Genomic DNA, 50,227 nt, shown 5'->3' with positions numbered 1-50,227 from the left:
GGCTACGACGGCCCGTCCGGGCTCGGCACACCGAACGGCACCACCGCGTTCACCGGCTGACCCCCTTACGGGTCGGGCCGGTCGGCCATGTGCACCGTGCGGAGGACCACCGGCCGCCGTGTCGCGGGACTCCCGGTCCTCCGTCACCGTGCCGGAGCCGGCGAACGATGCCGGCTCCGGCTTCCCCGCGCCGCCGTTCGAGACAATCGGGCGCCTCGCCGCTCGTGACACCCTCATGAGGCCCTCCGGTATGCCCAGTGGCCTCGACTTAGGGCACGCGGAGGGCACGGTGTCTTCCGAGGGCGCCGTGCGAGGCGAGCACGAGTGCGTGCCGAGCGCTGGAGGCGGCTGCGGAGGAGGCCCCCGGAGTGCGGTTGCGTTCGCACGTGCCGAGCGGGTCGGCTCCGCGGAACCCTAGAAGGGCCTCCGGTGTCGGCCCGGGGCAGCCGGTCTCCTGCCGGCACTGGCGATCGTTCGTCGACGACGCGACTGGATGCGGCTCAGGGGCCACACCGGTTGTCGTCGGGCAGCCCGGCGGCGACAACCGGGCGGCGCGGGCCCTACCGGCCCGGATGGCTCCCGGCTCATGGCCGAACCGTTCGCGGCGACGGGACGCGGTTCGCGTGTGCCCGCTCACGATTCGGGTGCCACATGCTGCGGCGCTTCACACCTGTCGGCCGTGTATTACCTGCCGTCGCCCTCGAAACCGGTCTCGGCGAGCGCCAGCATGTGCGCGGCCGTCAGGGTGTTCCATGGATCGGCGGCTGTGGTCAGCAACCAGGTCGCTGCCGTGAGCGACCGGCCCGGCGGGATGACCAGCAGCTCCCGGCAGCCTGCGGTGTCGCGGTCCAGGGCGATGGCATGCGCTTCGGCATCCACGGCGGACAAGGCGACTTCGATCACGCGGCCGGGCAGTGTGACCCTCCGCGGGGCGTCGGGCCAGGCGACGGCATCGACGGTGACGCGGGCGACGGTGCCGAGGCCGGGGCCCAGCGAGCCGAGGAGCGCCGGCAACTCCAGTTCCAGCATGTCGCAGCGCGGCCACCAGGCTCCGGCGAGCGGTCCGTGGCTGACTCCAGGAGTGAGTGCCAGCCGGGCGGCCGGCATCCGGTAGGTACGTGGTCCGCCCGAGGAGACACCCTCGGCCGGCGTTCCGGTGACGTCCATCGCGCGATCCCGTCCCGGGCGGCTCCTGGCCGTCCGCTTCCGCCGTTCGCCGGGAACGGCACCGCCGTGGTCGCGCTGCGCGAGATGCTCTCGGTGCGGCCAGGGTATGTCCGGGGCCGTGTCCACGAGTGCCGTTCGAAGTTCAAACGGTCCAGAACGAGCCGGAGTCGGGTGAGAGGGCCGAGGCGGCGGTACCTCGTGTCGGGAGGCCGGTCCGACGACGGTGCCGCGCATGGCCGGAATCAAGGTGTCACCAGCCCAGCAGATCATCATCGGCTCGTGTGTACGACGCCGGCGGGACCGGGGGCGCGTCGTGGCAGGTGAAGCCGAGCTGGGTCAGGGCCCGGCGCATCTCGCCCGACGTGAAGTCGCGGCGGTTCTGTCTGGTGATCACTTCCCCGACCTGCATCACCTGGTAGACGCGCCGGTTGATGGTCACGGCCAGGCCGATGACGGGTTCGGGGGTGATGCCGTTCATCGACTGCTCGACCTCGCTCTTGGTCAGGTCGAAGGGGAAACGGGCGATGACACAGCGCATGGATGCCTCCACAGGGTGGGGGAGAAACACCGGAGAGGGCCGGCCGCGCGACGCGGTCAGCGGGGGAGCGCGAGGACGCCCAGGGCGTAGCCGTGCTCGTCGGTCACGGGGGACACGTCCAGGGCACGGGCCCGCATGGTGGCCACCGCCTCGCCGAGTACGGCCACGGACGAGGTGAAGGGCCCGCGGTCGTACGGGATGTCCCGAAGCCGTGTCCGTTCGCTGTACCAGGAACCGCCGCGGTGGGCGGCGAGCTGGGCCCGGGTGACCAGTCCCGCGCACCGCCCGTCCTCGTCCTGGAGGAGCAGGTGCGGGACGCGGGCACCGATGAGCACGGACAGGGCCACGTCGACGGTCATGTGGTCGTCCACCTGGGGACTGAGAGCGTGCATGGCGTCACGGGCGGTCAGACCGGTGCCGTGGGCGTTCCCGTCCTGCCTTGTGCGGGGCGGAATCGGCGTCAAGGGCTTCTCCTGTTCGTCGGGGCGGGCAGGACAGGTGAAGGTTCGCCCCGCCTGCCGGGAGCGAGTCCCGTTGCCTGGGCTAGGGGTTGTTCCTGGGGACGGAGTGACGGGTTCGGGCGGAGGACGGCCCGCTCCCCCCGTGGCCGACGGTCCGTCCGCTCCCACCTCGGCCGCCGGCCCCTCTCCGGCGACCGCGGGCAACGGCATCCGTGCGTTCGCTTCGTCCGGCTCGTCCGGCTCGTCCGGCTCGTCCGGCGGCCGGTGCGGCGACGGTGACGGTGACGGGCACGCCGGAGGGGGTCCGTGCGCCGGTGAGGAGATGCAGTTCGGCCTCGCCCGGGCGGATCCGGACGCTACGCGCCGTGACGCCGGCGTCGGCCATCAAACGGTCCACCGCGCGCCGCTGGTGCGGCAGGACGAGGGTGACGACGGTGCCGGACTCGCCGGCCCGTGCGGTACGGCCGCCACGGTGCAGGTAATCCTTGTGGTCCCCGGGAGGGTCGACGTTCACGACGAGGTCGAGGTCGTCGACGTGGATCCCGCGGGCGGCGACGTTGGTGGCGACCAGAGCTGTGACGTGGCCGTCCTTGAACTGGGCGAGCGTCCGGTTGCGCTGCGGCTGGGACTTGCCGCCGTGCAGGGCCGAGGCCCGCACACCGACGGACAGCAGATGCTCGGTCAGCCGGTCCACCGCGTGCTTGGTGTCCAGGAACATGATCACTCGCCCGTCGCGGGCGGCGATCTCGGCCGTCGCGGCGTGCTTGTCGGCGTCCGACACGTGCAGCAGGTGGTGCTCCATGGTGCTGACGGCTCCCGCGGACGGGTCGACCGAGTGCACCACGGGGTCGTGGAGGTAACGGCGTACCAGGAGGTCGATGTTGCGGTCCAGCGTGGCGGAGAACAGCAACCGCTGGCCGTCGGCGCCGACTTGGTCGAGCAGCGCGGTCACCTGCGGCATGAAGCCCATGTCGGCCATCTGGTCGGCTTCGTCCAGGACGGTGACGGCGACCCGGTCCAGCCGGCAGTCTCCCCGCTCTATGAGGTCCTTGAGGCGGCCGGGCGTCGCGACGACCACCTCGGCGCCGCCGCGCAGGGCACTCGCCTGACGGCCGATCGACATGCCGCCCACCACCGTTGCGAGCCGCAGTCGCAGGGCGCGGGCGTAGGGGGTGAGCGCGTCGGTGACCTGCTGGGCCAGTTCCCTGGTGGGGACGAGGACGAGGGCGAGCGGCTGCTTGGGCTGGGCCCGCTGCCCGTCGAGGCGGGCCAGCAGAGGCAGGCCGAAGGCGAGCGTCTTGCCCGAGCCCGTGCGCCCCCGGCCCAGGACGTCCCGGCCGGCCAGCGCGTTCGGCAGTGTGGCCGCCTGGATCGGGAAGGGCGCGGTCATGCCCTCGGCGCCGAGCGCGGCCAGCAGCCGTGCGGGCATGTCCAGTTCGGCGAACGTCTGAACCGCCGGCAGTGGCTCGGTGAGGGTGACCGGCAGGGCGAACTCCTGTCGGCGTGGCGCGGGGCGTGCGCCCTGGCCGTCTCTTCGCCCGATGACCGGACGAGGGCTCCGCCGGCCTTTCTCCTGCGTACGGGAGCGACTGCCACGAGCCGAGCCTGTCGAGCGCGCGGTACTTCTGTCTGCGCGGAAGCGACCGGAACTGCCGTCGGTATCACGGGTGCGGTTCATGTAAGAACCTTCCTCGATGCGGCGTATCGAGGAATTCCTTCAGCGGCGGAAGCCGGGCGAGGATTCGCAAGAATGGGCCGAAGAAATGCGAAAAGCCGGGTCGATACGAGAAAGCGTCGATCCGGGGAAGTAATGAGCTGGGGCCCGCACCCCGAGAGCACGGGCCCCAGCCATGTGGAACGCGTCGGCGTCAGGCGGCGACGATGTTCTCGGCCTGCGGGCCCTTCTGGCCCTGCGTGACGTCGAAGCTGACCTTCTGGCCTTCCTGAAGCTCGCGGAAGCCGCCGTTGCTGATGATGTTCGAGTAGTGGGCGAACACGTCAGCGCCGCCGCCCTCCTGCTCGATGAAGCCGAAGCCCTTTTCCGCGTTGAACCACTTCACGGTGCCAGATGCCATATTGAATCTCCCTTTGGGGGCAGTGCCGGACTCCGCACTTTACGGATCCGAGTCGCCGCGATGATCACCCCTCCGGAAAGATCCGGAAAGCTCTGCAAAGAAAAAATCTCTGGCAACCAAAACTGCAACTGCTATCACGTTAACACAGGGTCGCGCGGAAATGGCCATGCGTTTTGGGTGGCGTCAGGTAATTCTCTTCCCGTTCCAGTGTGTATTTCTGTGGTGGCGAGACTAGGTATCCGCGCCGTCCGCGTCCAGCTTCCGGCGTATTTCCCGGTTCAGTCGGAGGGCGTCGTCGAGCTGGTCTTCGAGGGAGACGATGCGGCACGCGGCCTCGATGGGAGTGCCTTGGTCGACCAGCTCACGGGCGCGGGCGGCGACGCGCAACTGGCGGCGGGAGTACCGGCGGTGGCCGCCGTCCGAGCGCAGGGGGGTGATCAGCCCGGCTTCGCCGACGGCCCGGAGGAAGGCGGGCGTGGTGCCGAGAACGTCGGCGGCCCGTCCCATGGTGTAGGCGGGATAGTCGTCGTCGTCGAGGCTGCCGGAGGCAGGGGCGTTCTCAGCGGGCATAGCACCTTCGTTTCGGGGACGCGGCGAGGGACCCGGTCGGTCCTGGCGCCGGTCTCCGAAGGATCCGGCACCGTCCGCGTCGTGCGGCAACCCTAGCTCCGGCAGGCATGGAGATGTGGGCTCGCCATGACAGACTTCCTCTCTGCCTTCGGGCCGCACTCAGCTCGCGGAGCGGCACGGTTCCGGTGTCAGACCGGCGGCGGAGACGAGCGATGCGGCGGCCCGCTCGGTCGTGTGCGGTGGCACGACCAGCAGGTCCCTGCGCCCATGGCCGGGTGCCATCAGGACGAGGGTGCCTGGCGCGTGCGCCGTGGTGGCCCCGCGCAGCCGGACGACCCGGTCGCAGACGAGCATGCGGCCCGGCGCTCCGGTCCACACCGTGCCGATCACCAGGACACGGACGATCCGGCCCCAGCCCCGGGGCAGACCGCAGAACAACTGCGTGAGTTCTGCCGCGAGATCGGAGGTGTGCGGCCACCACGCCCCGTCGATACGGCGTGGCAGGGTGCTCTCGGGCGCCAGGTACAGGCGGAGGAGGGGCGGGGCCGGCGGCGGGGGGCGTAGGCGGTCGTTCGTCATGAAGGTGTCCTGTCGAGTGGTTCGGCGCGGTACGTCGTCCTCGGCCGGACGGTGTTCCTCGGTGGCAGGGAGCGCGTCGGCTCGGCTCGCCGGTGCGGTCACCCGGGCTGTGCCGGCCGCTCCGATGTGCCGTTGTCGGCCGTTCGTCCCTCCCAGGCGTCCTGGGCGCTGGCGTACGCGGGAAAGCGGTCGAGGAGACCGCTGCAGCGGAAGACCAGGTCCGTCGTGTGGTTGTCGTGGACGACGCGTATCCAGCCGCCCCGGGCGCGGCAGTCGGCCCACGCCGCGCACAGCGGCGTCAGGATGCTGCAGTCGGTGAAAGTCACCTTGCTCAGGTCCACGATGAGGAAGAGCCGTCCGCGCCGAGCCGCACGAGCCTCGGCCAGGGCGCGGACCAGCGGCGCCACGGTCTGCGTGTCCAGTTCCCCGTATGCGTGGACGATGCGGCACTCCTCGAAGAGCGCGGGCGCCTCGCCCCGAACGGTCAACGGTTCACGAGCAGCATCGACGTGAGGGCGGCTGTCGCTCCCGGCCGTAGGCGCCCACGGGATGGCGGACCTCATTCCGCCTTCCCTGTCGTGCCCCGGAGGCGCCCGCTCTCGGCGAGCGCCAGCATCCGCGAGGCGGTCAGCGGGTTCTCGGGGTCGGCCGCGGCGGCCAGCAGCCGGCCCGCCGTTCCGGCGGGCTCCTCGGGCGGGACGACCAGGAGCACCCAGCGCCCGACGGTGCCGCAGTCCAGCGTGATGACGTGCGCCTCGCTTCCCGGTCCGGCCGGCTCCACCGCGATCACGCGGCCGGGTGCCATGACCGTGTGCGGGGCATCGGACCATGCGGCGGAGTCCACGGTGACCCGTACCGCGGCACCCGGGTCCGGCTCCAACGTGCCTATGAGGGCGGGAAGTTCGAGTTCCAGTGCGTCGCAGTGCGGCCACCAGGCCCCGTCCAGCGGGCCGTGGCTGACGTCCGGCGTGAGGGCCAGGCGGGGCAGGGGCATACGGTAGGTGTGCGCATCGGCCGTGGACGCGCTGTCGGCCGGTGTTCCGCCGGGTCCCATCGTGCGGTCCGTTCCGGGAGTCGCCGGGCGACTGCCCGTTCGTCACTCGCCGGGAACGGCACCGCCGGTCGCGCTGCGCGAAAAGCTCTCGGTACGGCCAGGCTACCTCTGATCGAGGGGAAGCGGGCGGGGCGTCGCACGATCGTGTCCGCTCTCCCCTCTCGCACGTCTTCTGCTCCTCCGGCTCGTCCACCCGTCGGAGGCCCTCGTGCGGCAGCGGGACGGCGGGGCGGGTGTCCGGTGCGAGGCCCGGTCCACCTCGATCAGGCCCTCGTCGGCCAGGTGACCCAGGCACCGGACCTTGCCAGGGCCTCCCGGCTCGGCGCCGAGTACTGTCCGCCGGCCTGCGCGGGGTTTGCGCTCGACGGCTCTGTGAAGGGTTCGCAGGACCGCCTGCCGGTTGCCCTTGTGTTCGCGGAGTTTCGAGGCGGTTGCCGTTCTCCGGGGTCGACGGCCTGGTGACGGGCGCGACGGCGGATCCGCGAGGCGTGACGGACCCGGGTCACACCTCATCGGCGTGTGCCTGCGCCTCCTGCGTCGACTCACTGGCCGCGAGCCAGGACCGTGCGGGTTCCGCGGTCTGCCCGGTGTCGAGGGTGAGATGGAGCCGGGTCCCTCCTCCCCGGCCGGCGGGGTAGCTGCGCTGCTCGGTCGAGGCGAAGCAGCGGCGCAGCACTTCGGCGACGCGCCGGGCCACCTCCGGTGTGGCGGCGACGATACGGACCTCGGCGTGGCCCTCGGAGGGCAACGGCTCGTGCTCCATACGGACCTCCTGGCAGGCGGCGGGTGACAACCAGGCGTGCGGTTCCTGCCCGAGACGCCGGGCGACGGTGCGGGGCCGTGGCACGCTCCAGCGGTGGCCCTCGTCTGAAGGGTATGCCGGGCGACGGCGGCCGTGCGTGCCACGGCCGACCGGCGGTCCGGCCGCCTGCCGATCGACCGAGCCGGCCTGGGCCGGAGGGGGCAAGCGTGCGCCGAAGACCGGTGCCGTTCCCCGCCGCGGCTGCGGGAGGGGGCGAGTGCCGGGCCGCCGTGGCGGGCTGAGCCGGGAGTACGGTGGAAGACACCGAGGGCACGCCGCGCACCGGCTCCGAGACCGGTACCGCTCTCGGCGATCGACGACGCGGGGCCGGTCCTGGACCGCTCCCCGGGCAGGGTTCGCCCGATGACCGCGCTCATACTTCTCCCGACGACGGCGAACCTCCCCGCACCGGGCAAGCGGCGTGCACGCACGCCGGGCCGGCCGAAGGGGCGGCAGGGGCCCTCGCCCCACGAGGGAACACGTCTCCACGAGCTGACCCGCGGTCAGGTCGAGGACCGCCGACAGGAACTGGGGGACCTGTACGCGGAGACCTCCGGTGGCAGCCCATGGGCGTGGAATCAGGCGCGCACAGCCTTTCTGCGGCATCTCGCGGCCGACGCACGACGGCCTGGATTCTCACTGCTGATCGCGGAGACCACCGCCCTGACCGGATGCGCCTACGGCTTTCCCGCAGGCGGCGCCGGCCCGCGGTGGGCGGGCCTCGGCAGGCACGTTCAGGACGGTCTGCTCCGCCGCGCCGCCCCCAGGCGGCTCTTCGTCGTCTCCGGGATCGTCGTCCCGCCCCGCGTGTGCTGGGAGCACCAGGACCGCCCCTGGAACCTTGCCCGGCGCCTGCAGCAGCGACTGCTCGCCGGTCAACGCGCCGCGCTCGGAGTCACGTTGGTGGATGTCCGGGACGACCAGGCCGTTGAGACGTTGCGGTCCTGGGGGTGGCGGAGCGCCGGAGAGGACACCCTCACGGCCGTGCCGCCCGGCCCGTTCCGCGTTCTGGTGCTGGCTCCGGAGGGGTGAGCGCCTCGTCGTCGATCAGGGCTCGCTCCCGGTTCGGGGCCCGGGCAGGCGCAGGGCGAGGAGGGCGATGTCGTCGGTACTGCCGGGGGGCATCCGGGCGGACAGCTGGTCGCACAGGGTGTCCAGCGGTTCGTGGACGAGGGCGAGGGCATGGCGGCGCAGCCGGCCGAGCCCGGCGTCCAGGTCGCTCCCGGGAGCCTCGATCAGGCCGTCGGTGTAGAGCAGGAGCGTGGACCCCGGCGGCAGGGCGAGGGCAGCGCTCGGCCGATGACCGCCTGCATGCAGATGCGTGCCGAGGATCAGACCCTGCCCGGCTTCGAGGTACTGCGCGTTCCCGTCGGGGGTCAGCAGCAGGGGCGGTGGGTGCCCGGCGCTGGTCCAGCGAAGCGTCCACGGGCCGCTGTCCGGGCCTTCCAGCCGGGCGAGGACGAGGGTGGCCATCGGCACGCTGGTGATGGCGTGCATGGCGTCGTCGAGACGGTCCACGACGGCACCGGTCGACTCGGTGTGGTCCCAGACGAGGGAACGCAGGACGCCCTGCAACTGCGCCATGCCGGCCGCGGCGGTCAGATCGTGGCCCACGACGTCGCCGACGACCAGGGCGAGCGTGCTGTCCCTCAGGGTGAACGCGTCGTACCAGTCACCACCGACCTGCGAACCGGCCGGAGCGGGCTGGTACCGGGCGGCCAGCTGGACCCGCCCGTGCCGGGGCAGCGGGGGGAGCAGGTTGCGTTGCATGGCTTCGGCGACCGCGCGCTGGCGCCCGAACCGGCGGGCGTTGTCGATGACCGGGCCCACCCGGCGGCCGATTTCGCTCACCACGTCCGCATCGCCGCTGTGGAAGGGACGCGCCGCGTCGGTGCGCACCAGGGTCAGGGCGCCGGTGACCTGCCGGCCGGTGCCCAGCGGCACAGTGATGACGGATGCCGCGCCGGTTGCTCCGAGAAAGGCACTGTGGACGGCGGCCAGGGGCGAGTCGGGCGGTACGTCCATGTCCGCCCGGTCCTGCAGGACCGGGCCGCCTCCGTTCAGCACCTGGACCAGGGGCGAGTGGGCCGCTTCCCCGGCCGGCGGAAGGTGACCGTGCCAGTCCTCCTGCCGGGCGTCACGGCCCTCGGGCCCGGTCACCGCCACCCGGTGCACCTGACGAGGGCCGACCCGCAGGTCCACCGCCGCCCAGTCGGCAAGACGGGGGACCAGGAGCCGGCCCAACCGGGCGAGGGCCTCGTCCACCTCAAGGGTCTGCCCGAGCACGTCGGTGATCTCCGCGACGAGTGTCAACCGCTCGGCGAGATCCTCCAGAGCACTCGTCCGGGCGGCTCGCTCCTCTTGTTCGGCCCGTTCCGCCTGCCCTGCGCGTTCCGCGCGTTCCCGACGGCCAGGGCGGTCCGCCGCGGCCTCGACGATCAGTACGGCCATGGCCGCAGAGCCGCCTCCGTCCGTGAGGGGTGTGGCCGACCAGGAGATCGGGATCAGCCGACCGTCACCCCGCAGGCACCTGTCGTCGTCCCCCCGCGCCGAACGCCTCTCGCCCAGTGCCCGCAGCAGCGGACAGCGCTCTCGTGGGATCCGGGAGCCTCCTGGGTCCCGATGACACAGGTCATGCAGGTCCTGGCCGTACATCGCCGCTGCCGGGCGTCCCAGCAGCCGCTCGGCGGCCGGGTTGACGGCGATGATCCGCCCCACCGGGTCCAGCACGGTCACGGCCGTGTCCAACTGCTCGACCACCCGCTGCCACAGACCCGGTTCCGCCGCCGACAGCCGCCCCTGGGGCACTCCGCCGGGCCTCACGCCCTCGACCATGCCGCCACCCCCTCACGGGACACTCGTCGGCCGCCGGGGCCTGGCCCCCGGGATCACGGCAACTCCGGCGCCACGATGATCCCGTGCGAGACCCCGACCGCTCGGTTGCCACGACGATCCGCCGGCCGCCCGGCGCCTGCTGCTACAACAGTGGGGCCGGCCGGACGGACAGACCTGACCACCGCTGGTGTCGACCAGGATCTGCCCGGCCCACCGCGGGTTGTCGATTCGCACCGCATCGGGCATCGCCGCCCTCGCCGAGGGCAGGGGCGTGTCGGTTGGGGTCACGAGCAGTGAGAAGTGGTCGCGGTCGCCACGGGTCACGAGGGCGGTGTCGTCCCCCACGACGAAGGAATCGATGTGCGCGACACGGCCGTCGACGGTCATCCGGGTCGGCAGCTCGTCCCGGGCGTCGCGGTCCAGACCGACGCGGGCGACGGGCCCGAGCCGCTCGGCCGGCGCGGAGATCGGCCCGGGCAACTCGGCCGAGGGATGTCTGGAACGGGGCCACCACGCACCGTCGAGCACACCCTCGCGGTCATGGGTGGTCGTGAGCCGCAGGAGCGCCGTTCCGGGGAGCGGGGACTCGTACCCGCCGTCCGTCAGGAGCCCTGCCGGGGGAAGTGGGTCGGAGACGGCCATGGAACTCGCCTGCCTGTCGGTTCCGGCAGGCCGCCGACCGCTGGCGGCGGTGAGGGGACGGCTACCGCCGAGGGCATGACGAGTCCTCGCCGCCCTCGCCACCACGCTACTCCTCGCCCGCCACCGCGCAGCTCCCGCCGATCAAGAAGCGGGCTTCGGTCGACGGCTGCCGGTGCAGGGCGTGCACCATGGCGTCCTTCAGCCGGGCATCGACATTGTGTGTTCATGGGGCCCGGCCGGAGAAAGGATCCAGCACGTGGTCTCGTCCGAACGACGGTGAACGGGGCTGAGTGAGACGGAAACCGAGACGCCCGCACTTCTCACCGCAGTTACGAGAGACGGCCCGCGGCCAGTTGCCGCAGCCACCGTCATTCGTGGGGCCGAGCTGCCCTGGGCCGCGCCGCACGCGTGCCCGAGCCGGGCTCCTGGGGGCCCTCGAGCGGCAAGGTCTCGCCCTGCCCGAAGTCAGGTACCTGGAAGGGGTTGGTCGCCGGAGGCGGCGATGCCGCGGTGGAGCAACGGGGTTGCCCTTCCAGCGCGGAGAACAGCGACGTCAGATCGATGAGAGGCTCTCTTTCGTTTCAGGTCCCCGAAGGGAGCCCGGGTGTGTCGTGACCGGACACAGCGGTCCTACAGCTTGGTCATCTTGGGGTACGGGCTCAGGATCCGCGTCTGCGCCGAGCCGAAATCCACGAGCGCCGCGACTCCGTCCTCGATGCCGACCACCCGGCCGAGGCCGTACACGTCGTGTGTGACCTGGTCGCCCACGGCGAAGTGCTTGGGAGCCCGTGTCACCGGGGCTTTGAAGGGACTGGTAGGCAAGTGACGCTTCGGCGCAGCAGACTTTGTCATGACTCAGTATGAGCCTACGCGTACCCAGCTCGCTGTGGCCGTCGGCACAGATCCAGAAGGGACCAACCGCGTCACGCCACTGACCTGGGATTTCGAGGCGGGGTGCGGCGAAACTCGGCCGACGACAGTCGGGCACGACGGCGAGAATCGAACTCGCGATCTCCGCTTGGGAAGCGACGGCGCTTGAATGGCTGTACCGGCTCTGACCTGCGGATACGTCGCCCTTCAATACGGCTGCGAGAGCTGGGTTCGCACCGGTGGGCCAGGGGCGGTCACGTTCGGTCGAGCGGAGCAGTCAGGCCGGTGCGGAGTCGTCGAAGATCCTCCTGCGCTGCCTTCATCATCAAATGCCTCGGCAGAGTTCCCACCTCGACACCCGCTTGAGGAGTTTTCCCCGATCAAGGCTGTGACCTGTGGAAACGTTGACCACAGCTCCGGTACTACCAGCGCCTGCACCAACTAGCACTTCTCACCACACAGGCAGGCTCACCCCTCACCACATGACACGAGGTCTTCATACATCTGGGCCGTGTCCGGGCCATCGTCCCTGGTGTTGGGGCGAGAGCAGTCGCCCCCTCGGCTCAGCGCGCCGTCTTGGACCACTTCTCGTCCTGTGCCCCGTTGCAGGTCCACTGGATCAGCTGGGACCCCTTGGTCGCCTTGGAACCGAGGCCGAGGCACTTGCCGGAGTAGACGTTGCGCACTGCACGCGTGCCCGAGTCGTACCACCACTTCTGGTCGACCGCGCCGTTGCACGTGTACTGCACGATGCCCGCCCCGCTGGCGAGGCTCGACGCGGGGCCCATGCACTTGCCCGAGTACGCGTTCCGCAGGAAGTAGGCGCGCTTGCCGTTGGAGTCGGTGGTGGCCTCGAACACCCACCGTTCGTCCTGGGCGCTGGTGCATCCCCACTGGATGACCTTCGCACCGTTGGTGGTGCTGCTGCCCGCACCGGCGCAGAGCGCGCTGTAGTCGTTGCTGAGGTAGACGGCGCCGGCGTCAGCCGTCGTAGAGGCCGACGACCGCGGGGCCCCACCGTCACCATCGCTGCCCGGCGTCGTCGTGGGGCTCGCTTTGCCGTCCTTGCCGCCGTCGTCCGGCCGCTGTGAGGGCGCGCCCGACGGCTTCCCGTGGGAGCTCGCGGACGACGAGGCGTTCGGCGGGTTCATGCCGGAGATCTCGTCGCCGTCGCTCGGCCGACCGCTGCCCCCCGCAGCACCGACCCCGGGCCCCGTCGCCTGCGTCCCGTCACCGTCCGAGCCACCGGGCCAGTTCATCACCGCGTAGGCGACGCCGCCTCCGGCGAGCACGACGGCGGCGGCTGCCGCCACGACGACGGAACGGCTGCGGCGCCGCGCACGGCCGGCCGCGGCGCCGCGGCCGGCCGTGCGCGGCGCCGCAGCCGGTGCGCCGATCTGCGGAACCGTGGGCGGCAGGCCGGCCGGCGGGTAGCCGGTGTGCGGTGGCTGCGGGGAAGCCTGGTGGAACAGCACGGGACCGAACCCGGGCGGCGGCAACGGGACGGCGGCCTCCGTCGCCGTACGTACGGGGGCCGGCGACGCGAGGTTCGCCGGGCTGCCCGATGCCACCCGCTCCAGCATCTCGCGCGCCTGGTCGGCGGTGGGCCGGTTCTCCGGCTCCTTCGCCATCAGTGCCTGCAGCACCGCCGTGAGCGGTCCGGCGAGTTGGGGCTCCGGCAGCGGCTCGGTGACGATCGCCGCCAGCGTGGACCACGCGGACGTGCGGCGGAACGGCGAACTGCCCTCCACTGCCGCGTACAGCGTCATGCCCAGCGACCAGATGTCCGACGCGGGACCGGGCTCCCTGCCCTGCGCGCGCTCCGGCGGCAGATAATCGAGGGAGCCGACGATCTGACCGCTCTGGGTCAGCTTGGCCATGGCGTCGCCGTCGGACGCTTCCATGCTGGCGATGCCGAAGTCGGTGAGCACGACCCGGCCTCCCTCGGAGCCTGAACGGCCTGGGAGGTGCCTCCATCGCTCCAACAGCACGTTTCCCGGCTTGACGTCCCGGTGCAGTACCCCGGCCCGATGCGCGGCGTCGAGCGCGTCCATCAACTTGGCGCCGATCGCTGCGGCCTCGCGCGGCTCCAGCGTTCCGCGCTCCGTCAGCACATCGTCGAGCGAGGGCCCGTCGACGAGTTCCATGACGATGACCGGCAGACCCTGCTCCTCGGTCACGTCGTGCACGGTGACCACACCACTGTGCCGGATACGGGCAGCGGCCTGCGCCTCCCGCTGCATCCGGGCCCGCAGATCGGCCAGTTCGGTTGCGGAGGCGTCGGTGTAGGCCCGCAGGACCTTGACGGCGACCTCCCGGTTGAGCAGCTCGTCCACCGCCCGGCCGACCACGCCCATACCACCGCGACCGACCATCGCAGTCACCCGGTAACGCCCGCCCAGTACCTTGCCGACCAGATCTCCGCCGTTCGTTTCCCCCGCCGACACCGTGCGCTCCGTTCCGTAACTGGTCGCCAGTTCACGACCTGGCCGGGGACAAGAGTAGAGGCAGGGGCACGGGGGGAGGCGCGGCGGCCGGGGCACGCGCAACGCTGTCGAGGGTTCCGCGAGATGTCCTCGGGAAACGGCCTGGGGCCTGCCTCTTGGATCTCGCCGGGATGCTCCAAGAGGCAGACTCCAGCTCGGTGCTCCCTGTCACGTCGTACTCCTTGTCAGCCGCAGCCAGTCGGGACGTACCGGGCTCTGAGAGCGTCCCGGGGCCCGAACAGGAAACGAAGCTGCCTTCGATCGCGCCGGACGGGCCGCCGCTGCCGGACCTGCTGTTGTCGAGCACATCCGTGCCGTGCCGCTCCCCGTAGTGCTGGCACTCGGAGTGTTCGAGGACGGGATGGATCTGGGCGTCGTCGGTCGCCGGACAGAACCGGGCTTCGGTGCGGTCCAGCGGCCGTCCGAGTACAGCGGGAACGTGCTGACGCACGCCGTCGTCGGCGCGGCCGCCGCCGCAGCGCGCGGCGCATGGGCGGGCGCGGCGCCGGCAACGGGTGCCATCGCTGTGACCAGCGCCACCGTCGCGGTGGCCGCGCAGACGGCGGCTCGCCTGAAGCGCGTGAGGGGCGAGGTCATGTTGCATCCCTCCGGGTGGTCGATTACCCGCGGCGGTCACAGCAACTTCCGCATAGGGGAGCGAAGTTGTTCACCGCTCCGGGGGCGGCGAGACCGTCCGGGTGTGTGCGGCTCCGAACGGGCTGGGGACGAAAGCGTCGGCTACGAACGGAAGCGACGGCACCGGGTCCCGTAGGCCGGTGCGACGGCGGGCGATCCGGACGTCGTGGTGCACGAGTCCGGCCGGCCCGATGGCCAGGTCGGCGGCCAAGACGGCACCTCCGGCGACGACCGTTCCTTACTCGTGCTTGCCCAGCGCCTCGTCGGCCGGCTCCCAGGCGTGGGCCGGCACGTCCCGGCCGAGGGAGATCAGGATGCCGATTGCCGCGGCGTTGAGGCCGGCCCTGAGTGCAGGTTCCACGATCCCGTGAGCCGCGGTCTGCTGTTCGGCACGCACACGCTCGGCCGACTACCAGCTGACCGTCCTGAACGCCGACCACGAAACCACCCGGTACAGGGGCAGTCTGTCGGAGGACGGGGCCTCGCTCGTCTTCTCGGACGTGGACCTGGAATTGCCGGGAACGACCGTGATGTGGGTCGCCGTGAGCGCCAGCCACGAGACCCCCTCGGCTCGACCAGCCTGACCTTCACCGTAGGAGGAAAGCCCTCGCCCTCCACAACGATCGTCATCACTTCGGCCTTCACCGTGTATCGGTTGCCGTGGCTCTGCCGGCCGATGCGGGTATGCGGTTCGGCACTCAGGTCAACCCCGATCACCAGCTGACGGTCTGGGACGGCGTCGGCGACCCCGCCGTGTACATGGGCAGCATTTCCCAGGACGGCCAGTCCCTGGCCTTCTCCGAGGTCGACCTGCACATTCCCGTGGCCGGATCACGGTCGGTGATGTGGGTCTGCGTGAGCGCCTCCGACGACACGCCCCCGGGCCTGACCAGCGTGGAGTTCACGGTAGGCGATCGCATCTCGCCTTCCACATCCATCGAAGTCCTGTGAGGAACGGCGAGACAACCGTCCGCTGCCATGGAAGAAACCTGCATGCCCGCCCGGCAAGGACGGATCTGCTGAGTCGCCGTGGTGACCGTGCGTGCCAACCACGGCGCCCCTGATAGCGGACGGCTTGGCTTCGGCGGCAAGGATCTGGACGAGATCACCCCGCCCTCCGTCCGCACGTGGCGAGCGGAGCGCCTGAAGGCGACCGGCGCCACCACGGTCGCCAAGTCGTACCGGCTGCGGAAGGCCATCCTTCAGACAGCGGTCGACGACGACCTCCTGCGAACCAACCCGTGCCGCATCAAGGGCGCCGGCAAGGAGGAGGCCGACGAGCGCCCCACCGCCACCGTCAGGCAAGTCTTCGAGCACCGTGCGCCCCCTCATGCCCCCTTGAGGGAAGGCAAGTGATTGAGATCAGCTTTCCCTGGATGCCCGGATGTACTGACAGGGGAGTTGCGGTCGGCCGTGACCGGCCCAACCGGAGGGGGAGCAATGGCGATCAAGTTAGTGTCCGTTTCGCCTGCGCAGGACGAGCTGATCGACAAGGCCATAGCCCTGGGCGATCGTTACACCAAGACACTGGGGCTTCTGACGCCTCCCGCCTACCGCAAGGCAGCCGAGGACGGCGGCCTTCTGGCCGCCGTCGAAGAGGATGAGGTGATCGGCTACGCGCTGTTCGGACTCCCGAAGAGGAGCGCGCGCATCCGGCTGGCGCACCTGTGCGTGGCGGAGGAACAGCGCGGTCGGGGAATCGGTCGGCAGCTGGTGGAGGGCATCAAGGAGCAGTATCCGCAACGACTCGGGATCAAGGCCAAGTGCCGGCGTGACTACGACCTGAGCGGTATGTGGAGGAGTCTGGGATTCGTCCCGGACGGCGAGGTCCGAGGGCGGGGCCGTGACGGCGAGATCCTGGACGGATGGTGGTTGGACCTCGGCCATCCGGACCTGTTCACGGAGATGGAGAGCGACGCACTCCTGGTGGTGACGGTCGACCATGGAGTGTTCGCCGATCTGCGTGGCCTCGCTGACACGGCCGACGCGGAGGAGTCCCGCGCGCTGGAAGCCGGCTGGATGGCGGATCTCGTCGAACTCGCCTACACGCCCCAACTGGTCCATCAGATCCGTGACCTCGCACACACGTCTGAGCGGCAGCATCAGCGGGCCGCTCTGACCGGCCTGCGTAAGCTCTCCCCTGACTCGGCGGCCGTGGACGAGCGAAGCAGTGAACTGCTCGTGGCCGTCACACAGGCCATCCCCGAAGTGACCGTCGACGCTGAGCTTCGGCTCCGCCTGCGGTACGTGGCCGAGACCTCATGCGCCGGTCTGCAAGTCCTGGCGACCCGCGATCCGCTGCTGTCCCGACTGGCTGACGTGGCCTGGGAGATCGCCCGCGTTCGGGTTGTCTCGCCTTCCACCGTGACGCTGCACGTCGACGAGCTGCGACAGGCTCAGGTGTACCGGCCGGCGGATCTGATGGGGACGGAGTTCCGGTCCGGCGAGGTAGCACCAGGCGCGGAGAACGAACTGGTCGCCTTCTTCCATCAGACGGGTGGCGACGACGGCTCGGCATTCGCCGAGCGCCTGCGGTCGCTGAACGGGGGCGCGGTCGCGTGGCGCCGCGAACTACTCAGGGACGGCCAGGGCCGCCCGATCGCCCTCTACGCATGGGCGCTGGACGGGCGAACCTTGGTTGTCCCCGTCCTACGCACGGCCAGCCATCCATTGGAAGAGACTCTGGCCCGGCAACTCCTCTTCCTGATCAAGCGGCTCGGCCGGGACTGCGGCGCAGAGATCATCCGCATCAGCGATCCACGTCCCTCCGAGACCGCCAAGTCCGCGGCAGCGGACGACGGGTTCTTCGAGCACGACGGCAGCCTCGTCGCTCTCCTCGTGAACGTGTGCGGCTCAGCCGCCGAGGTGGAGGCGGTGGCCGGCGGCCTGGCCCGCGAGCTGACCGAGGAAACGACGACGCTCCGGTTAGGCATGTCCGCCGAAGTGGCCGCTGTGGTGGAGCGGGCATGGTGGCCGGCGAAGGTCATGGACTCCGAGCTGCCGTCCTTCCTGGTGCCCATCAAGCCGCGCTGGTCGACCGAGCTGTTCAACGTCCCCGCCACGCTCATTCCGCGCAGTGACGCCCTGGGCATCAGCAGGGAGCACGTCTATTACCGTTCCTCGGGCCACCGCGGGGAGAGCGTCCCGGCTCGCCTGCTCTGGTACGTCAGCGAGGGCAGCTCCCCGGGCGAAGGCCAGATGGTGGTGGGCAGTTCACGCCTGGACGAGGTGCTGATCGACACACCCGACACCCTCTTCTCGAAATTCGAACATCTAGGCGTATATGGTCGAGTCGAGGTACGAGAAGCCGCCGACAGCTCCGGCCGCGCCATGGCGCTGAGGTTCTCGGACACCGAGATCTTCCCCAGGCCGGTGACGCTGCGGCGATTGACCTCGCTGGCCAGGGGGCTGGGACTACCGTGGTCGTCGAACCTGCTGATCTCGCTGTCGAAGATCAGTAACGAGCTGTTCCAGGCGGTCTACCAAGAGGGGCACCGAACGACGTGAACGATCCGGAACGCGCGATGCTGCTGTCCGTCCACCCGCGCTTCGCCACCGCGATCCTGGCCGGCAGCAAGACGGTGGAAGTCCGCCGCCAACGTGTCGCCGCGCCTCCCGGAACCCCGGTTCTGCTGTATGCGACCGCGCCCACCATGGCCCTGGTGGGCGCGGCGCGCATCGCCTCGGTCCACGTGGCCTCCCCGAAGGAGGTGTGGTCCGCCCACCGCACCCAGACGGGGATCACCCGGCGCGAGTACGACGCGTACATGAGCGGCGCCACCCAGGCGAGTGGTCTCACGCTGGAGGACCCCGTCTCCTTCGACGAGCCGGTGACGCTCGGTGCCCTGCGGGCAGCGGGGACCTTCCACCCTCCACAGAGCTACCGGTACATGAAGAGCACCGACCTGCGCCAGGTGGCGACAGCGGGGCCTGGTGCGAGTACCGCTCTTCGCAAGGTTCTGGGAGGCCTGGTACCTGCGTAGCCAAGGGCTGGGCACTTAAGAGCCAGCGCAGATTGGCGGCTGGTCATGGTCGGCGGCGAGGTCGTGTGTCCCAACGGTGGGTGGTCCAGGCTCGGCGGATCAGGCTACGGACGGTGATGATTGTGTCGGCGAGGTCGAAGAAGGCTCCGATGACGCTGATTCGCCGTTCGTAGCAGCGCGCCAGCCGGTGGAAGGCGTTCTGCCAGGCGTGGGTGCGCTCGACATGCCACCGCTGAGTGGCCTGGACTGGTGCCTTGGTTCCCTTGTGGGCGATCCGGCCACGCAGGCCCCGTTCCCCGAGCACGGCGCGCGACTTGGCCGAGTCGTAGCCCGCGTCGAGGTGCACGGTGATCTCGTCGGGCACTGGTCCAAGTCCAACCAGGATGTCGAGAGTTGGTGCGAGAAGTGGCGAGTCGTGGCAGTTGGCGCCGCTCAGGACGCGGCCAAGAGGGATGCCGTAGCCGTCGGTGATGCCTGAGCGTTTCATGCCCTGCTTGCCCCGGTCGACGGGCGAGCGTCCGGCCGCTTCACCCCCGCCGGGGGCCTTGGTGATAGCGCCGTCCACGGCGATCTGGTCGAGGACGAGGCCGACGATGCGGTCGTAGGCGTCGAGGGTGATCTGCTTCAGCCGGGTGAACAGCCCGAGCTGCATCCACTCGTCGCGGCGGTTGCGGATCGTGCTGGCCGAGCAGGTGGTGTCCGCGATCGCTTCGTACGAGCAGCCGAACCGAAGGACTTGTAGCAACTTGTCGAAGACGATCCGGTCGCCAATCCGGCGCCGGTGGCAGCCCAGCGGGTGGGCGGGGTCGAACTTGGGCCGCTTCGGCAGCAGGGCGGCGGATTGGTCCCAGAGCGGTTCGGTCAGCCATGGTGGCAGCACAGGCACAGGTCTCCCCAGTGATCACAGAGCGTCGCAATTCCATGATCACCGGACCGGTGCCTGTCCCGTCTGCCAACTAGGGCCCTGTCCGGTCGATCTTGTCGGATCAGCGCGCGGCGTCGGGCGCCCTGCAAGATCGGCCGGACAGGGCCTATGCGTCAGGAGCCGCGTTCGGCAAGGTGATCGTCAGCCATGAGGTGTGACGCTCACGGGGCGAAGGTCGCGGACAGGATCCGGGTGACCAGGGCGAGGTCGTTGCCACCGCCGGTGGTGGGGTTGAAGGAGTACACCAGGCGGCGGCGCAGGTCGCGGGTGGTGAACATGCCGTTGGTGTAGCCGAAGGTGGTGCCGGTCTTACCCCACACCGTCACGCCGTTGGGCAGGGTCACGCGCATGAGGCCGACGGCGTAGTAGGCACGGCCCTGTCCCGGGTCGTGGGCGGTGCCGCCGAGGTAGGGGACGTCGGGGACGTCGAACAGTTCCGCCTGCTCGGTCGGAGGCAGCAGTCGTCCCCGGAAGAGTGCGGTCAGGAAGCGGTCGAGGTCGGCGGTGGTGGAGATCATGCCGCCGGCGCCGGGGTTCTGTTCGGTGATGTCGACCAGCTGCGATCCGCCGTCCGGCCGAGGTACGGCGATGTAGCCGTCGGAGTGGGGGCCGGGGACCGTGGTGTCGGTCTGCGGGGCGGTGGTGTCGCGCAGGTGCAGCGGTTGCAGGATACGGGTGGTGATCTCCTGCTGGTAGGTGTGTCCGGTGAGGTTCTCGACGAGCATGGCGGCGACGTAGTAGCCGGTGGCTCCGTATACCTGCATGCAACCGGGCTCGGTGAAGGGGCGTTCGTGCCGGACGGCCTTGGCGACGAGTTCGGAGAGCGGGTGGTCGTCGAAGCGGTGCTCGACGATGCCATCCGGGGTGGTGGGCAGGTCGTCCGGGGTCAGCTCGGGCAGGCTGCTGGTGAAGTTGAGCAGGGTGCGGACGGGGATCGGCGGGTAGCTGTCGGGCAGGACATCCGGCAGGTACCGCTGGACGGGCTGGTCGAGGTCGACGCGGTCCTCGGCGGCCAGTTGCAGCATCACGGTGGCGATAAAGGTCTTGGTGACGCTGCCGAGACGGAACCGGCCGTCCACTGGCACCGGCGCGCCGGTCGTGATGTCGGCGGTGCCGTACGTGCCGGTCCAGTGGCCGTCCGGCCCGTTCACACGCGCCAGCACGCCCGTGACGCGGTCGGGCGCGCTCGACAGTGCCTGCTGCAACGCCTGCGGATCCAGCTCCGGCAATCGGTTGCCGGTGGTGTTGCCGGTGGTGTCGCCGGTGCAGTCGACCGCGGCGGCAGGCCGCGCGGCGGGCGCCGCGACCGCCGGGACGGCCGTGCCCAGCGCCACCACGCCGAGCACCGCGCAGGCGAGCGCCGCCATCGGCACCCGCCTGCGTCGGCCCGCCGTCGTCGCGGTCCCGGCGTTTGAGGAAGGAGGCTTGAAAGTCATGCCCACGACCGTGCCGCGCAGCTGCGGTGCGACGAATCAGGGATCGCCCCCGATGGAACCCTGATCGATCCCTGATGCCATCTCAGCTTCCGGGACCGGCTGGAGAACTAGGTCCGCCCGGCGCCTATCTGCGCGGGCTGTAAGTGACGCCTAACGTGTCACGGTCGCAACGGCCCCTTTGTGCAAGCGACTTCAGTCGCATTTGCGCGATGCGTGACGCGGATCACTGAAAGTCCATCTCGCCATTTGAGGTTTTCCAGACGCCGCCTTCAGGAATCGAGCCCAAAGAGCCCCTCGCGGCCCTTTCATCTGCACTTAGGGCACGCGGAGGGCACGCCAGCCTCAAATTGGACTAGACAACAAGCAAACCCCAGGCCGCTGACCTGGGGTTTCTCTCTGGAGCGGGTGACGAGAATCGAACTCGCGCTCTCAGCTTGGGAAGCTGATGTTCTACCATTAAACTACACCCGCGTAAGTACGGACATGATCCTCGCGGAGTCCTTGTCCGGACGCTTGCTCACTATACATCATCGCAGACCCCAGGTGCTCCGACCCTGGGGTCTGAGCCTGTTTCAGAGGTCGGATCCGGCTGCGGGCGGCGTGAGTTGGGGCGTACCGTGGAGGCCTGGCGGAGGGGTCGAGTGGGGCCGGAGTGCCGCCTGGAGAGTCCTCTCTTTTATCCCGTAATGTGGCTTTTGTTCGTCAGGGCGAGGCAGGCCCGACGAGGCTCGTGGGGAAGGGACTTAAGGGACTTGATGGAACGCACCGTAGTCCGCTGCGCGGACGGGCACGTCTTCAGCACCGCGTCGTTCCCGATGCAGAAGGCCGAGCGACTCGGCCCCGGCCGGCTCATGAGGTGCCCCCGGTGCGCCCGGCTCCGCAGTGTGGTGCCGGTCGCGCTGGAGAAGCGCTAGCGGGCCCGGCCCGGCACGGGCATCGGTCCGGCACCGGCCCCGGCATCGGTCCGGCACCGGCAGCAGCAGCGGTAACAGAAGGACACAGTGGTAACACAGGCGCGCGGAGCCGTCACGATTGTCACGGCTCCGCGCGCCTTGCGTATCCTCGCTACGTGCTTCTCTCAGACAAGGACATCCGGGCCGAGATCGACGCCGGGCGGGTACGGATCGATCCCTACGACGAAACCATGGTGCAGCCGTCGAGCATCGACGTACGGCTGGACCGGTACTTCCGGGTGTTCGAGAACCACCGGTACCCGCACATCGACCCCTCCGTCGAGCAGGCGGATCTGACGCGGCTCGTGGAGCCCGACGGCGATGAGCCGTTCATCCTGCACCCCGGGGAGTTCGTGCTCGCCTCCACCTATGAAGTGATCTCGCTGCCCGATGATCTCGCCTCGCGGCTGGAGGGGAAGTCCTCGCTCGGGCGGCTCGGGCTCGTCACCCACTCCACCGCCGGGTTCATCGACCCCGGCTTCAGCGGGCACGTCACCCTTGAGCTGTCCAACCTCGCCACGCTTCCGATCAAGCTATGGCCGGGGATGAAGATCGGGCAGCTGTGCATGTTCCGGCTGTCCTCGCCCGCCGAGTTCCCGTACGGCAGCGAGCGCTACGGCTCCCGCTACCAGGGGCAGCGCGGGCCGACCGCCTCGCGGTCCTACGTCAATTTCCATCGGACCCAGGTGTGAGGGCAGCAGCGATATGAGTGATGTGCAGGGTGTGCGGGAGAACCTCACCTACGAGCGGTTCGGCGGCGCCATCCGTGAGCTGGCGCAGACCATCGCCGACGACGGGTACGAGCCCGACATCGTGCTCAGCATCGCCCGGGGCGGTGTGTTCGTCGCGGGCGGGCTGGCGTACGCGCTCGACTGCAAGAACATCCACCTGGTGAACGTGGAGTTCTACACGGGGGTGGGGACCACGCTGGAGATGCCGGTCATGCTCGCCCCCGTGCCCAACGTGATCGACTTCTCCGACAAGAAGGTGCTGATCACCGACGACGTCGCCGACACCGGCAAGACGCTCAAGCTCGTGCGTGACTTCTGTCTCGACACCGTCGCCGAGGTCCGCTCCGCGGTGATCTATGAGAAGTCCCACTCGCTCGTGAAGTGCGAGTACGTCTGGAAGCGGACCGACGACTGGATCAACTTCCCGTGGAGCGTCGAGCCGCCCGTCGTGCAGCGGGCCGGGCAGGTCCTCGACGCCTGAGAACACCGGACACGCGAAGGCCCCCGGCTGTCTCGCCGGGGGCCTTTTCGTATGCCCGTATGCCCGTGTGCCTGTATGCCCGTGAGTCCGTGTGTCCGTCGGAAAACTAGAACGTGCCGAGCTTCACTATCGACAGCAGCGCGATCAGCTGGATCGCGGACGCGCCCAGCGCCTTCGGCCAGGGCAGGTCGTGGGAGCGGGAGACCATCAGGGTCAGCAGGGCGCCCGCGCCGATCCAGGTGGCCCAGCCCAGCAGTTGCACGAAGCTCGCGTCGCCGCCGAAGAACATGGCGACGATCAGGCGCGGCGCGTCCGTGAGTGCCGTGATCAGCATGGACAGGCCGACCGTCGGCTGCCAGGCGCCGTCACCGCCGATCTGGCGGGCCAGGGTGTGGGTGACCACGCCCAGGATGAACAGGCCGAGCACCATCACGACCGCTGTGATCAGCACGATCGGCACCGCGTTGGAGAGCGTCGCGCCGATCGCGTCCTTGCGGGCGCCGTCGAAGCCGAAGACGGCGAGCAGACCGTAGAGGAAGGTGACGATGAGGGCGGGGGCCCACATCGTGTAGTCGCGCATGCGCAGGAAGGTCTGGTCGGGGGAGAAGATGATCCCCTTCAGCAGTTGCTTCCAGTGCAGCGGCGGACCGAGCGGGGCGGCGGGGGCGGCCGTGGAGCCGGCCTGATAGGTCGCGCCCTGGGTGTAGTCGGCGGCCTCGTCGATCGAGAACGCCTGGGTGTGGCCCGGGTTGTTGGCCGCGTACGGGTCGTGCCCGGCGGCGCCGGCCGGGTAGCCGGCGTCGTCACCGAAGTACTCAGGTCCGTCGCCGGCCGGGCCCGGATAGCCGTGCGACTGCCCCGGCCTGCCGTACGGCTGTCCCTGCCGGGGGTACGACGGCTGCTGTCCCGCCTGCGGGTACGGCCGCTGCGACGCCTGAGCGGAGCCGTACGACGGTCCCTGCGGCGCCTGTTGTCCTTGGGGGGTGCGGTTGTCCCGGCCCCCACGTCCGTTCCTGAATCCAGCCACGTCATCGAACGTACCTGGTCCCGGAGAGCGGTGTGCCGGGCCCGGGTGTCCGGGCCCGGCTTTGCGGCCGACCTGTGACATCCCCTAAGGGACCGTCAGCCGCTCAACCAGGGGGCTTTCAGGGGTTTCCCCCCGTTCCCCCCGTTCAGTCCGCGAAGTTGGCGCCGAAGTACGGCGTGCCCGTCGTCGAGACGCCCGAGGTGCTCGGGGAGACCGTGCGCGAACCGGTCGTGGTGATCCTCGTGCCGTCGGAGGGCAGGTAGGTCACCGCGTCGTTGCCCGCGTTCTCCTGGGAGCCGACGAGCAGGTCGGCCCTGCCGTCGCCGGTGACGTCGTCGAGCTTGACGTCCTGGCCGAAGTAGTCGTCCTTCTCGTCGTCGCCGGGGACGCCCGGCGACGACTGGGCGAAGGGCTGGGCGCCCGAGGAGGTGTCCAGGCCCTTCGGTGTGCCGTGCAGGACCGTGACCGCGCCGGTGTTCGTCGCGCTGCCGATGTTCTCGCCCGCCACGCCGATCGCGAGGTCGAGGAAGCCGTCGCCGTCGAAGTCGCCGGCGGCGAGGTTCTTGCCCCAGTAGTCGTGCGCGGTGGGCGCCGGGTCGGCGACCGTGACGCCTTTGCCGGTGATGCCGGCGGCCGAGCCTCACAGGACGGCTATGCCGCCGCCGTCCTGGTCGCTGCCGACGTCCTCGCCGGGGGAGCCGACCGCGATGTCGTCGTGGCCGTCGCCGTTGAAGTCGGCGTACGCGGTCTCCGCGCCGAAGTGGTCGCCGGCCTCGGCGGTGCCCGGGTTGCCGGCGGTGTCCTGGCTGATGGTGGAGCGCTTGGCGGAGGAGACGCCGGTCTTCGTGCCGTAGCGGACGACGAGCTGGCCGGCGGCGCTCCTGCCGTTCACATAGGCGCTGTCGGCGGAGAAGGCCACGTCGCCGATGCCGTCGCCGTTGAAGTCGGCCTGGGGGACATGGGTGGAGTCCGCGGCCGTGGCGGTCACGGCCGAGAACGTGAGCAGACCGCCGGTGAGCGCGGTCGCGGTGGCCGTCGCTAGGGCGAGTCGCAGAGGCTTGTGCATGCGGGTTTCTCCTGCTGCATGCGGGGATGCGTGGCGGGCATCCACAGCCGATGGGGTGCGGACCGTCCCCGTTCGCCGTGAGTTGTCCCACGGTTCACCGGGCGGTCGGCGATCAGGAGACCCGTCGGGATGCGTAAGGGGCGCACGAGAGATAGGCAAATCCGTGGGACTGGTGCCGGTGCCGGTGCCGGTGCGGCCGGCCGTACCGGACTGGGCCAGGATGGTGTCATGAGCGTAGTGAAGATCAATGTGCTGACCGTGCCCGCCGAGCAGCGGGAGGTGCTGGAGAAGCGGTTCGCCTCGCGTGCCCACGCGGTGGAGAACTCCGACGGCTTCGAGTGGTTCGAACTGCTGCGTCCCGTCGAGGGCACCGACACCTATCTCGTCTACACGCGCTGGCGTGACGAGGAGTCCTTCCAGGCGTGGATGGAGGGGCCGATGAAGTCCGCGCACCAGGGCGGAGGCGAGGGCGAGCGCCCGAAGCCGGCGGCGTCCGGCTCCACGCTGTGGTCCTTCGAGGTGGTGCAGCAGGCCGCGCCGAAGAAGGCGTAACCGAAGGGGCCCGGCCAAGGGCGGCGGCACGGCAGCGGCACCGAGGCAGCGTCCGGATCTGTGACAGCCCGGCCGGCCGCGATCCATGACCCGGGCGGCCGTACCGACGACGGCGCCCCCTGCCTGTGCGAAGCAGGGGGCGCCGTACGTCGAAGAGCCGTGGTCACTTCACGGGCTCGGGCTCCGGCGCGCTCTCGGGCTCGGCCTCGCCCGCCGGGTCGACCGGGGTCTTCACCGAGTCGAGCAGCAGCTGGGCGACGTCCACGACCTGGATGGACTCCTTCGCCTTGCCGTCGTTCTTCTTGCCGTTGACCGAGTCGGTCAGCATGACCAGGCAGAACGGGCAGGCGGTGGAGACGATGTCCGGGTTGAGGGAGAGGGCCTCGTCGACGCGCTCGTTGTTGATGCGCTTGCCGATCCGCTCCTCCATCCACATCCGGGCGCCGCCGGCGCCGCAGCAGAAGCCGCGCTCCTTGTGGCGGTGCATCTCCTCGTTGCGCAGGCCCGGGACGTTCGCGATGATCTCGCGCGGCGGCGTGTAGATCTTGTTGTGCCGGCCCAGGTAGCACGGGTCGTGGTAGGTGATGATGCCCTCGACCGGGGTGACCGGGATCAGCTTGCCCTCGTCCACCAGGTGCTGGAGCAGCTGGGTGTGGTGGATGACCTCGTAGTCGCCGCCGAGCTGCGGGTACTCGTTGCCGAGCGTGTTGAGGCAGTGCGGGCAGGTGGCGACGATCTTCTTCGCCGACTTCGGCTTCTTGGTCGACTCGTCCACCTCCCCTTCCTCGTTGAGGGACTCGCCGAAGGCCATATTCAGGGCCGCCACGTTCTCCATGCCGAGCTCCTGGAACAGGGGCTCGTTGCCGAGGCGGCGGGCGGAGTCACCGGTGCACTTCTCGTCGCCGCCCATGATCGCGAACTTCACGCCCGCGATGTGCAGCAGCTCGGCGAAGGCCTTGGTGGTCTTCTTGGCCCGGTCCTCCAGGGCGCCGGCGCAGCCGACCCAGTACAGGTAGTCGACCTCGGAGAGGTCCTCGATGTCCTTGCCGACGACCGGGATCTCGAAGTCGACCTCCTTGGTCCACTCCAGGCGCTGCTTCTTCGCCAGACCCCAGGGGTTGCCCTTCTTCTCCAGGTTCTTGAGCATCGTGCCCGCCTCGGACGGGAACGCGGACTCGATCATCACCTGGTAGCGGCGCATGTCGACGATGTGGTCGACGTGCTCGATGTCCACCGGGCACTGCTCGACACAGGCGCCGCAGGTGGTGCAGGACCACAGCACGTCCGGGTCGATGACGCCGTTCTCCTCGGCGGTGCCGATCAGCGGGCGCTCGGCCTCGGCGAGAGCGGCGGCGGGCACCCCGGCCAGCTGCTCCTCGGACGCCTTCTCCTCGCCCTCCGCGTTCTTGCCGCCGCCCGCGAGCAGATACGGCGCCTTGGCGTGCGCGTGGTCCCGCAGCGACATGATCAGCAGCTTCGGGGAGAGCGGCTTGCCGGTGTTCCAGGCGGGGCACTGCGACTGGCAGCGGCCGCACTCGGTGCAGGTGGAGAAGTCCAGCAGGCCCTTCCAGGAGAACTGCTCGACCTGGGAGACACCGAAGACGTCGTCCTCGCCGGGGTCGGTGAAGTCGATCGGCTTGCCGCCGGACGTCATCGGCAGCAGGGCGCCGAGGGAGGTCTCACCGGTGGCGTTGCGCTTGAAGAAGATGTTCGGGAAGGCCAGGAAGCGGTGCCAGGCCACACCCATGTCGGTCTTCAGGGCGACCGTGATCATCCAGATGAAGGAGGTCGCGATCTTCACACCGGCGAAGAAGTAGGTCAGGTTCTGGAGCGTCGAGACGTCCATGCCCCTCAGCCACGACACGACCGGGTACGAGATGAAGAACGAGACCTCGTAGCCGTCGACGTGGTGCTGGGCGCCTTCCAGGGCGTGCAGCATGAAGATGCAGATGCCGACGATGAGGATGACGGCCTCGACGAAGTACGCCTGGCCGAAGTTGGAGCCGGCGAAGCGGGACTTGCGGCCCGGCTTGTTCGGCTTGCTCAGCTGGCGGATCGCGATCAGGACGAGGATGCCGAGGACCGTCATGGTGCCGATGAACTCGACGAAGACGTTGTACGGCGCCCAGTCACCGATGACCGGCAGGATCCAGTCCGCCTTGAACAGCTGCCCGATCGCGTTGACGATCGTCAGCAGCAGAGAGAAGAAGCCCACCGCCACGAACCAGTGCGCCACACCGACGATGCCCCAGCGGTTCATCCTGGTGTGGCCGAGGAACTCCCTGGCCACGGTGAGGGTGCGCTGTGCGGGGTCGTCGGTCCGCGTCCCGGCCGGAACCGACTGGCCCAGCCTCATGAAGTTGAAGATCTGCAGGAGGGCGCGGCCGAACAGTGCCACGCCGACCACGATCAGGACCAGCGACACGATGATCGCGGCGAGTTGCATTGGGGCTCCTGAGGCGGCCTCGGATGAACGGGCGAACGGTTGCTGAGCGATTCAACCGACGGACATTACTAAGCGGTAACTTATGGAGTCCGTCTGAGACTACCCCCATCTTCCTGCGAGATGCAGCCGAGCGCGGGGTGATGAGCGTCATCCCCGGGTCATCAGATCGTGTTATTCGTACCGAATTGCTACTTTCGCCCCTACCTTAGAGCCGTGCTCTACGGGATCGCCGCGGCTACCGCAGCCCTCTTCCTCGCCGCCGTGCTCGCGGCGCTGCTCAGGGTGCCCGCGCTGCGGGCGGGCATCGTCGACCGGCGGCTGCACCGGCGGCTGCCGCTGCTCGGCGGGGTCGCCGTGGTGGTCGTCACCTGCCTCGTCACCGGGGTCGGACAGTGGACCGGGGTCGCGCCGCTCGGGCAGGGGGTCGACGGGCTGCTGGTGGCCGCCGCCCTGGTCGCCGCGCTGGGCCTGGTCGCCGACGTCTGGCGGCTGCGCCTGCGTGTGCTCGTCACCGGTACGGCCGTGGCGGCGGCCTGTGTGGTGCCGTACGACGAGACGGGGGTGCTGGGCGGGATGCTCGCCGTGGGCTGGATCCTCGCGGCCTCGCTGGCCTTCAAGGGGCTCGACCACGCGGACGGGCTGGCCGGCACCGTCGGGGTCGTCACCGCCTTCGGGGCGGGGGCCTGTGCCGCCGCCGAGGTGATGGACGGGCTCGCCGTCCTGCTGAGCGTGTTCGCCGCCGCCCTCACCGGCTTCCTGATGCACAACTGGCATCCGGCCCGGATCGGGCTCGGCACCTGCGGCTCGTTGTTCACCGGGTTCCTGCTGTCGTCCTCGCTGGTCTTCACGCGCGCGGGGTACGACCTCGGGCCGAGCGCCGCCGTGATGTTCTGCCTCGGCGCGGTGGCCCTCGCCGACGCCGTCCTCGTGGTCCTCGCCCGGGGGGTGGCCCGGCGTTCGCTGCTGCGGCGCGGGCCCGACCATCTCGCGCACCGGCTGCGCCGGCTCGGGCTCACCCCGCAGGCCTCCGTCGTCGTGCTGGGCGCGGGCTCCTTCTCGGCGGTGCTCGTCGGGGTGCTCGTGCACACCGGGTGGACCGGCGAGGGGGCCGTGCTGTGGGTGGCCGGAGGGGCGCTGCTGGTGGTCGTCGTACTCCTTGGCATCCCTGTCCAGTCGCCCCGACAGGCGACATCGCCGCAGGTCAGCAGCCCATTGCGTGTAAGGAACGGATAAGACTTGAGTCCTTGCGACTCAGGTCTGTTGACCGCGTGCCGAGAGTCATGCACACTTGAGTCCGTTCCACTCAAGTCAGCTGGAGGAATCGAAAATGGCACGTGCGGTCGGCATCGACCTGGGCACGACTAACTCCGTCGTCAGCGTTCTGGAGGGCGGCGAGCCCACCGTCATCACCAACGCCGAAGGCGCCAGGACCACGCCGTCCGTCGTCGCCTTCGCCAAGAACGGCGAGGTGCTCGTCGGCGAGGTCGCCAAGCGCCAGGCGGTCACGAACGTGGACCGGACCATCCGCTCGGTGAAGCGCCACATGGGCACCGACTGGAAGATCCAGCTGGACGGCAAGGACTTCAACCCGCAGCAGATCTCCGCGTTCATCCTGCAGAAGCTGAAGCGGGACGCCGAGTCCTACCTGGGCGAGAAGGTGACCGACGCGGTCATCACCGTCCCGGCGTACTTCAACGACTCCGAGCGCCAGGCGACGAAGGAGGCCGGCGAGATCGCCGGTCTGAACGTCCTGCGCATCGTCAACGAGCCGACCGCCGCCGCGCTGGCCTACGGCCTCGACAAGGACGACCAGACGATCCTCGTCTTCGACCTCGGCGGCGGCACCTTCGACGTGTCGCTGCTGGAGATCGGCGACGGCGTCGTCGAGGTGAAGGCCACCAACGGTGACAACCACCTCGGTGGTGACGACTGGGACCAGCGTGTCGTCGACTACCTGGTCAAGCAGTTCGCGGCCGGTCACGGCGTGGACCTCGGCAAGGACAAGATGGCGCTGCAGCGCCTGCGCGAGGCCGCCGAGAAGGCCAAGATCGAGCTGTCCTCGTCCAGCGAGACCTCGATCAACCTGCCCTACATCACGGCGTCCGCCGAGGGCCCGCTGCACCTGGACGAGAAGCTGACCCGCGCCCAGTTCCAGCAGCTGACCGCGGACCTGCTGGAGCGCTGCAAGACGCCGTTCCACAACGTCATCAAGGACGCCGGCATCGCGCTCGGCGAGATCGACCACGTCGTCCTCGTCGGTGGCTCCACCCGTATGCCCGCCGTCGCCGAGCTCGTCAAGGAGCTGACCGGCGGCAAGGAGGCCAACAAGGGTGTGAACCCGGACGAGGTCGTCGCCATCGGCGCCTCGCTCCAGGCCGGTGTCCTCAAGGGCGAGGTCAAGGACGTCCTGCTGCTCGACGTCACCCCGCTGTCCCTCGGTATCGAGACCAAGGGCGGCATCATGACCAAGCTGATCGAGCGCAACACCACGATCCCGACCAAGCGCTCCGAGATCTTCACGACGGCCGAGGACAACCAGCCGTCCGTGCAGATCCAGGTCTACCAGGGCGAGCGCGAGATCGCGGCGTACAACAAGAAGCTGGGCATGTTCGAGCTGACCGGTCTGCCGCCGGCGCCGCGTGGCGTCCCGCAGATCGAGGTCTCCTTCGACATCGACGCCAACGGCATCATGCACGTGACCGCCAAGGACCTGGGCACGGGCAAGGAGCAGAAGATGACCGTCACCGGCGGCTCCTCGCTGCCGAAGGACGAGGTCGACCGGATGCGCCAGGAGGCCGAGCAGTACGCGGAGGAGGACCACCGCCGCCGCGAGGCCGCCGAGACCCGCAACCAGGGCGAGCAGCTCGTCTACCAGACCGAGAAGTTCCTCAAGGACAACGAGGACAAGGTCCCGGGCGAGATCAAGACCGAGGTCGAGGCAGCCGTCGCCGAGCTGAAGGAGAAGCTCAAGGGCGAGTCCGCCGAGGGCGACAACACAGCCGAGATCCGCACCGCCACCGAGAAGGTCGCGGCCGTCTCGCAGAAGCTCGGCCAGGCCATGTACGCCGACGCCCAGGGCGCGCAGGCCCAGGCCGGCGGCCCGGAGGGTGCCGCCGCCGGTGGCGCCAAGGCCGCCGAGGACGACGTCGTCGACGCCGAGATCGTCGACGACGAGCGCAAGGACGGTGCCGCGTGACGGAGGAGACCCCGGGCTTCGAGGAGAAGCCCGACGTCCCCTCCGGCGCCACCCCCGACGACGCCGAGTCGAAGGCCGCCCCCGAGGAGGGGGCGGCCCCGGCCGGGGACGCACACGCGAACGCGGGTCTGGTGGCCCAGCTGGACCAGGTCCGTACGGCGCTCAACGAGCGCACGATGGACCTCCAGCGGCTCCAGGCCGAGTACCAGAACTACCGCCGCCGGGTCGAGCGCGACCGCATCGCGGTCAAGGAGATCGCCATCGCGAACCTCCTGACCGAGCTGCTGCCGGTGCTCGACGACATCGGCCGCGCACGGGAACACGGCGAACTGGTCGGCGGCTTCAAGTCGGTCGGCGAGTCGATGGAGACCGTCGCGGCGAAGATGGGCCTGCAGCAGTTCGGCAAGGAGGGCGAGCCCTTCGACCCGACCATCCACGAGGCCCTGATGCACTCGTACGCGCCGGACGTCACGGAGACCACCTGCGTGGCCATCCTGCAGCCCGGGTACCGCATCGGCGAGCGCACCATCCGCCCCGCGCGGGTGGCCGTCGCCGAGCCGCAGCCCGGCGCGCAGACCGTCAAGGCCGAGGGCGGCGAGGAGACCACCGAGGCGCAGCAGACCGGCTCCGCCGACGACAAGGACAACGGTGGCCCGGACGAGGGCTGACGGGAAGACGACCAAGGGGAACCGCGGAAAGGGGGCACGTCGAGGATGAGCACCAAGGACTTCATCGAGAAGGACTACTACAAGGTCCTCGGCGTCCCCAAGGACGCCACCGAGGCCGAGATCAAGAAGGCGTACCGCAAGCTCGCCCGCGAGTTCCACCCGGACGCCAACAAGGGCAACGCCAAGGCCGAGGAGCGCTTCAAGGAGATCTCCGAGGCGAACGACATCCTCGGCGACCCCAAGAAGCGCAAGGAGTACGACGAGGCACGCGCCCTGTTCGGAAGCGGCGGGTTCCGCCCCGGACCGGGCGCCGGCGGCTCCTTCAACTTCGACCTGGGCGACCTCTTCGGAGGCACCGGCAGCACCCCCCAGGGCGGCGGCTTCGGGGGCGGCATCGGTGATGTCTTCGGGGGCCTGTTCAACCGTGGCGGCACCACCGGCACCCGCACCCAGCCGAGGCGCGGCCAGGACATCGAGTCCGAGGTCACGCTGAGCTTCACGGAGGCCATCGAGGGCGCCACGGTGCCGCTGCGGATGTCCTCCCAGGCGCCCTGCAAGGCCTGCTCCGGCACCGGCGACAAGAACGGCACACCGCGCGTGTGCCCGACCTGCGTCGGCACCGGGCAGGTCGCGCGGGGCTCCGGCGGCGGCTTCTCGCTCACCGACCCCTGCCCCGACTGCAAGGGCCGCGGTCTGATCGCCGAGCACCCCTGCATGGAGTGCAAGGGCAGCGGCCGCGCCAAGTCCTCGCGCACGATGCAGGTCCGCATCCCGGCGGGCGTCACCGACGGGCAGCGGATCCGGCTGCGCGGCAAGGGCGCGCCCGGCGAGCGGGGCGGACCGGCGGGCGACCTGTATGTGGTCGTGCATGTCGGCGAGCACCCGGTCTTCGGCCGCAAGGGCGACAACCTCACCGTCACCGTGCCGGTGACGTTCGCCGAGGCCGCCCTCGGCGGCGAGGTCCGGGTGCCGACCCTCGGCGGCCCGCCCGTCACCCTGAAGCTGCCTCCGGGCACGCCGAACGGCCGTACGATGCGTGCCCGCGGCAAGGGCGCGGTCCGCAAGGACGGCACCCGCGGCGATCTTCTGGTCACCGTAGAGGTGCGTGTTCCCAAGGACGTGTCGGGGAAGGCTCGTGATGCGCTGGAGGCGTATCGCGAGGCGACCGCGGGTGAGGATCCGCGGGCGGAGCTGTTCGAGGCCGCGAAGGGAGACTGAGAGTGATGGACGGCCGTCGACGTAATCCGTATGAACTGACCGAGGAGACCCCGGTCTACGTCATCTCGGTGGCGGCCCAGCTCTCCGGACTCCACCCGCAGACGCTGCGCCAGTACGACCGCCTGGGCCTGGTCTCCCCGGACCGGACCGCCGGGCGGGGCCGCCGCTACTCGGCCCGCGACATCGAACTGCTGCGCACCGTGCAGCAGTTGTCGCAGGACGAGGGCATCAACCTGGCCGGCATCAAGCGCATCATCGAACTGGAGAACCAGGTCGCCGCCCTGCAGTCCCGCGTCGCGGAGCTGGAGGCGGCCCTGGACGGCGCGGCGGCCGCGATGCAGCAGCGCGAGGCCGCCGTCCACGCCTCCTACCGCCGCGACCTGGTCCCTTACCAGGAGGTCCAGCAGACCAGCGCGCTGGTGGTGTGGCGGCCCAAGCGGCCGCAGCAGGACTGACCGGCGGCGGACCGGACGGAACACGGCGAGGGCCGGGAGGATCGTTCCTCCCGGCCCCTCCTCTTCGCAGTGGTGAAGACATGGGCGAAGGCATGGGTGAAGGCATGGTTGAAGGCACGGGTGAAGACGTGCCGGCGGCCGCGTCGGTTGTGCCGGTTTTTACCGGCTCATGGGCTCCCGTTGAATGGAGGGTCCGTAAAGAGTGTTTGGAGGCGATTCCGCTCACCCTTCACAGAGTCAGCTCAGCGTGGTGTTGCGGACTCGTTAAGTAGTTCCGCTTGACGCCGGGTGTGGCCTCCGCGTTGTCTTTTCAGACACCTGGGTCGTATAGCAGCCCTACGTCCGGATCGCACCTGAAGTGAGCCCTCGAATGCGTCGTATCGCCATATCCGTGGCCGCATCCACGATGACCCTCTCGCTCGCCGGTTGTGGCGTGCTGAACGCGACAGGGAACGGCGCGGACGCGAGCCCGAGCAAGGGCGACGACGTCACCGTGGGCCTGTTGCTGCCGGAGAAGACCAACTCCCGCTACGACAAGTTCGACTACCCCATCATCAAGGACAAGGTCGCCGAACTCACCGGCAAGAAGGGGACGGTCGAGTACGCCAATGCGAACGCGGACGCCTCCCGGCAGGCCGCGCAGCTGCAGAAGATGATCGACGAGAAGGTCGATGTCATCCTGCTCGACGCCGTCGACTCGCACTCCGTCGCCGCCGAGGTGAAGAAGGCCACGGACGCGGGTATTCCGGTCATCGCCTACGACCGGCTCGCCGAGGGTCCGATCGACGCCTATGTCTCCTTCGACAACGAACTGGTCGGCGAGGTGCAGGGCCGCACCCTGCTGCAGGCCCTCGGGTCGGGCTCCGACTCCTCCGACAAGATCGTCATGATGAACGGCTCGCCCACCGACCCGAACGCCAAGCAGTTCAAGGAGGGCGCGCTCTCCGAGCTGAACGGCAAGGTGACGATCGCGGAGACGTACGACACCGACGGCTGGAAGCCGGAGAACGCCGAGGCCAACATGACCAAGGCGATCAACGCGGTCGGCAAGAACAACATCGCCGCCGTCTACTCCGCCAACGACGGCATGGCGGGCGGCGTCATCAAGGCCCTGAAGGCCGCCGGTGTCACCAGCCTGCCCCCGGTCACCGGTCAGGACGCGGAACTCGACGCGGTCCAGCGGATCGTGGCGGGCGAGCAGTACATGAGCGTCTACAAGCCCTACCCGGACGAGGCCGAGGCCGCCGCGGAGATGGCCGTCGCCAAGGTCCAGGGCAAGGACATCCAGTTCGACGCGCTCACCCAGGACAAGGTCGACAGCCCGACCACCAAGGCCATCCCGTCCAAGCTGATCCAGCCGACCGCCCTGACCAAGAGCAACATCAAGTCCACGGTCGTCGCGGACGGCATCTACACCGTCGGCGACATCTGCACCGCCGTGTACAAGGCGGCCTGCGCGGCGGCCGGCCTGAAGTAGCCCGGGGCTCCTCCGGCGGAGCCGCCCGCATCGCGTCACCTCCGTGAACGCGATGCGGCGGCTCCCGAAGCGAGATCAACGATGCCGTGGCACCGTCCGCCTCACCACCATCAGCTTGTTGCAATGTGAGGGGTGGAGCCTGGCCGATACTCGGACATAACAGTGTTTTGCGGCAGCCCTGTTGGGGTGAGCCGTGTTGCGGACCCGGTCGGCGCCGCGCATAGTTGCGCTGCGGAAGTGGCAGCACACCGGGGGTGAAATGCACGATGGCCGGGCGTGGGGCGGAGCAGCATCCACACGGCGCCGACCGACTGTGCGCGGCCGGGGACCGGGTGTATTCACGGGCCGTACGCCGCGGGCGCGTGCCGCGCACCGATGCCGAGACGGTGCCCTGCCTGCTGGAACTGGCCCTGCTGCACCCGGACCCCGACGACATGGACTGGCTGGTGCCGACCTCCCCGCAGGAGGTCATGACCAGACTGCTGCGCGGGGTCTACGACGAGGTCCGGGAGAGCCAGCGGCGGGTGGGCTCGGCGGTGGCCGCCTTCGAGCGGTACGCCGGCCTCGGCCGTCAGCTGGGTGCGCTGGCCGCACCGGCCGAGGGCAGCGCGATCCGGGTGCTGGACGGGCTCTCCCGGATCCAGGCCGCGATGGACGAGGCGACCGAGGCCTGTACGACCGAGGTGCTCACCGTGCAGCCCGGCGGCATCCGCCGGGAGGCGGAACTGACCGAGGGCCTGCACCGCGCGCTGGCCCTGCGCGGCCGCGGGGTGCGCATGCGCGACCTCTACACCCATGTGGCCCGCCATGGCCAGGGCCTCCTGAACTACCTGGAGCTGATGGGCGACACGGTCGAGGCCAGGACGCTGGACGAGGTGATCGACCGGCTGATCCTCTTCGACCGCACGGTGGCGTTCATCCCCGCCAACGCCGACCGCACGATGGCCCTGGAACTGCGCCACCCGGCCCTCGTGGAGTACCTGGTGACGGTGTTCGAGCGGCTCTGGCGCCTCGCCATCCCGCTGACCGCCCCGCTGCCCGACACCGGCATCGAGGGCATCTCGCACCGTGAGCAGTCCATCGCCGCGCTGCTCGCCGAGGGCCACCAGGACGCCGTCATCGCCGAGCGGCTCGGCATCAGCGTGCGTACCTGCCGGGCCCATATCGCCCGGCTGTCGGAGACCCTCGGCGCGGCCAGCCGTACCCAGCTGGGTGTGCGGATCGCCCAGGTCGGTCTGGACCGCCGGCGCGGCCGCGCCCTGCCGGCCGGTGCGCTCACGGCTCCCGATCAAGAATCCCCGAGCGTGCGATGAGATAGCCGAGCTGGGCGCGGCTGTCGCTGCCGAGGGTGGTGGCGAGCTTGGCGATGTGCAGCCGGGCGGTGCGTACGTTCATGCCGAGGCGGTCGGCGATGACGGCGTCCGTGTGGCCCTCCACGAGCAACGCGGCTATCGCCCGCTGGCGCGGGGTGACGCCGTTCACCGACGGGGGCTGCACCGCCTTCGGGAACATCGGCGTGGCCAGCCGCCAGAGCCGTTCGAAGGTCGTGACGAAGTACTTGATCAGGGCCGGGTGGCGGACCTCCAGGGCCATCGTGCCGTCGTCGTCGGCGGGGACGAAGGCGACCTCGCGGTCGATGACGATGAGCCGGTCCGGTACCTCGTCGAGGCTGCGGGCCTCGGTGTCGCCGTGCCGGAAGTGCTCCAGCGGCCCGTACACGAGCGGCACATGGCGCAGGGTGTGCTGGTACAGCACACGGATACGGCCGCCGCGCTCCAGCAGGGCCCGGTCGCGCGGGAAGGCGGTGTCGCGGGCCGCCACGCCGCGCGGGCCGGTCAGACCGGTGTGCGGCTGGATGGTGAGGGACTCCTCGGTGGCGTCGACCATCGCGTCGGTGATGGCCCGGTTGATCTGCTCGGTGCCGCTGAGCAGGCGCAGCATCGAGGTGCCGGCGGCGGGGGGCTGCCGTACGCCGATCCGCAGGAGCGGTTCGAACCGGGCCACCAGCCGGTCCTCGCGCAGCCGTTCCTCGGCGACGCGCGCCGCGGAGGTGCGCAGCAGCCGGTGCAGGGCCGCGGCGGGGGCCACCGGTTCGAGCAGTCCGGGGTCGTCGAGGACGGGGTGGAGCAGGCCGAAGTCGGTGAGACAGGGCGTGCCGTCGGCCTCGGTGACGGCGATCCGCCCCTCGCGCAGGGCGCGTTCGTACACCTCCTGTCCGGCGGCGCACAACTCCTCGACCCCGTGCTCCCGATGCGTCACGGGCGCACCCTTGCCGCTCCCCGGTGCCGGCCGCTCATTGCTCGTCCCCCGGTGCGGTGTCCGTGTCCAGCAGCCCCGACTGTGCGATGAGGAAGCCGAGTTGGGCGCGGCTGCCGCTGCCGAGGGCCGAGGCCAGCTTGGCGATGTGGGCCCGGCAGGTGCGTACGTTCATGCCGAGGCGGCGGGCTATGGCCTCGTCGACATGGCCCTCGATGAGAAGCTTCGCGATCGAGCGCTGAACGCCGGTGATGCCGTCCGGGGACACTTCGTTGGGCACGTCCTCGGTCAACGGGACCGCGCGCTGCCACAGGTGCTCGAAGACCTTGCGGAGATAGGTGATCAGCCCTGGATGCCGCAGTTCCAGGGCCACGCTCCGGTCGTCGCTGGCGGGGATGAAGGCGACGGTCTGGTCGAAGATGATCAGACGCTCGATCAGCTCCTCCAGGGTGCGCACCTGCACATTGCCCCGGGGCATCCGCTCGACGTAGGCGAGGGTGCCCTGGCTGTGCCGGGCGGTGTGCTGGTACAGGGTGCGGAAGACCACGCCCCGGTCGGTCAGCGGCCGGTCCCGCTTCAGCGCCTGGGTGAGTGCGTCCACCGGACGGCCGCCTCCGGGCTGTACGGTGAGGACCTCGACCTGGCACTCTGCGGTGGCCGCGTTCAGCGCGGAGTTGATCCGGTCGAAGCCCTCCAGAACGGTGATCGCGTGGATGCTGCCCTGGACCTGCGTGCTGATCGCGACAAATGGCTCGAAGGAGTCGGTCAGCTCGATGGTGTGGCGGCGACGCTCCTGGATCTCCCGCTCCAGCGGCTGCAGCCGCTGGGCCAGGGCGACCGAGGGAGGCACGGCGCGCAGCCACTGCGGGTCGTCAGGGTCCGGATGCAGCAGGGCGAACTCCAGCAGGCACGGGGCGGCCGGTTCCACATCCGTGCGGCCCACCCGGCCTGTGCGCAGAGCGGTGGCGTAAAGCCGCGCCCCTTCGTCACACAGGTTGGTTATCGCATGAGGATGTGTCCCTTGTGTGTTGTTTGTGGGCAAATCTCCACCCCCCAGGCTCCTGAACATGCAGGAACATGATGCATCGCTCCTGTGGCCTTGACGTGCCTGAATGAGCCATCGTCTTGTCACGCGGGGGAGAGGAAACCATCAAGTGAGGATGAAGCCGACTATGCGAGCGAGATTGCTTGGCTCACTGCTTGCCGCGGTCTTCTCCACCGCTGTGGCCTTCACCGCCATACATCAGGGGCACGCCGAGGTCACCTCGCAGGACACCGGCTGGACCAGTGTGCGCGCAGACACCGGCTGGACCTTCGCGCAGGCGATCGCGAGCACCGGGGGGCAGACAGGCGCGGAGGAGAGGGCGGGCGCATGACGACTCCACCCGACGACCGCTCCTTCCGTCGTGAAATGGCCACGGCCTACCGCTCCGGCTGGCACTTCATCGATCTGGTCACCGCCATCCCCCACAGCGGTGACTCGCTGATGGTGACCGTGTTCGGTGAGCCGGTCGTCGTGACGCGGGACGAGGAAGAGGACGTGCGGGCCTACCGGTGTCTGCGCAAGCCGCGAGGCGCGCCCCAGCCGGTCCGCTGTGCCATCCGCTACGGAATGATCTTTGTGAACCTCGACCAGCGGGATCACCGGCTTGCCGAGCCGGTGGACCCGGACGTGAGGACCATCTCGGCCACCCCCCGCAGTGCCTGACGCGATTCCCCCGTCGTAAAAGATCGCTCAGGTGCTTCCCCCCGCAGCGGCGTCACCGTGACCTGAACACGGTGACGCCGCTGCAGTTTCTGGGGACATATCGAGGTATGGCAGGTATGGGGAGGCCACCACCGTGGCTGAAACTTTTCGGTCGTCTCAGCCGTGCCCCAGCGTCCGCTCCACCGCTATCTCGATCACCACGCGCGCGGGATTCGGCCCCGGTGTCCGCTGGTAGCGCTCGGCATAGCGGCGTACCGCCTCCGCCACCCGGTCCGGTTCCGTCCGTACCCTCGCGCGCCCCTCCAGCGTGGCCCAGCGCCGGCCGTCCACCTGGCAGACCGCCACCCGGGCGCCCTCGGCCCCGGCCGCGCGGACGTGCCGCACCTTCGTGCTGGTCCCGCTGGTGATCACCCTGGCCAGTCCGGCCTCCGCGTCGTACGTCACGCCCACCGGCACCACATGGGGGCTGCCGTCGGACCGGAGCGTCGTCAGGGTGCACAGGTGGCGTTCCCGCCAGAACGCCAGGTACTCCTCAGGGTGCTTCGTCATGCCCCGCAACCTAGCGCCCGAAGGGCTTCGGTCCCACCTTGACTGAAGGCCTCCGAACCTTGAGCGGAATAGGCTCAACTTTGTGTACGCTGGTTAAGTCAGCAGTGGAGAATATGGCCGAGGAGGAGAACGGACGACGTGGACGCCGAGCTGACCAACAGGAGCCGGGACGCGATCAGCGCGGCCAGCAACCGGGCCGTGACCGCGGGGCACGCGGACCTCACGCCCGCGCACTTGCTGCTGGCCCTGCTTCAGGGGCAGGACAACGAGAACATCACCGACCTGCTCGCGGCCGTCGGCGCCGACCAGGCGGCCGTACGCGCGGGCACCGAGAAGATCCTGGCCGCCCTGCCCAGCGTGACCGGATCCACCGTCGCGCCCCCGCAGCCCAACCGTGAGCTGCTGGCCGTGCTCGCGGACGCCGACGAGCGCGCGAAGGACCTCGGGGACGACTATTTGTCGACCGAGCATCTGCTCATCGGCATCGCCGCCAAGGGCGGGGCCGCCGGAGAGCTGCTGCGCGGCGGGGGCGCCGACGCCAAGAAGCTGCTGGAGGCCTTCAAGAAGGCCAGGGGAGGACGCCGCGTGACCACCGCCGACCCCGAGGGCCAGTACAAGGCCCTGGAGAAGTTCGGCACCGACTTCACCGCCGCCGCCCGCGAGGGCCGGCTCGACCCGGTCATCGGGCGGGACCAGGAGATCCGGCGGGTCGTGCAGGTGCTGAGCCGCCGGACCAAGAACAACCCGGTGCTGATCGGCGAGCCCGGCGTCGGCAAGACGGCCGTCGTGGAGGGGCTGGCCCAGCGGATCGTGAAGGGGGACGTGCCCGAGTCCCTGAAGGACAAGCGGCTGGTCTCGCTGGACCTCGGGGCCATGGTCGCCGGGGCGAAGTACCGGGGCGAGTTCGAGGAGCGGCTGAAGGCCGTGCTCGCCGAGATCAAGGACTCCGACGGGCAGATCATCACCTTCATCGACGAGCTGCACACTGTCGTCGGCGCCGGTGCCGGCGGCGACTCCGCCATGGACGCCGGGAACATGCTCAAGCCCATGCTGGCCCGCGGCGAGCTGCGCATGGTCGGCGCGACCACCCTGGACGAGTACCGGGAGCGGATCGAGAAGGACCCGGCGCTGGAGCGCCGCTTCCAGCAGGTGCTGGTCGCCGAGCCGACCGTCGAGGACAGCATCGCCATCCTGCGCGGCCTGAAGGGCCGGTACGAGGCCCACCACAAGGTGCAGATCGCCGACAGCGCGCTGGTGGCCGCCGCCACCCTCTCCGACCGGTACATCACCTCCCGCTTCCTGCCCGACAAGGCCATCGACCTCGTCGACGAGGCCGCCTCCCGGCTGCGCATGGAGATCGACTCCTCGCCGGTCGAGATCGACGAACTCCAGCGCGCCGTCGACCGGCTCAAGATGGAGGAGCTGGCGATCGGCAAGGAGACCGACCCCGCCTCCCTCGCCCGGCTGGAGAAGCTGCGCCGCGACCTCGCCGACAAGGAGGAGGAACTGCGGGGCCTGACCGCCCGCTGGGAGAAGGAGAAGCAGTCCCTCAACCGGGTCGGCGAGCTGAAGGAGAAGCTGGACGACCTGCGCGGCCAGGCCGAACGCGCCCAGCGCGACGGCGACTTCGACCGCGCGGCCAAGCTGCTCTACGGCGAGATCCCCACGCTGGAGAAGGAGCTGGAGGCCGCCTCCGAGGCCGAGGAGGAGGCCGCCAAGGACACCATGGTCAAGGACGAGGTCGGCGCCGACGACATCGCCGACGTCGTCGCCGCCTGGACCGGCATCCCGGCCGGCCGCCTGCTGGAGGGCGAGACACAGAAGCTGCTGCGCATGGAGGACGAGCTGGGCCGCCGGCTCATCGGCCAGACCGAGGCCGTACGGGCCGTGAGCGACGCCGTACGACGCTCCCGCGCCGGTATCGCCGACCCCGACCGCCCCACCGGCTCCTTCCTCTTCCTCGGCCCGACCGGTGTCGGCAAGACCGAACTCGCCAAGGCGCTGGCCGACTTCCTCTTCGACGACGAGCGGGCCATGGTCCGCATCGACATGTCCGAGTACGGCGAGAAGCACAGCGTGGCCCGCCTGGTCGGCGCGCCCCCCGGATACGTCGGCTACGAGGAGGGCGGCCAGCTCACCGAGGCCGTCCGCCGCCGCCCGTACAGCGTCGTACTCCTGGACGAGGTGGAGAAGGCCCACCCCGAGGTCTTCGACATCCTGCTCCAGGTACTGGACGACGGCCGGCTGACGGATGGTCAGGGACGTACGGTCGACTTCCGCAACACCATCCTGGTGCTCACCTCCAACCTGGGAAGTCAGTACCTGGTCGAGCCGCTGACCAGCGAGCACGAGAAGAAGGAGCAGGTCCTGGAGGTCGTCCGGGCCTCCTTCAAGCCGGAGTTCCTCAACCGGCTCGACGACCTGGTGGTCTTCTCGGCACTGACCGGGTCCGAGCTGGAGCGGATCGCCCAGCTCCAGATCGACCGGCTGGGCAAGCGGCTCGCCGAGCGCCGGCTCACCCTGGAGGTCACCCCGCAGGCGCTCGCCTGGCTCGCCGAGGAGGGCAACGACCCGGCCTACGGCGCCCGGCCGCTGCGCCGCCTGGTGCAGACCGCCATCGGCGACCGCCTCGCCAAGGAGATCCTCTCCGGCGAGGTCAAGGACGGCGACACGGTCCGCGTGGACCGGTTCGGCGAGGGCCTGATCGTGGGTCCGGCGACCGGGAAGACGCTGTAGCCGAGCCCGCGACGGACGGGCCCGTCGCCCTTGTGGCCGACGGGCCCGGGTCAGTTCTGCAGCTGGTTGAGCGGCATGTCGTCCAGCAGCAGGACGATCACGGCGACCACGAACCACACGGCGAACACCAGGCACGCCAGCCACAGCGTCCACAGCAGCCACCGCACCTCTTTCCGCATGCGCATGATCACATCATCGCGCACAGCGGGCAGGCGCTTTCTTCAGCCCACGGCTGACAGGTGGTGCGGGGTTGCCATCCCCCGCCCCCTCTGGGGGAGGATGGCGGAATCCACCATGAAGGGAAAAACACGGTGAGCATCGACCCGTCCTCGATTCCGAACTTCGGGGGCCAGCCCGAGCCCGAGCCCCAGGGACCGGCCGGCCCCGTCCTCCCGGATCAGGACCTCGTGAAGCAGCTCCTCGACCAGATGGAGCTGAAGTACGTCGTCGACGAGGAGGGTGACCTCGCGGCTCCGTGGGAGCAGTTCCGCACCTACTTCATGTTCCGCGGGGAGGACGAGCAGGCCGTCTTCTCGGTCCGGACGTTCTACGACCGCCCCCACAAGATCGACGAGAAGCCGCAGCTGCTGGAGTCCGTCGACGACTGGAACCGCCGCACCCTGTGGCCCAAGGTGTACACCCACACCCACGACGACGGCACGGTCCGGCTGATCGGCGAGGCCCAGATGCTGATCGGCACGGGCGTCGACATCAACCACTTCGTCTCCTCGACGGTCAGCTGGGTGCGCGCCGCGATCGAGTTCGACAAGTGGCTCGTCGAGCACCTCGGCCTGGAAGAGGCCGTCAACGAGGCGGACCAGCCCGAGGGCGAGGGCGACTCCGAGGGCGAGTAGCCCCACGGACGCCCTCTACAGCGGTGCCAGCGCGTACACCACCAGGTACGCGCCGTAGAGATAGCTGAGCCCGGCCAGGCACGCGACCAGCACGGTCGCGTGCCAGGGCCGGGCTCTCGCCGTCCGTACCAGCCCGTGGGCGAGCGGCAGCAGCAGCGGAAACGCCGGCAGCAGGAACCGCGGCTTGGACTCGAAGAACCCCGAGCCGCCGAGCGCGATCAGCAGCAGCACCCCGCTGTACACGAGCAGCGCCAGCGGGGCGCGGTCCAGGAACAGCACCGCGTACAGCAGCGCCCCCGCCGCCACGACCGCCAGGGCCATCGGGACCTCGAACCGGCTGCCGTGCAGCAGCATCGCGCTCAGGTACTGCACCGAACCCCGCCCGAAGTCGAACCGCGACCCCCACAGCCGCTGCACCTCGAAGTAGCCGCCCAGCAGATCGCCCTTGCGCCCGCCCACCCACAGCACATACGCCGTCCAGCCCAGCGGGGCGAGCGCCGCGCCCGTCCACAGCCTGTGGGAAACTTTTCCGCGTCGGCGCCACACCTCGGCGGCGGCCCCGGCCAGCACCGCGGCGGCGACCGCGCACCCGTTCGGACGGGCGAGCCCCGCGAGCGCCGCGAGAACGCCCGCCCACAGCCAGTTCCCGGCCAGCACCGCGTACAGCGACCAGGCCGCGAACGCGGTCAGCAGCGGCTCGGTGTACGCCATCGACAGCACCACCGAGTGCGGCAGCAGCGCCCACAGCAGGACCAGCGCGAGACCGGTGGCCCGCCCGTGCAGCCGGGAGCCCACCGCGTGGATCCCGGCGGCGGCCACGGCGGCCGCGGCCCACGACAGCAGCAGCCCGGCCATGTCCGCGCCGACCGGGGTCAGGGCGCTCGCCGTCCGCTCCAGCAGCGGGTACAGCGGGAAGAACGCCAGGTCGCTGTGCGGACCCGGGAGGTGCGAGGGCAGATTGTGGCCGTAGCCGTGCGCGGCGATGCCCAGGTACCAGACCGAGTCCCAGGACCGGGCCAGCAGCGTCAGCGGATGCCGGCCCGCGCGGTGCGCCACGAGCGCGAGCACGGCCGCGCCGCTGAGCCGGGCGCCGAGGAAGAGGCCCACGGCGACCCAGCTCGCCCGCGCGGTTCGCTGCGCCGGCTTCGGCGCGGCTACGGGCTTGGCGAGGGTACTGGCATACGTCACACCTCAGCACCCTGCGTGACGGCGGGGTGGGGCCGTGCGGTGACGCGCCGTTGTGCTTTCGGCCGTCGCCCGTCTGCGGGCCCGTCGTTGTCGCTCACGCCCACGCGACGGAGCCGCATGTCGATACGGCCCCGCGCCCTTCGGGGCGCTGCCCTTCAGGGCGGCTACAGCGCTCGCAGCCTCTCCGCGGCCTCCCGCAGCACCTCCTCGCGCTTGCAGAAGGCGAACCTCACGAACGGTGCGCCCGCCTCCCGGTCGTCGTAGAAGACGGCGTTGGGGATGGCGACCACGCCGGCCCGTTCGGGCAGGGCGCGGCAGAAGGCGAAGCCGTCCTTCTCGCCGAGGGGGCGGATGTCGGTGGTGATGAAGTAGGTGCCGGCCGGCCGGAAGACCGTGAAGCCCGCCTCCGTCAGCCCCTTCGCGAGGATGTCCCGGCGGGCCAGCATGGACCGGCGGAACTCCTCGAAGTAGGAGTCGGGCAGGGCGAGCGCCTCGGCCACCGCGTACTGGAAGGGGCCCGCGGAGACGTACGTCAGGAACTGCTTCACCGCGCGGACCGCGCTGACCAGCTCCGGCACGGCCGTGACCCAGCCGACCTTCCAGCCGGTGAAGGAGAACGTCTTGCCGGCCGAGCCGATCGTCACGGTGCGCTCGCGCATACCGGGGAAGGAGGCGAGCGGCACATGCTCGGCGTCGCCGAAGACCAGGTGCTCGTAGACCTCGTCCGTGACGACCAGCAGGTCCCGCTCGACCGCCAGCTCGGCGATCGCGGTCAGCTCCGCGCGCGTGAGGACCGTACCGGTCGGATTGTGCGGGGTGTTGATCAGCAGGAGGCGGGTGCGGCCGGTGACGGCCGCGCGCAGCTCGTCCAGGTCCAGGCGGAAGGACCCCTCGTGCGGACGCAGGGTCACCGGCACCCGGGTGCCGCCCGCCATCGCGATGCTCGCCGCGTAGGAGTCGTAGTACGGCTCCAGGGCCACCACCTCGTCGCCCGGCTCCACCAGTGCCAGCAGCGAGGCCGCGATCGCCTCGGTCGCGCCCGCCGTGACCAGCACCTCGGTGTCGGGGTCGCAGTCCAGTCCGTAGCGGCGCAGCTGGTGGGCGGCGATCGCGGTGCGCAGCTCCGGGATGCCGGGGCCCGGCGGGTACTGGTTGCCGCGGCCCTCGCGCAGCGCGCGTACCGCCGCCTCCCGGATCTCCTGCGGGCCGTCCGTGTCGGGGAAGCCCTGGCCGAGGTTGATCGAGCCGGTCGCCACGGCGAGCGCGGACATCTCCGCGAAGATCGTCGTCCCGAACTCGGCCAGTCGACGGTTGAGGTGAGGGCGTGCGCTGGAGGTCATGCGAGCCATCCTGCGCCCAGGCCCGGGGCTTCCTCAACCGGCCGGGCAGTCGGGCCGGTCCGGACACGCGCGCCACGCGTCCGCCCCGGATCTGCCTTTCGCCGCAGGTCAGGGGCCTCTTTCCCGGGGAGACCCTCAGAAGTTGCTCAACTCTGCTTTGAGGCTTCGGACGGCCGGGCATCTGCCCGTCACCGCGGTCCACGGGGGGCCGCTCCGGGGGGAACGGAAGGAGGATGACGCCATGGTCACCGGTTTCATCTTCATCCCGATCGTGGCCGCGTTCGTGCTCCTCATGGCGCGGGCGGTCCGGGACGGGACGCGACAGCGCGGGGTGTCACTCGGCAAGGGCGGGCGCCGCCGGTCCCGGTCGTCGTCCGCGTCGCGTTCGTCGTCCTCGTCGTACGACGGAAGCGGCAGTTGGTGGGCGGGCACCGCCGGCTCCGGGTCGTCGGACGGGCACCACGGGGGACATCATGGCGGCCACTCCTGCGGCGGAGGCCATTCGTGCGGAGGCCACTCCTCCTGCGGCGGCTCCTCCTGCGGCGGGGGTTCGTCGTGCGGCGGCGGGGGCGGATGCGGGGGAGGCAGCAGCTGACACGGGGCAGCTGAGCCCGTCGGGGGAACCGTATCCGGGCCGCACAGCAGCGCCCGCCGGCGAAGGAAGCCGGCGGGCGCTCGCCGTGCGGTTTCCGCGCCGGGCGCACGACATGGTTGAACAGTTGAACTGTGGAGCCCTCTGAGGGATGGAAACCCCACGAACTTGGGTAAAAACGCTGTGGGGGCGCCTCTGTTCATGATTCCCTCTAAAACGCCAACGCAGCCCCTCGGACGTCCCAGAGACTCCCGCCCCGGCCGAGCCGGCTGGGCTGACATGGCCGATCTCCCCCTCATCGCGTGTTAGCGGAGCCGATCCATGCTCACGACCCTGAACACCTCCTACACTGATACGCGGGCTGCCGACCTGGCCTGGGCCCTGGGCCGCGAACCGCTGCCCGCCCTGGCCACCCTCGATCTGGAACTCACCGGAGCCAAGCTCCAGTTGAGACTCCTCGGCGCATCACACCAGGTGTTGCTGGAGGAGGAGCACGGCAGTTGCTCGGAGACGGTCGCGTGCATCCCCGGCTCCAGCACCCCGCTGCCGCTCGGTGTCGCCAAGCGGGTCAACGACTGGGAGTACGAGTTCGCGGCGCGCGTCGAGGTGCTCACCCCCGGCTCGTTCGCGGGCCGCGCCCAGGAGTTGCTGGCCCTGGTCTCCGAGCATCCGCACGGTCTCGCGGGCGTCTTCCCCGGCAGCCCGCACGCGTTCACCGCGCTGCTGGCCCAGCACCACGAGGGCCAGGTGCACTGGCGCACCTGGCACGCCTACCCGCAGGACGGCCAGTTGGTGGCCACCCGCACCCGGGTCGGGGTGCGGGCGACGATGCCGCCGACCAGCTGAGTCCGGCTGAGTCCAGCTGGATCCATCTGGATCCCCCCTAGATCCACCCGGGTTCGCATAAACCCACAGTGCGTCAACTGCCCCCAGATCCACACGTGTGGGTGACGAAGCGTACCCATCATGTGACGTAACGTCGCAGCGTGATCGAACCGCACGCCCCCGCGCCTCCGGGGGCCCCGCCCTCCTGGACGGGCCCCGCCCGGCTGCCCGTCCGGCCCGGCACCGGGCGGTTCCTGGTCCTTGTGTGCGTCTTCGTCTGCGCGGCCTGCGGGCTCGTGTACGAACTCGAACTCGTCGCGTTCGCCTCGTACTTGATCGGCGACTCGGTCACCCAGTCCTCCGTCGTGCTGTCCGTGATGGTGTTCGCGATGGGCATCGGCTCCCTCGGCGCCAAGCGGCTGCGCTGGCACGCCGCGGCCGGCTTCGGCGCGATCGAGACCGTCCTCGCGCTGGTCGGCGGATGCAGCGCGATGGCGCTGTACGCCGTCTTCGCCTGGACCGGCGGCTGGGGCGGGATGTGGGCCGACGGCCCGCGCTTTCTGCTGGTCGCCTTCTCCCTCGCCATCGGCCTGCTGATCGGCGCCGAAGTCCCGCTGCTGATGGAGCTGATCCAGCGCATCCGGCTCCAGGACGCGGGCGGCGCGGTGGCCGACCTGTTCGCCGCGGACTATGTGGGCGCGCTGGTCGGCGGTCTTGCCTTCCCCTTTCTCCTCCTGCCCTTCCTGGGCCAGTTGACGGGCGCGCTGCTCACCGGCACGGTCAACGTCGTCGCCGGCGGAGCCCTGGTGCTGGGCCTCTTCCGCCGCGATCTGACCCGCCGGGCCCGCTGGACCCTGCTGCTCGGCGGCCTTGTCGTCCTCGGTGTCCTCGCCTCCGCCGCCGCCCTCGTCGGCGACTTCGAACGCGCCGCCCGGCATGCCGTCTACGGCAGGGACGTCCGGGTCGCCGAACAGACCGGCGTGCAGGAGGTCGTCCTCGCCGGCGGCACCGACGGCAAGCCCCTCGACCTCTTCCTGGACGGCCGGCTCCGCGTCGGCGGCCGCGACGAACGCCGTTACCACGAGGCCCTCGTCCACCCCGCGCTGTCCGGCGGGGCGCACGCGCGCGTCCTCATCCTCGGCGGCGGCGACGGCCTGGCCGCCCGCGAGGTGCTGCGCCGGCCCGGGGTGCGCCGCGTCGACATCGTCGAACTCGACCCGGGCCTGCTCCGCCTGGCCCGCCACGACCCCGGCCTCAGCGCCGTCAACGCCCATGCCTACGCCGACCCGCGCGTCCACCCCACCACCGCCGACGCGCTCGGCTGGCTGCGCGGCGCACCCGCCGCCGCGTACGACGTCGTGATCGCCGACCTGCCCGATCCCGGCATCACCGCCAGCACCAAGCTGTACTCCCAGGAGTTCTACGGACTGGCCCGACGGGTCCTCGCCCCCGGCGGCCGGCTCGTCGTCCACGCCGGGGCCGTCACCACCCGCCCCCGGGTCTTCTGGACGGTCGCCGCGACCCTGCGCGCGGCGGGCTTCGCCGGCTCCCCCTACCGGGTCCTCGGCCATGACTCCGGCTTCCCGGCCGGCCCCGACCGCTCGGCGGGCACCTCCGGACCCCCGCACGACTGGGGATTCCTGCTCGCGGCGCCGGGGCGCACCGCGCCGGCCCTGCGGCTCGGCCCCTGGCGCCCGCGCACGCTGACACAGGCCGAGCTGACGGCCGACGGCAGGGCGGCCCGGCGCACCCGGATCGGCGGGCTGCCGCCGTCCACGCTGGTGCATCCGCGCTACTGACGAGCCGGGCGGGCGGGGGTACTTTCCGCTCCTACCTGGGTAGGCTCAGCCGACATGGAGCACCAGGTCTTCGTCCCGGTCCCGGTCGAACCGCTCAGAGACGCCCTCGCCGACCCCGCGCGCGTCGCCCGTGCGGTCCCCGGTCTGCAGCAGGACGCCGGTGCCGAACCGGTCGCCGGACGCCTGAAGCTGCGCGTCGGCGGACACTCCGTCACCTACCGGGGTACGGCCCGCGTGGTCCCCCGCGAGGACGGTACGTACGCCGTCGAGGGCGACGCCGTCGAGGCCCGTGGCACCGGCGCCGTGAAGCTCGCCCTCCGGCTGTGTCTCACCGCCACCGAGGGCGGTACGACGGTCACGGTCGAGGGCACGGCGGACGCCGGCGGCCGTATCACGGAACTGCCGGCGGACACGGTGAGCACGGCGCTGACCCGCCTGCTGAACCGTTTTGTGGAAAACCTGGCGACGCCCGCGGAGCCCCAGCCGGAGCACGAGCCTGAACCCGAGCCGGAGTCCGAGCCCGAGGACACGCGTTCCTCCGTCTTCGACACCGAGGTCCCCCCGCCCTCACTGGACCCGGCGGCCGACCGCCTCGCGGACGACTTCGCCGACACCGGCGAGCCCCCCGCCGAGGCCGCGCACGCCCGCCGCACGATGATCGGCCGCAGCGCCGAGGAGGTCGACCACGCCCCACCCCGCGGTCGCTACGCCCCGGTCCCGGCCCCCCAGCCGGCCACGGCGGCATCGACACTGCGCTGGGCGGCCCCGGCAGCGGCACTGGTGGTGGCATCGGCGATCGTGGTCGGACGCGCACTGCGTAAGAGACGTTGACCGCGACATCCCCAGGGGCGCGGGGAACCGCGCGAGCAACCACAACGCGCCATCAGCCGAATCCGCGACCGGTCCCCCCAGTAGCCTCTTCCCGTGAGTAACGAAGACATCACGCTGACAGCAGGCGACGCGGAAGTACGTGTCACCCCCGCAGGCGGCGGCCGCATCGCCGGTCTGCGCATCAACGGCACGGAACTGCTCCGGCAAGGCGAGCGCTACG

49 protein-coding genes, 2 tRNA genes and 2 pseudogenes (1 of these 53 running past the window's edge) are annotated in these 50,227 nt (G+C 70.3%); 24 read left to right on the top strand and 29 right to left on the bottom strand.

Annotated features, from left to right (window positions below; translation table 11 throughout):
• Positions 1-684: 684 nt before the first annotated feature.
• The 10 genes from IE277_RS33185 to IE277_RS33140 form a co-directional block, all read right to left on the bottom strand.
• Positions 685-1,167, bottom strand: coding sequence for a DUF5994 family protein (locus IE277_RS33185; protein ID WP_229882142.1), 483 nt, complete (start codon positions 1,165-1,167; stop codon positions 685-687).
• 250 nt (positions 1,168-1,417) lie between these two features.
• A complete protein-coding gene (locus tag IE277_RS33180) occupies positions 1,418-1,705 on the bottom strand; it encodes an SCO5918 family protein (RefSeq protein WP_189957426.1) in 288 nt (95 codons plus the stop codon).
• Positions 1,706-1,761: 56 nt separating this feature from the next.
• Positions 1,762-2,169, bottom strand: a complete 408-nt coding sequence (locus IE277_RS33175) for a CBS domain-containing protein (protein ID WP_189957425.1) — start codon at positions 2,167-2,169, stop codon at positions 1,762-1,764.
• Positions 2,170-2,248: 79 nt separating this feature from the next.
• Entirely contained in the window at positions 2,249-3,844 is a 1,596-nt protein-coding gene (locus IE277_RS33170; protein ID WP_189957424.1) for a DEAD/DEAH box helicase, read from the bottom strand.
• A 190-nt stretch (positions 3,845-4,034) separates the two neighbouring features.
• Positions 4,035-4,241, bottom strand: coding sequence for a cold-shock protein (locus IE277_RS33165; protein ID WP_189957423.1), 207 nt, complete (start codon positions 4,239-4,241; stop codon positions 4,035-4,037).
• A 231-nt stretch (positions 4,242-4,472) separates the two neighbouring features.
• Positions 4,473-4,811: a MerR family transcriptional regulator gene (locus tag IE277_RS33160; RefSeq protein ID WP_189957422.1), complete on the bottom strand. Its 339-nt coding sequence runs from the start codon at positions 4,809-4,811 to the stop codon at positions 4,473-4,475.
• Between the two features lie 159 nt (positions 4,812-4,970).
• Positions 4,971-5,390: a DUF5994 family protein gene (locus IE277_RS33155; RefSeq protein ID WP_189957421.1), complete on the bottom strand. Its 420-nt coding sequence runs from the start codon at positions 5,388-5,390 to the stop codon at positions 4,971-4,973.
• A 98-nt stretch (positions 5,391-5,488) separates the two neighbouring features.
• The gene (locus IE277_RS33150) at positions 5,489-5,878 is read right to left on the bottom strand and encodes an STAS domain-containing protein (protein ID WP_189957420.1); all 390 of its coding nucleotides are present in this window, start codon (positions 5,876-5,878) and stop codon (positions 5,489-5,491) included.
• Between the two features lie 71 nt (positions 5,879-5,949).
• The gene (locus IE277_RS33145; protein ID WP_229882141.1) at positions 5,950-6,444 is read right to left on the bottom strand and encodes a DUF5994 family protein; all 495 of its coding nucleotides are present in this window, start codon (positions 6,442-6,444) and stop codon (positions 5,950-5,952) included.
• A gap of 502 nt (positions 6,445-6,946) precedes the next feature.
• The gene (locus IE277_RS33140; RefSeq protein WP_189957419.1) at positions 6,947-7,207 is read right to left on the bottom strand and encodes a hypothetical protein; all 261 of its coding nucleotides are present in this window, start codon (positions 7,205-7,207) and stop codon (positions 6,947-6,949) included.
• A gap of 402 nt (positions 7,208-7,609) precedes the next feature.
• Here IE277_RS33140 and IE277_RS33135 point away from each other — a divergent pair, with 402 nt between their 5' ends.
• Positions 7,610-8,278 carry a hypothetical protein gene (locus tag IE277_RS33135; protein WP_189957418.1) on the top strand — a complete coding sequence of 223 codons (669 nt, stop codon included), beginning with the start codon at positions 7,610-7,612 and terminating at the stop codon, positions 8,276-8,278.
• Between the two features lie 15 nt (positions 8,279-8,293).
• Here IE277_RS33135 and IE277_RS33130 read toward each other — a convergent pair whose 3' ends face one another.
• The 7 genes from IE277_RS33130 to IE277_RS48970 all read right to left on the bottom strand — a co-directional run bounded on the left by IE277_RS33130 (position 8,294) and on the right by IE277_RS48970 (position 15,076).
• Entirely contained in the window at positions 8,294-10,081 is a 1,788-nt protein-coding gene (locus tag IE277_RS33130; protein WP_189957417.1) for a SpoIIE family protein phosphatase, read from the bottom strand.
• A gap of 12 nt (positions 10,082-10,093) precedes the next feature.
• Entirely contained in the window at positions 10,094-10,723 is a 630-nt protein-coding gene (locus IE277_RS33125) for a DUF5994 family protein (RefSeq protein ID WP_308433442.1), read from the bottom strand.
• A gap of 630 nt (positions 10,724-11,353) precedes the next feature.
• On the bottom strand, positions 11,354-11,575 hold the full coding sequence (locus IE277_RS33120) for a hypothetical protein (protein WP_189957416.1): 222 nt from the start codon (positions 11,573-11,575) through the stop codon (positions 11,354-11,356).
• A gap of 132 nt (positions 11,576-11,707) precedes the next feature.
• A tRNA-OTHER gene (locus tag IE277_RS33115) sits at positions 11,708-11,798 on the bottom strand.
• Positions 11,799-12,156: 358 nt separating this feature from the next.
• Complete coding sequence (locus IE277_RS33110) at positions 12,157-14,040, bottom strand: serine/threonine protein kinase (RefSeq protein ID WP_189957415.1); 1,884 nt, start codon at positions 14,038-14,040, stop codon at positions 12,157-12,159.
• Positions 14,041-14,746: 706 nt separating this feature from the next.
• On the bottom strand, positions 14,747-14,926 hold the full coding sequence (locus IE277_RS33105) for a hypothetical protein (protein WP_189957414.1): 180 nt from the start codon (positions 14,924-14,926) through the stop codon (positions 14,747-14,749).
• Positions 14,927-14,953: 27 nt separating this feature from the next.
• Positions 14,954-15,076 (bottom strand): hypothetical protein, encoded by a 123-nt coding sequence (locus IE277_RS48970; RefSeq protein ID WP_268252681.1) that lies wholly within the window; start codon positions 15,074-15,076, stop codon positions 14,954-14,956.
• A gap of 323 nt (positions 15,077-15,399) precedes the next feature.
• On the opposite strand from IE277_RS48970, the gene IE277_RS33100 reads away from it, so the two are divergent.
• The 4 genes and pseudogenes from IE277_RS33100 (at position 15,400) to IE277_RS33085 (ending at position 18,698) form a co-directional block, all read left to right on the top strand.
• Positions 15,400-15,666, top strand: coding sequence for a hypothetical protein (locus IE277_RS33100; protein ID WP_189957413.1), 267 nt, complete (start codon positions 15,400-15,402; stop codon positions 15,664-15,666).
• A gap of 129 nt (positions 15,667-15,795) precedes the next feature.
• A pseudogene (locus tag IE277_RS33095) lies at positions 15,796-16,029 on the top strand (tyrosine-type recombinase/integrase); the annotation flags it as partial.
• 126 nt (positions 16,030-16,155) lie between these two features.
• Positions 16,156-18,222, top strand: a complete 2,067-nt coding sequence (locus tag IE277_RS33090) for a GNAT family N-acetyltransferase (protein ID WP_189957412.1) — start codon at positions 16,156-16,158, stop codon at positions 18,220-18,222.
• Positions 18,219-18,698: an ASCH domain-containing protein gene (locus IE277_RS33085; RefSeq protein ID WP_229882140.1), complete on the top strand. Its 480-nt coding sequence runs from the start codon at positions 18,219-18,221 to the stop codon at positions 18,696-18,698. Before IE277_RS33090 ends, IE277_RS33085 begins: the two co-directional genes overlap by 4 nt.
• A gap of 43 nt (positions 18,699-18,741) precedes the next feature.
• On the opposite strand, the gene IE277_RS33080 is transcribed toward IE277_RS33085, so the two are convergent.
• The 3 genes from IE277_RS33080 to IE277_RS33070 form a co-directional block, all read right to left on the bottom strand.
• Positions 18,742-19,584 carry an IS5 family transposase gene (locus IE277_RS33080; RefSeq protein ID WP_189957411.1) on the bottom strand — a complete coding sequence of 281 codons (843 nt, stop codon included), beginning with the start codon at positions 19,582-19,584 and terminating at the stop codon, positions 18,742-18,744.
• Positions 19,585-19,784: 200 nt separating this feature from the next.
• Positions 19,785-21,059, bottom strand: a complete 1,275-nt coding sequence (locus tag IE277_RS33075; protein ID WP_229882139.1) for a serine hydrolase domain-containing protein — start codon at positions 21,057-21,059, stop codon at positions 19,785-19,787.
• Positions 21,060-21,456: 397 nt separating this feature from the next.
• Positions 21,457-21,530 (bottom strand) — tRNA-Gly (locus IE277_RS33070).
• A 284-nt stretch (positions 21,531-21,814) separates the two neighbouring features.
• On the opposite strand from IE277_RS33070, the gene IE277_RS33065 reads away from it, so the two are divergent.
• The 3 genes from IE277_RS33065 to IE277_RS33055 all read left to right on the top strand — a co-directional run bounded on the left by IE277_RS33065 (position 21,815) and on the right by IE277_RS33055 (position 23,224).
• Positions 21,815-21,973 carry a hypothetical protein gene (locus IE277_RS33065; protein WP_189957410.1) on the top strand — a complete coding sequence of 53 codons (159 nt, stop codon included), beginning with the start codon at positions 21,815-21,817 and terminating at the stop codon, positions 21,971-21,973.
• Between the two features lie 155 nt (positions 21,974-22,128).
• Positions 22,129-22,704 (top strand): dCTP deaminase, encoded by a 576-nt coding sequence (gene dcd, locus IE277_RS33060; protein WP_189957409.1) that lies wholly within the window; start codon positions 22,129-22,131, stop codon positions 22,702-22,704.
• Positions 22,705-22,717: 13 nt separating this feature from the next.
• Positions 22,718-23,224: a phosphoribosyltransferase gene (locus IE277_RS33055; protein WP_189957408.1), complete on the top strand. Its 507-nt coding sequence runs from the start codon at positions 22,718-22,720 to the stop codon at positions 23,222-23,224.
• A gap of 106 nt (positions 23,225-23,330) precedes the next feature.
• Here IE277_RS33055 and IE277_RS33050 read toward each other — a convergent pair whose 3' ends face one another.
• Complete coding sequence (locus IE277_RS33050) at positions 23,331-24,332, bottom strand: Yip1 family protein (RefSeq protein WP_189957407.1); 1,002 nt, start codon at positions 24,330-24,332, stop codon at positions 23,331-23,333.
• Positions 24,333-24,396: 64 nt separating this feature from the next.
• Positions 24,397-25,317: pseudogene (locus IE277_RS33045) on the bottom strand (FG-GAP and VCBS repeat-containing protein).
• A 228-nt stretch (positions 25,318-25,545) separates the two neighbouring features.
• Here IE277_RS33045 and IE277_RS33040 point away from each other — a divergent pair.
• A complete protein-coding gene (locus tag IE277_RS33040) occupies positions 25,546-25,869 on the top strand; it encodes an antibiotic biosynthesis monooxygenase family protein (protein WP_189957406.1) in 324 nt (107 codons plus the stop codon).
• Between the two features lie 163 nt (positions 25,870-26,032).
• Here IE277_RS33040 and IE277_RS33035 read toward each other — a convergent pair whose 3' ends face one another.
• Positions 26,033-28,315 carry a (Fe-S)-binding protein gene (locus IE277_RS33035; RefSeq protein ID WP_189957405.1) on the bottom strand — a complete coding sequence of 761 codons (2,283 nt, stop codon included), beginning with the start codon at positions 28,313-28,315 and terminating at the stop codon, positions 26,033-26,035.
• A gap of 213 nt (positions 28,316-28,528) precedes the next feature.
• On the opposite strand from IE277_RS33035, the gene IE277_RS33030 reads away from it, so the two are divergent.
• The 7 genes from IE277_RS33030 (at position 28,529) to IE277_RS33000 (ending at position 36,642) form a co-directional block, all read left to right on the top strand.
• The gene (locus tag IE277_RS33030; RefSeq protein WP_189957404.1) at positions 28,529-29,548 is read left to right on the top strand and encodes an MraY family glycosyltransferase; all 1,020 of its coding nucleotides are present in this window, start codon (positions 28,529-28,531) and stop codon (positions 29,546-29,548) included.
• A 94-nt stretch (positions 29,549-29,642) separates the two neighbouring features.
• Positions 29,643-31,511: a molecular chaperone DnaK gene (gene dnaK / locus IE277_RS33025; RefSeq protein WP_189957403.1), complete on the top strand. Its 1,869-nt coding sequence runs from the start codon at positions 29,643-29,645 to the stop codon at positions 31,509-31,511.
• Entirely contained in the window at positions 31,508-32,179 is a 672-nt protein-coding gene (gene grpE / locus IE277_RS33020; RefSeq protein WP_189957402.1) for a nucleotide exchange factor GrpE, read from the top strand. The genes dnaK and grpE overlap by 4 nt, the downstream gene beginning before the upstream one ends.
• A 45-nt stretch (positions 32,180-32,224) precedes the next feature.
• Positions 32,225-33,397 (top strand): molecular chaperone DnaJ, encoded by a 1,173-nt coding sequence (gene dnaJ, locus IE277_RS33015; protein WP_189957401.1) that lies wholly within the window; start codon positions 32,225-32,227, stop codon positions 33,395-33,397.
• Positions 33,398-33,402: 5 nt separating this feature from the next.
• Complete coding sequence (locus IE277_RS33010; RefSeq protein ID WP_189957400.1) at positions 33,403-33,852, top strand: heat shock protein transcriptional repressor HspR; 450 nt, start codon at positions 33,403-33,405, stop codon at positions 33,850-33,852.
• Between the two features lie 370 nt (positions 33,853-34,222).
• Positions 34,223-35,329, top strand: a complete 1,107-nt coding sequence (locus tag IE277_RS33005; protein ID WP_189957399.1) for a sugar ABC transporter substrate-binding protein — start codon at positions 34,223-34,225, stop codon at positions 35,327-35,329.
• 266 nt (positions 35,330-35,595) lie between these two features.
• Positions 35,596-36,642 (top strand): helix-turn-helix transcriptional regulator, encoded by a 1,047-nt coding sequence (locus IE277_RS33000; RefSeq protein ID WP_189957398.1) that lies wholly within the window; start codon positions 35,596-35,598, stop codon positions 36,640-36,642.
• On the opposite strand, the gene IE277_RS32995 is transcribed toward IE277_RS33000, so the two are convergent.
• On the bottom strand, positions 36,605-37,588 hold the full coding sequence (locus IE277_RS32995) for a helix-turn-helix transcriptional regulator (protein WP_189957397.1): 984 nt from the start codon (positions 37,586-37,588) through the stop codon (positions 36,605-36,607). The two genes, IE277_RS33000 and IE277_RS32995, sit on opposite strands and share 38 nt — an antisense overlap.
• Positions 37,589-37,622: 34 nt before the next feature.
• Positions 37,623-38,654 (bottom strand): helix-turn-helix transcriptional regulator, encoded by a 1,032-nt coding sequence (locus IE277_RS32990; RefSeq protein WP_189957396.1) that lies wholly within the window; start codon positions 38,652-38,654, stop codon positions 37,623-37,625.
• Between the two features lie 115 nt (positions 38,655-38,769).
• On the opposite strand from IE277_RS32990, the gene IE277_RS32985 reads away from it, so the two are divergent.
• Positions 38,770-38,961, top strand: a complete 192-nt coding sequence (locus tag IE277_RS32985) for a hypothetical protein (RefSeq protein ID WP_189957395.1) — start codon at positions 38,770-38,772, stop codon at positions 38,959-38,961.
• On the top strand, positions 38,958-39,293 hold the full coding sequence (locus IE277_RS32980; RefSeq protein ID WP_189957394.1) for a Rieske (2Fe-2S) protein: 336 nt from the start codon (positions 38,958-38,960) through the stop codon (positions 39,291-39,293). The genes IE277_RS32985 and IE277_RS32980 overlap by 4 nt, the downstream gene beginning before the upstream one ends.
• A gap of 156 nt (positions 39,294-39,449) precedes the next feature.
• On the opposite strand, the gene IE277_RS32975 is transcribed toward IE277_RS32980, so the two are convergent.
• Positions 39,450-39,842, bottom strand: a complete 393-nt coding sequence (locus tag IE277_RS32975) for a pyridoxamine 5'-phosphate oxidase family protein (protein ID WP_189957393.1) — start codon at positions 39,840-39,842, stop codon at positions 39,450-39,452.
• Between the two features lie 138 nt (positions 39,843-39,980).
• Here IE277_RS32975 and clpB point away from each other — a divergent pair, with 138 nt between their 5' ends.
• Positions 39,981-42,578, top strand: a complete 2,598-nt coding sequence (gene clpB / locus IE277_RS32970; RefSeq protein WP_189957392.1) for an ATP-dependent chaperone ClpB — start codon at positions 39,981-39,983, stop codon at positions 42,576-42,578.
• A 50-nt stretch (positions 42,579-42,628) separates the two neighbouring features.
• Here the strand turns inward: clpB and IE277_RS48965 are convergent, their stop codons facing one another.
• Entirely contained in the window at positions 42,629-42,763 is a 135-nt protein-coding gene (locus IE277_RS48965) for a hypothetical protein (RefSeq protein WP_268252679.1), read from the bottom strand.
• A gap of 126 nt (positions 42,764-42,889) precedes the next feature.
• Here IE277_RS48965 and IE277_RS32965 point away from each other — a divergent pair, with 126 nt between their 5' ends.
• Positions 42,890-43,432, top strand: a complete 543-nt coding sequence (locus tag IE277_RS32965; RefSeq protein WP_189957391.1) for a type III secretion system chaperone family protein — start codon at positions 42,890-42,892, stop codon at positions 43,430-43,432.
• 15 nt (positions 43,433-43,447) lie between these two features.
• Here the strand turns inward: IE277_RS32965 and IE277_RS32960 are convergent, their stop codons facing one another.
• A complete protein-coding gene (locus tag IE277_RS32960) occupies positions 43,448-44,620 on the bottom strand; it encodes a mannosyltransferase family protein (protein WP_189957390.1) in 1,173 nt (390 codons plus the stop codon).
• 164 nt (positions 44,621-44,784) lie between these two features.
• On the bottom strand, positions 44,785-45,969 hold the full coding sequence (locus IE277_RS32955) for a pyridoxal phosphate-dependent aminotransferase (protein ID WP_189957389.1): 1,185 nt from the start codon (positions 45,967-45,969) through the stop codon (positions 44,785-44,787).
• Between the two features lie 904 nt (positions 45,970-46,873).
• Between IE277_RS32955 and IE277_RS32950 the strand changes: the two genes are divergently transcribed.
• The 4 genes from IE277_RS32950 to IE277_RS32935 form a co-directional block, all read left to right on the top strand.
• Complete coding sequence (locus IE277_RS32950) at positions 46,874-47,398, top strand: DUF2617 family protein (RefSeq protein ID WP_189957388.1); 525 nt, start codon at positions 46,874-46,876, stop codon at positions 47,396-47,398.
• 140 nt (positions 47,399-47,538) lie between these two features.
• Positions 47,539-49,176 (top strand): polyamine aminopropyltransferase, encoded by a 1,638-nt coding sequence (locus IE277_RS32945; protein ID WP_189957387.1) that lies wholly within the window; start codon positions 47,539-47,541, stop codon positions 49,174-49,176.
• A gap of 54 nt (positions 49,177-49,230) precedes the next feature.
• Complete coding sequence (locus IE277_RS32940) at positions 49,231-50,007, top strand: SRPBCC family protein (protein WP_189957386.1); 777 nt, start codon at positions 49,231-49,233, stop codon at positions 50,005-50,007.
• A gap of 93 nt (positions 50,008-50,100) precedes the next feature.
• Positions 50,101-50,227: the beginning of an aldose epimerase family protein gene (locus tag IE277_RS32935; protein ID WP_189957385.1), read on the top strand. The gene runs 662 nt beyond the window's last position; the window shows 127 of its 789 coding nt (coding positions 1-127); its start codon is at positions 50,101-50,103; its stop codon lies beyond the right edge, outside the window.

The sequence above is a fragment of the Streptomyces alanosinicus genome, assembly GCF_014650595.1.
GTDB lineage: Bacteria > Actinomycetota > Actinomycetes > Streptomycetales > Streptomycetaceae > Streptomyces > Streptomyces alanosinicus.
The sequence above is the reverse complement of the archived record's forward strand: the minus strand, read 5'-3'. Positions and strand labels throughout refer to the sequence as shown.

Bases quoted from the DNA above. Each gene is read 5' to 3' on its own strand.
- IE277_RS33000 (WP_189957398.1), top strand. From the start codon at position 35,596: ATGGCCGGGCGTGGGGCGGAGCAGCATCCACACGGCGCCGACCGACTG.
- dnaJ (WP_189957401.1), top strand. From the start codon at position 32,225: ATGAGCACCAAGGACTTCATCGAGAAGGACTACTACAAGGTCCTCGGC.
- IE277_RS33130 (WP_189957417.1), bottom strand. From the start codon at position 10,081: ATGGTCGAGGGCGTGAGGCCCGGCGGAGTGCCCCAGGGGCGGCTGTCG.
- IE277_RS33010 (WP_189957400.1), top strand. From the start codon at position 33,403: ATGGACGGCCGTCGACGTAATCCGTATGAACTGACCGAGGAGACCCCG.
- IE277_RS33005 (WP_189957399.1), top strand. From the start codon at position 34,223: ATGCGTCGTATCGCCATATCCGTGGCCGCATCCACGATGACCCTCTCG.
- IE277_RS33170 (WP_189957424.1), bottom strand. From the start codon at position 3,844: ATGAACCGCACCCGTGATACCGACGGCAGTTCCGGTCGCTTCCGCGCA.
- IE277_RS32990 (WP_189957396.1), bottom strand. From the start codon at position 38,654: ATGTTCAGGAGCCTGGGGGGTGGAGATTTGCCCACAAACAACACACAA.
- IE277_RS33075 (WP_229882139.1), bottom strand. From the start codon at position 21,059: ATGACTTTCAAGCCTCCTTCCTCAAACGCCGGGACCGCGACGACGGCG.
- IE277_RS33180 (WP_189957426.1), bottom strand. From the start codon at position 1,705: ATGCGCTGTGTCATCGCCCGTTTCCCCTTCGACCTGACCAAGAGCGAG.
- dnaK (WP_189957403.1), top strand. From the start codon at position 29,643: ATGGCACGTGCGGTCGGCATCGACCTGGGCACGACTAACTCCGTCGTC.
- IE277_RS32940 (WP_189957386.1), top strand. From the start codon at position 49,231: ATGGAGCACCAGGTCTTCGTCCCGGTCCCGGTCGAACCGCTCAGAGAC.
- IE277_RS33120 (WP_189957416.1), bottom strand. From the start codon at position 11,575: ATGACAAAGTCTGCTGCGCCGAAGCGTCACTTGCCTACCAGTCCCTTC.
- IE277_RS33090 (WP_189957412.1), top strand. From the start codon at position 16,156: ATGGCGATCAAGTTAGTGTCCGTTTCGCCTGCGCAGGACGAGCTGATC.
- IE277_RS33155 (WP_189957421.1), bottom strand. From the start codon at position 5,390: ATGACGAACGACCGCCTACGCCCCCCGCCGCCGGCCCCGCCCCTCCTC.
- IE277_RS33165 (WP_189957423.1), bottom strand. From the start codon at position 4,241: ATGGCATCTGGCACCGTGAAGTGGTTCAACGCGGAAAAGGGCTTCGGC.
- IE277_RS33140 (WP_189957419.1), bottom strand. From the start codon at position 7,207: ATGGAGCACGAGCCGTTGCCCTCCGAGGGCCACGCCGAGGTCCGTATC.
- IE277_RS33160 (WP_189957422.1), bottom strand. From the start codon at position 4,811: ATGCCCGCTGAGAACGCCCCTGCCTCCGGCAGCCTCGACGACGACGAC.
- IE277_RS33145 (WP_229882141.1), bottom strand. From the start codon at position 6,444: ATGGGACCCGGCGGAACACCGGCCGACAGCGCGTCCACGGCCGATGCG.
- IE277_RS32955 (WP_189957389.1), bottom strand. From the start codon at position 45,969: ATGGCTCGCATGACCTCCAGCGCACGCCCTCACCTCAACCGTCGACTG.
- IE277_RS32975 (WP_189957393.1), bottom strand. From the start codon at position 39,842: ATGACGAAGCACCCTGAGGAGTACCTGGCGTTCTGGCGGGAACGCCAC.
- IE277_RS33035 (WP_189957405.1), bottom strand. From the start codon at position 28,315: ATGCAACTCGCCGCGATCATCGTGTCGCTGGTCCTGATCGTGGTCGGC.
- IE277_RS33100 (WP_189957413.1), top strand. From the start codon at position 15,400: ATGCGGTTCGGCACTCAGGTCAACCCCGATCACCAGCTGACGGTCTGG.
- IE277_RS33040 (WP_189957406.1), top strand. From the start codon at position 25,546: ATGAGCGTAGTGAAGATCAATGTGCTGACCGTGCCCGCCGAGCAGCGG.
- IE277_RS33185 (WP_229882142.1), bottom strand. From the start codon at position 1,167: ATGGACGTCACCGGAACGCCGGCCGAGGGTGTCTCCTCGGGCGGACCA.
- IE277_RS33065 (WP_189957410.1), top strand. From the start codon at position 21,815: ATGGAACGCACCGTAGTCCGCTGCGCGGACGGGCACGTCTTCAGCACC.
- IE277_RS48965 (WP_268252679.1), bottom strand. From the start codon at position 42,763: ATGCGCATGCGGAAAGAGGTGCGGTGGCTGCTGTGGACGCTGTGGCTG.
- IE277_RS33125 (WP_308433442.1), bottom strand. From the start codon at position 10,723: ATGGCCGTCTCCGACCCACTTCCCCCGGCAGGGCTCCTGACGGACGGC.
- IE277_RS32950 (WP_189957388.1), top strand. From the start codon at position 46,874: ATGCTCACGACCCTGAACACCTCCTACACTGATACGCGGGCTGCCGAC.
- IE277_RS33055 (WP_189957408.1), top strand. From the start codon at position 22,718: ATGAGTGATGTGCAGGGTGTGCGGGAGAACCTCACCTACGAGCGGTTC.
- IE277_RS33050 (WP_189957407.1), bottom strand. From the start codon at position 24,332: ATGTCACAGGTCGGCCGCAAAGCCGGGCCCGGACACCCGGGCCCGGCA.
- IE277_RS32980 (WP_189957394.1), top strand. From the start codon at position 38,958: ATGACGACTCCACCCGACGACCGCTCCTTCCGTCGTGAAATGGCCACG.
- IE277_RS33135 (WP_189957418.1), top strand. From the start codon at position 7,610: ATGACCGCGCTCATACTTCTCCCGACGACGGCGAACCTCCCCGCACCG.